Annotated in this window: 60 protein-coding genes (1 of these 60 cut by a window edge); 19 read left to right on the top strand and 41 right to left on the bottom strand. The window is 62.1% G+C overall.

The genetic code is table 11. The features are described 5' to 3' along the window. The 4 genes from ychF to AC0L2U_RS05540 all read right to left on the bottom strand — a co-directional run. Positions 1 to 415: the beginning of a redox-regulated ATPase YchF gene (ychF, locus tag AC0L2U_RS05555; RefSeq protein WP_128288935.1), read on the bottom strand. Its footprint begins 689 nt before the window's first position; 415 of the gene's 1,104 nt are visible here — the first part of the coding sequence; it begins with the start codon at positions 413 to 415; its stop codon lies off the left edge, out of view. A gap of 90 nt (positions 416 to 505) precedes the next feature. Next, positions 506 to 1,231: an aminoacyl-tRNA hydrolase gene (pth, locus tag AC0L2U_RS05550; protein WP_127809531.1), complete on the bottom strand. Its 726-nt coding sequence runs from the start codon at positions 1,229 to 1,231 to the stop codon at positions 506 to 508. A 23-nt stretch (positions 1,232 to 1,254) separates the two neighbouring features. Next, positions 1,255 to 1,896: a 50S ribosomal protein L25/general stress protein Ctc gene (locus AC0L2U_RS05545; protein WP_127270548.1), complete on the bottom strand. Its 642-nt coding sequence runs from the start codon at positions 1,894 to 1,896 to the stop codon at positions 1,255 to 1,257. Positions 1,897 to 2,143: 247 nt separating this feature from the next. Next, complete coding sequence (locus AC0L2U_RS05540) at positions 2,144 to 3,178, bottom strand: class I SAM-dependent methyltransferase (RefSeq protein WP_127397022.1); 1,035 nt, start codon at positions 3,176 to 3,178, stop codon at positions 2,144 to 2,146. 294 nt (positions 3,179 to 3,472) lie between these two features. On the opposite strand from AC0L2U_RS05540, the gene AC0L2U_RS05535 reads away from it, so the two are divergent. Continuing rightward, positions 3,473 to 5,479, top strand: coding sequence for a putative bifunctional diguanylate cyclase/phosphodiesterase (locus tag AC0L2U_RS05535; RefSeq protein WP_127397023.1), 2,007 nt, complete (start codon positions 3,473 to 3,475; stop codon positions 5,477 to 5,479). Between the two features lie 85 nt (positions 5,480 to 5,564). On the opposite strand, the gene AC0L2U_RS05530 is transcribed toward AC0L2U_RS05535, so the two are convergent. Then, entirely contained in the window at positions 5,565 to 5,993 is a 429-nt protein-coding gene (locus AC0L2U_RS05530; protein ID WP_127397024.1) for a MarR family winged helix-turn-helix transcriptional regulator, read from the bottom strand. A gap of 150 nt (positions 5,994 to 6,143) precedes the next feature. On the opposite strand from AC0L2U_RS05530, the gene AC0L2U_RS05525 reads away from it, so the two are divergent. Continuing rightward, on the top strand, positions 6,144 to 7,001 hold the full coding sequence (locus AC0L2U_RS05525; RefSeq protein ID WP_127809533.1) for an alpha/beta fold hydrolase: 858 nt from the start codon (positions 6,144 to 6,146) through the stop codon (positions 6,999 to 7,001). A 71-nt stretch (positions 7,002 to 7,072) separates the two neighbouring features. Here the strand turns inward: AC0L2U_RS05525 and AC0L2U_RS05520 are convergent, their stop codons facing one another. Further along, complete coding sequence (locus AC0L2U_RS05520) at positions 7,073 to 8,314, bottom strand: MFS transporter (RefSeq protein ID WP_164873804.1); 1,242 nt, start codon at positions 8,312 to 8,314, stop codon at positions 7,073 to 7,075. Positions 8,315 to 8,511: 197 nt separating this feature from the next. Between AC0L2U_RS05520 and AC0L2U_RS05515 the strand changes: the two genes are divergently transcribed. After that, positions 8,512 to 9,414: an AraC family transcriptional regulator gene (locus tag AC0L2U_RS05515; RefSeq protein ID WP_127397287.1), complete on the top strand. Its 903-nt coding sequence runs from the start codon at positions 8,512 to 8,514 to the stop codon at positions 9,412 to 9,414. Positions 9,415 to 9,551: 137 nt separating this feature from the next. Here the strand turns inward: AC0L2U_RS05515 and AC0L2U_RS05510 are convergent, their stop codons facing one another. The 6 genes from AC0L2U_RS05510 to lgt all read right to left on the bottom strand — a co-directional run bounded on the left by AC0L2U_RS05510 (position 9,552) and on the right by lgt (position 15,349). Then, the gene (locus tag AC0L2U_RS05510) at positions 9,552 to 10,487 is read right to left on the bottom strand and encodes a ribose-phosphate pyrophosphokinase (RefSeq protein ID WP_013530002.1); all 936 of its coding nucleotides are present in this window, start codon (positions 10,485 to 10,487) and stop codon (positions 9,552 to 9,554) included. A 238-nt stretch (positions 10,488 to 10,725) separates the two neighbouring features. Further along, positions 10,726 to 11,313: a hypothetical protein gene (locus AC0L2U_RS05505; RefSeq protein WP_473601539.1), complete on the bottom strand. Its 588-nt coding sequence runs from the start codon at positions 11,311 to 11,313 to the stop codon at positions 10,726 to 10,728. 43 nt (positions 11,314 to 11,356) lie between these two features. Further along, entirely contained in the window at positions 11,357 to 12,508 is a 1,152-nt protein-coding gene (locus AC0L2U_RS05500) for a M24 family metallopeptidase (RefSeq protein ID WP_127270541.1), read from the bottom strand. Continuing rightward, complete coding sequence (gene pgeF, locus AC0L2U_RS05495; RefSeq protein WP_127380566.1) at positions 12,508 to 13,302, bottom strand: peptidoglycan editing factor PgeF; 795 nt, start codon at positions 13,300 to 13,302, stop codon at positions 12,508 to 12,510. The genes AC0L2U_RS05500 and pgeF overlap by 1 nt, the downstream gene beginning before the upstream one ends. Positions 13,303 to 13,409: 107 nt before the next feature. Further along, positions 13,410 to 14,498, bottom strand: a complete 1,089-nt coding sequence (locus AC0L2U_RS05490; RefSeq protein ID WP_127809535.1) for a class I SAM-dependent methyltransferase — start codon at positions 14,496 to 14,498, stop codon at positions 13,410 to 13,412. Further along, complete coding sequence (gene lgt / locus AC0L2U_RS05485) at positions 14,495 to 15,349, bottom strand: prolipoprotein diacylglyceryl transferase (RefSeq protein ID WP_127396991.1); 855 nt, start codon at positions 15,347 to 15,349, stop codon at positions 14,495 to 14,497. The genes AC0L2U_RS05490 and lgt overlap by 4 nt, the downstream gene beginning before the upstream one ends. A 168-nt stretch (positions 15,350 to 15,517) precedes the next feature. On the opposite strand from lgt, the gene AC0L2U_RS05480 reads away from it, so the two are divergent. From AC0L2U_RS05480 to AC0L2U_RS05470, 3 genes are all read left to right on the top strand, one after another. Then, on the top strand, positions 15,518 to 15,820 hold the full coding sequence (locus tag AC0L2U_RS05480) for an accessory factor UbiK family protein (RefSeq protein ID WP_013530008.1): 303 nt from the start codon (positions 15,518 to 15,520) through the stop codon (positions 15,818 to 15,820). A gap of 346 nt (positions 15,821 to 16,166) precedes the next feature. Then, a complete protein-coding gene (locus AC0L2U_RS05475; RefSeq protein WP_013893499.1) occupies positions 16,167 to 16,667 on the top strand; it encodes a type III secretion system chaperone family protein in 501 nt (166 codons plus the stop codon). A 27-nt stretch (positions 16,668 to 16,694) separates the two neighbouring features. After that, positions 16,695 to 17,054 carry a tRNA-binding protein gene (locus tag AC0L2U_RS05470; RefSeq protein WP_127261686.1) on the top strand — a complete coding sequence of 120 codons (360 nt, stop codon included), beginning with the start codon at positions 16,695 to 16,697 and terminating at the stop codon, positions 17,052 to 17,054. On the opposite strand, the gene AC0L2U_RS05465 is transcribed toward AC0L2U_RS05470, so the two are convergent. From AC0L2U_RS05465 to AC0L2U_RS05450, 4 genes are all read right to left on the bottom strand, one after another. Next, complete coding sequence (locus AC0L2U_RS05465) at positions 17,051 to 18,073, bottom strand: glycosyltransferase family 4 protein (RefSeq protein WP_473601538.1); 1,023 nt, start codon at positions 18,071 to 18,073, stop codon at positions 17,051 to 17,053. The two genes, AC0L2U_RS05470 and AC0L2U_RS05465, sit on opposite strands and share 4 nt — an antisense overlap. A 219-nt stretch (positions 18,074 to 18,292) precedes the next feature. Continuing rightward, complete coding sequence (locus AC0L2U_RS05460; protein ID WP_127268417.1) at positions 18,293 to 19,708, bottom strand: ATP-binding protein; 1,416 nt, start codon at positions 19,706 to 19,708, stop codon at positions 18,293 to 18,295. 49 nt (positions 19,709 to 19,757) lie between these two features. After that, a complete protein-coding gene (locus AC0L2U_RS05455) occupies positions 19,758 to 20,477 on the bottom strand; it encodes a response regulator (RefSeq protein ID WP_013530014.1) in 720 nt (239 codons plus the stop codon). After that, entirely contained in the window at positions 20,464 to 20,997 is a 534-nt protein-coding gene (locus AC0L2U_RS05450) for a MarR family winged helix-turn-helix transcriptional regulator (protein ID WP_473601537.1), read from the bottom strand. Before AC0L2U_RS05450 ends, AC0L2U_RS05455 begins: the two co-directional genes overlap by 14 nt. A 246-nt stretch (positions 20,998 to 21,243) precedes the next feature. Between AC0L2U_RS05450 and AC0L2U_RS05445 the strand changes: the two genes are divergently transcribed. The 3 genes from AC0L2U_RS05445 to AC0L2U_RS05435 all read left to right on the top strand — a co-directional run bounded on the left by AC0L2U_RS05445 (position 21,244) and on the right by AC0L2U_RS05435 (position 23,377). Continuing rightward, positions 21,244 to 22,137, top strand: a complete 894-nt coding sequence (locus tag AC0L2U_RS05445) for a branched-chain amino acid aminotransferase (RefSeq protein WP_127397660.1) — start codon at positions 21,244 to 21,246, stop codon at positions 22,135 to 22,137. 145 nt (positions 22,138 to 22,282) lie between these two features. After that, complete coding sequence (locus tag AC0L2U_RS05440) at positions 22,283 to 22,600, top strand: hypothetical protein (protein ID WP_023809804.1); 318 nt, start codon at positions 22,283 to 22,285, stop codon at positions 22,598 to 22,600. A gap of 138 nt (positions 22,601 to 22,738) precedes the next feature. After that, on the top strand, positions 22,739 to 23,377 hold the full coding sequence (locus AC0L2U_RS05435) for an MBL fold metallo-hydrolase (protein WP_473601536.1): 639 nt from the start codon (positions 22,739 to 22,741) through the stop codon (positions 23,375 to 23,377). A gap of 225 nt (positions 23,378 to 23,602) precedes the next feature. Here AC0L2U_RS05435 and AC0L2U_RS05430 read toward each other — a convergent pair whose 3' ends face one another. The 3 genes from AC0L2U_RS05430 to AC0L2U_RS05420 form a co-directional block, all read right to left on the bottom strand. Then, complete coding sequence (locus tag AC0L2U_RS05430; protein WP_127268420.1) at positions 23,603 to 24,034, bottom strand: BA14K family protein; 432 nt, start codon at positions 24,032 to 24,034, stop codon at positions 23,603 to 23,605. Between the two features lie 177 nt (positions 24,035 to 24,211). Next, complete coding sequence (locus AC0L2U_RS05425) at positions 24,212 to 24,424, bottom strand: cold-shock protein (protein WP_013530020.1); 213 nt, start codon at positions 24,422 to 24,424, stop codon at positions 24,212 to 24,214. A gap of 320 nt (positions 24,425 to 24,744) precedes the next feature. Next, positions 24,745 to 24,957: a cold-shock protein gene (locus AC0L2U_RS05420; RefSeq protein ID WP_006202520.1), complete on the bottom strand. Its 213-nt coding sequence runs from the start codon at positions 24,955 to 24,957 to the stop codon at positions 24,745 to 24,747. A gap of 491 nt (positions 24,958 to 25,448) precedes the next feature. Between AC0L2U_RS05420 and AC0L2U_RS05415 the strand changes: the two genes are divergently transcribed. Further along, positions 25,449 to 25,865, top strand: a complete 417-nt coding sequence (locus tag AC0L2U_RS05415) for a Kazal-type serine protease inhibitor domain-containing protein (RefSeq protein WP_473601535.1) — start codon at positions 25,449 to 25,451, stop codon at positions 25,863 to 25,865. Positions 25,866 to 25,896: 31 nt separating this feature from the next. On the opposite strand, the gene AC0L2U_RS05410 is transcribed toward AC0L2U_RS05415, so the two are convergent. From AC0L2U_RS05410 to AC0L2U_RS05380, 7 genes are all read right to left on the bottom strand, one after another. Beyond that, on the bottom strand, positions 25,897 to 27,450 hold the full coding sequence (locus tag AC0L2U_RS05410; protein WP_473601534.1) for an EAL domain-containing protein: 1,554 nt from the start codon (positions 27,448 to 27,450) through the stop codon (positions 25,897 to 25,899). A 148-nt stretch (positions 27,451 to 27,598) separates the two neighbouring features. Then, a complete protein-coding gene (locus AC0L2U_RS05405; RefSeq protein WP_127294949.1) occupies positions 27,599 to 27,817 on the bottom strand; it encodes a hypothetical protein in 219 nt (72 codons plus the stop codon). Between the two features lie 99 nt (positions 27,818 to 27,916). Continuing rightward, a complete protein-coding gene (locus AC0L2U_RS05400; protein WP_473601533.1) occupies positions 27,917 to 28,054 on the bottom strand; it encodes a hypothetical protein in 138 nt (45 codons plus the stop codon). 39 nt (positions 28,055 to 28,093) lie between these two features. Beyond that, positions 28,094 to 28,375, bottom strand: a complete 282-nt coding sequence (locus tag AC0L2U_RS05395; protein ID WP_127270520.1) for a hypothetical protein — start codon at positions 28,373 to 28,375, stop codon at positions 28,094 to 28,096. Beyond that, the gene (locus tag AC0L2U_RS05390; protein ID WP_023809798.1) at positions 28,372 to 28,641 is read right to left on the bottom strand and encodes a hypothetical protein; all 270 of its coding nucleotides are present in this window, start codon (positions 28,639 to 28,641) and stop codon (positions 28,372 to 28,374) included. The genes AC0L2U_RS05395 and AC0L2U_RS05390 overlap by 4 nt, the downstream gene beginning before the upstream one ends. 144 nt (positions 28,642 to 28,785) lie before the next feature. Next, positions 28,786 to 28,986, bottom strand: a complete 201-nt coding sequence (locus AC0L2U_RS05385) for a cold-shock protein (protein WP_473601532.1) — start codon at positions 28,984 to 28,986, stop codon at positions 28,786 to 28,788. Positions 28,987 to 29,176: 190 nt separating this feature from the next. Next, positions 29,177 to 29,569: a hypothetical protein gene (locus AC0L2U_RS05380; RefSeq protein ID WP_164748817.1), complete on the bottom strand. Its 393-nt coding sequence runs from the start codon at positions 29,567 to 29,569 to the stop codon at positions 29,177 to 29,179. 139 nt (positions 29,570 to 29,708) lie between these two features. Here AC0L2U_RS05380 and AC0L2U_RS05375 point away from each other — a divergent pair, with 139 nt between their 5' ends. Further along, complete coding sequence (locus tag AC0L2U_RS05375) at positions 29,709 to 31,331, top strand: tetratricopeptide repeat-containing sulfotransferase family protein (protein WP_245481680.1); 1,623 nt, start codon at positions 29,709 to 29,711, stop codon at positions 31,329 to 31,331. 143 nt (positions 31,332 to 31,474) lie between these two features. Here AC0L2U_RS05375 and AC0L2U_RS05370 read toward each other — a convergent pair whose 3' ends face one another. Continuing rightward, the gene (locus tag AC0L2U_RS05370; protein ID WP_128363673.1) at positions 31,475 to 31,828 is read right to left on the bottom strand and encodes a DUF1428 domain-containing protein; all 354 of its coding nucleotides are present in this window, start codon (positions 31,826 to 31,828) and stop codon (positions 31,475 to 31,477) included. Between the two features lie 75 nt (positions 31,829 to 31,903). Beyond that, on the bottom strand, positions 31,904 to 32,332 hold the full coding sequence (locus AC0L2U_RS05365) for a VOC family protein (protein ID WP_127268665.1): 429 nt from the start codon (positions 32,330 to 32,332) through the stop codon (positions 31,904 to 31,906). Positions 32,333 to 32,570: 238 nt separating this feature from the next. On the opposite strand from AC0L2U_RS05365, the gene AC0L2U_RS05360 reads away from it, so the two are divergent. Then, complete coding sequence (locus AC0L2U_RS05360) at positions 32,571 to 33,185, top strand: glutathione S-transferase family protein (protein WP_127268661.1); 615 nt, start codon at positions 32,571 to 32,573, stop codon at positions 33,183 to 33,185. A 16-nt stretch (positions 33,186 to 33,201) separates the two neighbouring features. Here the strand turns inward: AC0L2U_RS05360 and AC0L2U_RS05355 are convergent, their stop codons facing one another. From AC0L2U_RS05355 to AC0L2U_RS05315, 9 genes are all read right to left on the bottom strand, one after another. Continuing rightward, positions 33,202 to 33,360 carry a hypothetical protein gene (locus AC0L2U_RS05355; RefSeq protein ID WP_127268662.1) on the bottom strand — a complete coding sequence of 53 codons (159 nt, stop codon included), beginning with the start codon at positions 33,358 to 33,360 and terminating at the stop codon, positions 33,202 to 33,204. A 135-nt stretch (positions 33,361 to 33,495) separates the two neighbouring features. Then, positions 33,496 to 33,804, bottom strand: a complete 309-nt coding sequence (locus AC0L2U_RS05350; RefSeq protein WP_127268663.1) for a HigA family addiction module antitoxin — start codon at positions 33,802 to 33,804, stop codon at positions 33,496 to 33,498. A gap of 27 nt (positions 33,805 to 33,831) precedes the next feature. Continuing rightward, complete coding sequence (locus tag AC0L2U_RS05345) at positions 33,832 to 34,107, bottom strand: type II toxin-antitoxin system RelE/ParE family toxin (protein WP_292702252.1); 276 nt, start codon at positions 34,105 to 34,107, stop codon at positions 33,832 to 33,834. A gap of 83 nt (positions 34,108 to 34,190) precedes the next feature. Further along, positions 34,191 to 35,717 (bottom strand): ABC-F family ATP-binding cassette domain-containing protein, encoded by a 1,527-nt coding sequence (locus AC0L2U_RS05340; RefSeq protein WP_473601531.1) that lies wholly within the window; start codon positions 35,715 to 35,717, stop codon positions 34,191 to 34,193. Positions 35,718 to 36,017: 300 nt separating this feature from the next. Next, the gene (locus tag AC0L2U_RS05335; RefSeq protein WP_013530029.1) at positions 36,018 to 36,557 is read right to left on the bottom strand and encodes a hypothetical protein; all 540 of its coding nucleotides are present in this window, start codon (positions 36,555 to 36,557) and stop codon (positions 36,018 to 36,020) included. A 123-nt stretch (positions 36,558 to 36,680) separates the two neighbouring features. After that, complete coding sequence (locus AC0L2U_RS05330) at positions 36,681 to 37,016, bottom strand: hypothetical protein (RefSeq protein ID WP_127809545.1); 336 nt, start codon at positions 37,014 to 37,016, stop codon at positions 36,681 to 36,683. 62 nt (positions 37,017 to 37,078) lie between these two features. Continuing rightward, entirely contained in the window at positions 37,079 to 40,255 is a 3,177-nt protein-coding gene (gene uvrB / locus AC0L2U_RS05325; protein ID WP_292702209.1) for an excinuclease ABC subunit UvrB, read from the bottom strand. A 128-nt stretch (positions 40,256 to 40,383) separates the two neighbouring features. Beyond that, a complete protein-coding gene (locus AC0L2U_RS05320; protein ID WP_473601530.1) occupies positions 40,384 to 42,006 on the bottom strand; it encodes a DUF2778 domain-containing protein in 1,623 nt (540 codons plus the stop codon). 436 nt (positions 42,007 to 42,442) lie between these two features. Next, the gene (locus tag AC0L2U_RS05315) at positions 42,443 to 43,708 is read right to left on the bottom strand and encodes a hypothetical protein (RefSeq protein ID WP_473601529.1); all 1,266 of its coding nucleotides are present in this window, start codon (positions 43,706 to 43,708) and stop codon (positions 42,443 to 42,445) included. A gap of 107 nt (positions 43,709 to 43,815) precedes the next feature. Here AC0L2U_RS05315 and AC0L2U_RS05310 point away from each other — a divergent pair, with 107 nt between their 5' ends. The 6 genes from AC0L2U_RS05310 to AC0L2U_RS05285 all read left to right on the top strand — a co-directional run bounded on the left by AC0L2U_RS05310 (position 43,816) and on the right by AC0L2U_RS05285 (position 49,664). Next, positions 43,816 to 44,874, top strand: a complete 1,059-nt coding sequence (locus AC0L2U_RS05310) for a CapA family protein (protein WP_473601528.1) — start codon at positions 43,816 to 43,818, stop codon at positions 44,872 to 44,874. A 65-nt stretch (positions 44,875 to 44,939) separates the two neighbouring features. Continuing rightward, positions 44,940 to 45,908: a DUF3137 domain-containing protein gene (locus tag AC0L2U_RS05305; protein WP_128307803.1), complete on the top strand. Its 969-nt coding sequence runs from the start codon at positions 44,940 to 44,942 to the stop codon at positions 45,906 to 45,908. 385 nt (positions 45,909 to 46,293) lie between these two features. Further along, the gene (locus AC0L2U_RS05300) at positions 46,294 to 46,536 is read left to right on the top strand and encodes a DUF1344 domain-containing protein (protein WP_013530037.1); all 243 of its coding nucleotides are present in this window, start codon (positions 46,294 to 46,296) and stop codon (positions 46,534 to 46,536) included. Positions 46,537 to 46,768: 232 nt separating this feature from the next. Beyond that, positions 46,769 to 48,391: an FAD-binding oxidoreductase gene (locus AC0L2U_RS05295; protein WP_128288177.1), complete on the top strand. Its 1,623-nt coding sequence runs from the start codon at positions 46,769 to 46,771 to the stop codon at positions 48,389 to 48,391. Between the two features lie 15 nt (positions 48,392 to 48,406). After that, entirely contained in the window at positions 48,407 to 49,039 is a 633-nt protein-coding gene (locus AC0L2U_RS05290) for a hypothetical protein (RefSeq protein WP_292634812.1), read from the top strand. A 94-nt stretch (positions 49,040 to 49,133) separates the two neighbouring features. Beyond that, complete coding sequence (locus AC0L2U_RS05285) at positions 49,134 to 49,664, top strand: dihydrofolate reductase family protein (protein ID WP_292634815.1); 531 nt, start codon at positions 49,134 to 49,136, stop codon at positions 49,662 to 49,664. A gap of 27 nt (positions 49,665 to 49,691) precedes the next feature. Here AC0L2U_RS05285 and AC0L2U_RS05280 read toward each other — a convergent pair whose 3' ends face one another. The 3 genes from AC0L2U_RS05280 to AC0L2U_RS05270 all read right to left on the bottom strand — a co-directional run bounded on the left by AC0L2U_RS05280 (position 49,692) and on the right by AC0L2U_RS05270 (position 51,936). Further along, entirely contained in the window at positions 49,692 to 50,213 is a 522-nt protein-coding gene (locus AC0L2U_RS05280) for a hypothetical protein (RefSeq protein ID WP_292634820.1), read from the bottom strand. A gap of 151 nt (positions 50,214 to 50,364) precedes the next feature. After that, positions 50,365 to 51,495 carry a hypothetical protein gene (locus AC0L2U_RS05275; protein WP_473601527.1) on the bottom strand — a complete coding sequence of 377 codons (1,131 nt, stop codon included), beginning with the start codon at positions 51,493 to 51,495 and terminating at the stop codon, positions 50,365 to 50,367. A gap of 6 nt (positions 51,496 to 51,501) precedes the next feature. Next, positions 51,502 to 51,936 carry a DUF4383 domain-containing protein gene (locus tag AC0L2U_RS05270; protein WP_127268292.1) on the bottom strand — a complete coding sequence of 145 codons (435 nt, stop codon included), beginning with the start codon at positions 51,934 to 51,936 and terminating at the stop codon, positions 51,502 to 51,504. 714 nt (positions 51,937 to 52,650) lie between these two features. Between AC0L2U_RS05270 and AC0L2U_RS05265 the strand changes: the two genes are divergently transcribed. Beyond that, positions 52,651 to 53,589, top strand: coding sequence for a diacylglycerol/lipid kinase family protein (locus tag AC0L2U_RS05265; RefSeq protein WP_292694571.1), 939 nt, complete (start codon positions 52,651 to 52,653; stop codon positions 53,587 to 53,589). Between the two features lie 79 nt (positions 53,590 to 53,668). On the opposite strand, the gene AC0L2U_RS05260 is transcribed toward AC0L2U_RS05265, so the two are convergent. Further along, positions 53,669 to 54,556 (bottom strand): NAD(P)-dependent oxidoreductase, encoded by an 888-nt coding sequence (locus tag AC0L2U_RS05260; protein ID WP_473601697.1) that lies wholly within the window; start codon positions 54,554 to 54,556, stop codon positions 53,669 to 53,671. Positions 54,557 to 54,562 lie beyond the last annotated feature (6 nt).

Here is a 54,562-nt window from a genome sequence, read left to right as displayed (position 1 = left end):
CGAGGTCGGCAAGCATCAGCTCGGTCTCGACCGTCTCGGCATCGGCGACGGGGTCGATGCGGCCCTCGACATGGGTGATGTCGTCATCCTCGAAGCAGCGCAGCACATGCACGATGGCGTCGACCTCGCGGATGTTGGCGAGGAACTGGTTGCCCAGCCCTTCGCCTTTCGAGGCACCGCGCACCAGGCCGGCAATGTCGACGAAAGAGATGCGAGTTGGAATGATCTCCTTCGACTTGGCGATCGCCGCGATCTTCTGCAGGCGCGGATCTGGCACCGCCACCTCGCCGGTGTTCGGTTCGATGGTGCAGAATGGATAGTTGGCGGCTTGCGCCGCAGCCGTTCTGGTCAACGCGTTGAAAAGCGTCGACTTGCCGACGTTGGGCAAGCCAACGATGCCGCATTTGAAACCCATTTTTGTTCGGTCCTATCGGGAAAATAGAAATTTGATCAGGGCTATGGGCGATAGGGGTGATCAACGTCAAGCCCTTCGGTCCCTCGATGCTCAGTCCTTGCCGCCGAACAGCTTCTTCAGCATGGCGGCCATTGGACCGCTTTCCGGCAGCTTGACCACCGGCTGTTGAGGCCGTGCTTGGCGGACATGACTTTGCTGCTTGTGCGCCGGCTGCTTCTGCGCTGGCTTTTCGGGCTCCGGCCCGGCCTTGCCCTGGACGGCGAGACTGGCCTTATTCATGAAGCCGGATTCGTCGCCCTTGACGATCATGGCGGCATTGTCGGCGATCGCGTCGAGCAGCGGGTCGAGCCATTCGCGGTCGGCTTTGGCGAAATTGCCGAGCACATGGTGCTGGACCATTTCCTTGACGCCGGGATGGCCGACGCCGATGCGCACGCGGCGATAGCCATTGCCGATATGGCCGTCGATCGACCGGATGCCGTTGTGGCCGCCGGCGCCGCCACCGGTCTTGATGCGCAGCTTGCCTTCGGCAAGGTCGATCTCGTCATAGAAGACGGTGAGCGCGGAAAGCTCGAGCTTGTAGAAGCGCAGTGCTTCGCCGACCGACTGGCCGGACAGGTTCATGAAGGTCTGCGGCTTGATCAGGACGATTTTTTCGCCGCCGAGCGTGCCCTCGGAAATCAGGCCCTGGAATTTCTTCGACCAGGGCGAAAAGGAATGGCGGCGGGCGATTGCGTCCGCCGCCATGAAACCGACATTGTGGCGGTTGTCAGCGTATTTCGCGCCCGGATTGCCGAGACCTGCAAACAGCAGCATCGCCTGCTCCGGGCGTGAAAGAGTTACTTCTCGTCGGCGGCAGGAGCTGCCTCAGGTGCAGCCGCTTCAGCCGTCTCTTCCGTCTCCGGCTTCATCGCCGACGAACCGGCAATGGTCGCGATGGTGAAGTCGCGGTCGGAGATCACAGGCTTGACGCCAGCCGGCAGCTTGACCGCCGAGATGTGGATCGAGTCGCCGATGTTGGCGCCGGTGAGATCGACGGTGATGAACTCCGGGATCGCATTGGCCGGGCAGTGGAACTCGACTTCGTGACGCACGATGTTGAGCACGCCGCCGCGCTTGATGCCGGGCGACTTGTCCTCGTTGATGAAGTGGACAGGCACGTCGACATTGACTTCGGTGTCCTTGCCGATGCGCAGGAAGTCGACATGGACAGGGAAATCCTTGACCGGGTCGAGCTGGAAGTCCTTCGGCAGGACCTGGATCTTCTTGCCGTCGACATCGATCGTGGCGATCGTGGTCAGGAACCCGCCGCCATGGATCTTGTAGTAGATGTCCTTGTAGGTGAGCGCGATAGCCAGGGGAGGCTGCTTGTCACCATAGATTACTGCAGGCACTTTACCGTTGCGGCGAACTGCACGGGCGGACCCCTTACCGACCTGTTCGCGTGCTTCGGCCTTGAGCTCGTAAGTGTCGTGGCTCATGGCATTTCCTTTCGGTTTACTGGAGCGCTCACGGTTGGCAGAGTGCCTGGACCGTAAACGTCGAAAGCCGACATACCCATGCATGATCTGGTCCGAAAACCGGAATCCACTTTTCGGGATCATGCGGGAAGGCGGCCTTCCGCCGCGTTGCCTCCAAGGGTGTCTACGCGGGTGGCGGCTCTATAGCGGAAGGCGGCCGGAGGTGCAAGCCAAAGGCACGCCCAGCCTGGTGCAGTCCAGGCGGTCGCTATCCGCGCTTTTCGATGACGGCATAAAGCACGTTGCGGTTCTCGCCGAAGAACACCCGCGCCTCGACGGTGTTGCGGTCGACGCTGGCATTGACGATGTTCCACATATCGACCTCCGATCGCAGCAGCAACACCCAGTCCATGAATGTCTCCCGGTAGCCGGCGTCAGGCGTGCCCTCGGCGTAGTTCGCAAACAGGAACGTCCCGTTCGGCTTCAACATCTGCAGGCAGGTCTTCGTGAGTTTCACCGCGACGTTGTGGGCGAGGTAGTCGTAGAGGCCGGAGGCATAGATGAAATCGAACTTGCCGAGCTTGTGGCCCCGCGTGAGCACGGTTCGCACCGAGCCGTCGATGGCTTCGACCGCGGTGCCCTGGAAGTCGCGCGCGATCAGCCCAACGCTCTGGGGATCCTGATCGAGCGCAATCCAGCGCTTGAGACGGCCCTCCGTCAAGGCTACCGAGCGATTGGCCTCCCGCAAATGGCCGGCCGCGATCGCCAGGACCTCGGTTTGCGGTCCATTCTTGACCGCAATCTCGTCGACATATCGGGTCAGGAGGTCGCGTCGTTCCCGTGCCGCGACGCATGAGGGTACGTTCTGGGTATGGCTATAGAGCGCCTTGCCGATCTCCGAGGCATTGGCCACGCTCTCTGCCACGTGCGGGTCGCAATAGATGTAATCAAGCAACTGCGCGTCGCCGGAATAGCCCCTGGGCTTGGTGAAGGACCAGTGCGTCAGCGGATCCTCGAGAAAATACTTCAGGATCGGATGGTTCTGCGCCACCGGTATCAACGCATGCCAGACGTCGGGATGAACCTTGGAATGCAGGCCATTGAGGAAGGACAGCAAGCGACCGACGATCTCGGCGGGGTTCTTGTCCTGTTCGATCTGCTGCTGTGTCGCGTGGAGAATGAGCGCCAGCTCCGCGCGCGCGGTTTCGAACGCTTCGCCATGATGCTCGAGCTTTCCCCGAGGCAGCGTGCCGGCGAGCATCGCGGCAGTAATCAAGCTTTTGCCATCAAGAACGGTCTGCACGCCATCACTCCATAGTTAACAGTCGGTTAACTTATTGCGTAGAATGCTCCATTTGCCAATGTCGGGCTGACGGCATTTTATCGTTATGATTAATTTCCCGCCAACCATGTTCCTCTTTAGACGGCTTCCGGCCCGAATTCCGGGTTCGAGTTAACGGAAACTTGTCTTGCGCGATTGCATTTGTTTGCCCGGCGTCGCAATCGCCGTCGCGTCCCAAAGGAGCCGGCCCGCGTGGGGGCAGAAGCTGGAAATGAGTTCGGAAAACAAAATCCCTTTCAAACGGGGTCTATTGTGATGAACGAACACCTGTCCTCCGTATTGGTTGATACGGTTGATGCGGAGCCGTACGAGCCGCGCTATGAACTGAGCGCCGACGAGCTCCGCACCCTTTACCGCACCGAAGCGCAGGCGACGCGAAGAGGAGAAGCCAGGCCAGGGCTCTGGATTGCGGTTGCGATCTATCTCTTGTTTTCGGCAACGGATCTGCTGCTGATCCCGGACGTTGCCGCCTACACGATCACGGCGCGCTTCGCGGTCGGCTTGAGCGCGCTTTTGATCCTCGAAGCACAGCTTCGCCGGGGGATTGGAACGGAATGGCTCGACGTGACCTGCGCCGGAGCCATCATCTTCGGCTATGTTGGTTGGTTGTGCCCAGCGGTTCTTGGCGCGGACAAGGAAAGCGTCTCCTACTATATGGTCTTCGGGACCATATTCATGATGAGCGCAAATCTTTTCTTTACGTTCAACTTCAAGCTTTCCATCGTAACTTCCGCAATAATATTGTGCATACTTTACATCGTGAATTATTTCGTTCCTTCAACCCTTACATATAAAATGGTATTCGGGGCTTTTTATATTTCCTGTTTCACGTTCACCTCGTATGTGAACTGGAAGCTGAATGAGGAACGCTACAACGTCTTCCTGAATGCCCTGGAAGCCAAGATCCAGCACAATGAGGCGACCGAACGCGGCAAGGCCCTGCTGAGGTTGTCGCGGACCGATCCGCTGACGGGTCTGGAGAACCGGCGCGCGATCGACGAAAAGCTGCGGGACTACTGGAGCGAATGGCAAAAGGTAGGCACCAGCTTCGGGGCGATCCTCATCGACGTGGACTTCTTCAAGAAATTCAATGACTGCTACGGCCATCAAGAAGGCGACCGCTGCCTGATCCATGTCGCCAATGCCCTTAGCGATATGATCAAACAGTATAATGGCTCCATCGGCCGCTATGGCGGTGAAGAGTTCATCGTCCTGGCTCGCATGGAGAAAAAAGAGCAGATCCTGGACATCGCGGAAGCCATTTGCAGCACAGTGGAGAACCTGGCTCTGACGCACGAACTGCGGCGCGACGGCGTCTCGATCGTAACCGTGAGCGTTGGTGCCGCATTCACCAGGACGCAGACCGGGGCCAAGCTGGAGAAGATCATCCACGAGGCCGATCGCGCGCTTTATCTGGCAAAAGCCGGCGGCCGAAACTGTGCCCGGCTGTTCGACCCAACCGATCCGCAAAGCAGCGACGAGAGCGAGAACATTGCGGCCTTGCTGAAGATCGCGATCGGCCAGAATCTCGTTTCACTGGTTTATCAGCCTATCCAGGATGTCAAATCGGACCGGGTTGAAGCGGTGGAGGCTCTGATGCGCCTCAAAATGCTGGATGGCACATCGGTTCCGCCGAGCCTGTTCATTCCCGTCGCGGAACGAACCGGCGCGATCCTGGAACTCGGGCGCTGGGCGATAAGGACGGTGTGCGCCGAGCTCCTGGCGGACGACCACGTCCGTGTCGTCAGCGTCAACGTCTCTCCGATCCAGCTTAAGACACCTGGCTTCGCAACGTCTGTCGCGACCATTCTGGGCGAAACCGGCGTCGCCGGCAGCAGGCTGGCCTTCGAGATCACCGAAGGGCTGGAGATGGAGATGCACTCGGACATTCTGCGCTGCATCAGCGACCTGAAGCTGCTCGGGATCAAGATATGGCTTGATGATTTCGGGACCGGCTTTGCGGGCCTTTCGTGGCTTCGCCTGATCGATTTCGACACGGTGAAGATCGACCGCTCTTTTCTGCACGACTGCAGCTCCCTGAGCGGCAAGGCGATGCTGCAGGACATCATCACCCTGGTTCGAAATCGCGGCCACAAGATCCTGGTCGAAGGGGTGGAAACCGACGAACAGATGGCTTTGATGCGCGAATTCGGCATAGACAAGATCCAGGGCTTCCATGTCGGCCGCCCCGCTCCCGCTGTCAGTTTCCAGGCAAAGCGGGCCATGCGCAAACGGTCATTTGCCGTGCTTAAGTCCGCATGATGATGGCCTCTGTCCGACGTTTGGCTTAGCCGCCGTCAAAAGCCGTGCTGATTGCAATCAATCCATGACAGGGCCAAGCAAGGGGCTAGCGGTCGCCGGTCAACGCGTTGCGTAGCGCCTGGATCTGCCGGTTCAAGGCATCGAGCTCGGCCAGCGTCATGCCCGAGCGTTCGACCAAGGTCTCGTTCAGACAGTTGCACTGGACAAGCAGCCCGCGCCCGGCTGATGTCAGATCGACCTGCACCTGGCGCTCGTCGGTCTGGCTGCGCTGGCGCGTCACCAGCCCGGCCTGCTCCATTCGCTTCACCAGCGGCGTGACGGTGCTCGATTCCAGAGCGAGCCTGTGGGCGATCGTGCCGACCGACATGCCGTCGGCCTCTCCAAGCGCGTTCAGTACCAGGTACTGCGGATAGGTGATGCCCATATCGTCCAGCATCGGCTTGTAGGTGCGGTTGATCGCCATGCTGGTGGCGTAGAGCGTGAAACAGAGCTGATTGTCCAACGGGAGAGGCACGGCGCATTCCTTTTGCCAATATGGGCATCAATTCGATACCACGAAAAATAATATCGCGATACATATTTTTGTGGACAAGGGTTTTGGGCCGCGTTAGCTATATGGTTATCGCGATATTGTTTATTGCGGACATAACCAAAGGAGATTGAGATGACCTCGCAAACCAAGCCCGGCTCCGGCAGCGGTACGATCACCACCAAGGACGGAACGCAGATTTACTACAAGGACTGGGGGACCGGGCAGCCTGTCGTCTTCCATCATGGCTGGCCGTTGAGCAGCGACGATTGGGACGCCCAGATGCTGTTCTTCCTGTCGCAAGGCTACCGTGTCATTGCCCATGATCGGCGTGGCCATGGGCGCTCGACCCAGACGGATATCGGCAACGAAATGGACACCTATGCCGCCGATGTCGCGGAACTCGCCGCTTATCTTGACCTCAAGAATGCCATTCATGTCGGACATTCGACCGGCGGCGGCGAAGTGGCGCGCTATGTTGCCAACTATGGCGCCGGCGGCCGTGTCGCCAAGGCGGTGCTGATCGGCGCGGTGCCGCCAATCATGCTCAAGACTGCCGCCAATCCCGGCGGCCTGCCGATCGAAGTGTTCGACGGCTTCCGCTCCGCCCAGGCAGCCAATCGCGCCCAGTTCTTCCGCGACGTTCCATCAGGTCCGTTCTACGGGTTCAACCGTCCGGGCGCGGACATCTCGCAGGGCGTCATCGACAATTGGTGGCGCCAGGGCATGATGGGCGGCACCAAGGCGCATTATGATTGTATCAAGGCTTTCTCGGAAACCGACTTCACCGAGGATCTGAAGGCAATCGACGTGCCTGTCCTGGTCATGCACGGAGACGACGACCAGATCGTTCCGATCGCCGATTCGGCGCTGCTGACGATCAAGCTGCTCAAGAAGGGCGAGCTCAAGGTCTACAAGGGCTTCCCGCACGGCATGGCCACGACCCATGCAGACATCATCAACGCCGACCTGCTGGCCTTCTTCAAGGCTTAAGGCCATGGCCCACAAAAATGCACCCGTCATCAGGCGGGTGCATTTTTGTGACAGCGGCAGACCCGCCTGATCTAGGCGGCCGCCTGCGCTTTGCGCGCTTCCTTCATGTTTGGCAGGAACACGGTGAGCAATCCAAGAAACGGCAAATACGAGCAGATCTGGAAGACGAAATCGATGCCCTTCATATCGGCGACGATACCGAGCACGGCCGCCGCGATGCCGCCCATGCCGAAGGCGAAGCCGAAGAAGATGCCGGCGATCATGCCGACGCGGCCCGGCACGAGTTCCTGCGCAAAGACGACGATGTTCGAGAAGGCAGAGGACAGGATCAGGCCGATCAGCACCGTCAGCACCATCGTCCATTCCAGATTGGCGTAGGGCAAGGCGAGCGTGAAGGGCAGCACGCCGACGATGGAGAACCAGATCATCGCCTTCTGCCCGTAGCGGTCGCCGAATGGGCCGCCGAGCAGGATGCCCAGCGCCGAGGCTCCGAGGAACAGGAACAGCATGACTTGGCTCATCTGCACCGAAACGCCGAACTTATGCATGGAATAGAAGGTGTAGTAGCTGGCGAGGCTGGCGATGTAGGCATTCTTGCTCAGCACCAGCAGGGTCAGCACGATCAATGCGTTCATCACCTTGCGGCGCGGGAAGGGCGAAACGAAGCTCGCCGCCTTGCGGGTGCCCTGTGCGGCACGCAGCCGGCTGTACCAGCCGCCGACCTGCCACAAAACGATGATGCCGATCAGCGAGCCGATGGCGAACCAGGAAATGCTGGTCTGGCCGAACGGCACGACGATGAAGGCTGCCAGCAGCGGCCCCATGGACTGTCCGAAATTGCCGCCAACCTGGAACAGCGACTGCGCCAGGCCGAAGCGGCCGCCGGAGGCGAAGCGGGCGATGCGCGAGGATTCCGGATGGAAGATCGCCGAGCCGATGCCGATCAGCGAGGCGCCGATCAGGAGCAGCGAATAGTGCCCGGCATAGGCGAGCACAATCAGGCCGATCAGCGATGACGCCATGCCGTAGGGCAGCGAATAGGGCATCGGCCGCTTGTCGGTGATCATGCCGATCACAGGCTGCAGCAGCGACGCGGTCACCTGGAAGGTGAAGGTCAACAAGCCGATCTGCCAGAAATCGAGGCCATAATTCTCTTTCAGGAGCGGGTAAATGGCCGACAGCAGCGACTGCATGATGTCGTTGATGCAGTGGCAGAAGCTCACCGCCAGGATGACGGTGAAGGCCGTCGCCTGGGCTGAAGCGTGACTGGTGGTCGCCGGTGGGGCGACGCTGGCGGCTGTCGTATCGGTCAAGGTAGGCTCCGTGGTCTTTTTGGCGGGCAGGCCCGCAGGCAGTTGACGGACGCACCTGCGGCCGCCTTGTCGGACGCACCTGCGGCCGCCTTGTCGGACGCTCCTGTGGAGCGCTTGGGACCGGTGCCTTATAAGCTGCTTGCGGGATGACTTCTTTCGTGGTTTGGTCCAATAGTTTCGCAAGTGGGCCATATCGGATGCCGCACGGCAAAGAAGTCTTTCACGCTGGCAACGCCAATCTCGGGCAGTTGCACGAGAGCCGCTGGCAGTGGCTTGAGCAAGTGGCCGGGCCGGCGGTGGCATTGCCGACCGAATATCCCGATGGCTACCGTGTGCCGCAACACCGCCACAGCCGCAGCCAGCTCTTGCATGCGCTTGTCGGCGTGGTGCTGGTGACGACGCGCTACGGGCGCTGGATGGTGCCGCCCGACCACGCGATGTGGATTCCAGCCGGCACCGAGCATTCCGTCGAGATGCTGGGCGATGTCTCGATGCGTTCGGTCTATGTCATGCCACAGGCGATCCCCGGGCTGCCCGAAGGCTTGCGCGTCGTCGGCGTCACCGACCTGATGCACAGCCTGATCGTGGAATCGGAAAAGCTGCCGCAAGGCGGCGTTCTGGAAGGACGTGGTGGGCTGATCATGAACCTTTTGCTGCACGAAATCCCGACCTTGCCGGAACGGCCGCTCGGCCTGCCATTCCCGTCCGATCCAAGGCTGTCGGCGCTCTGCCGGCGCTTCGTCGCGGCACCGTCGCCGCATGCGACCATCGATGAATGGGCGGATGCCGCCGGCATGAGCCGCCGCTCCTTCACCCGCGCCTTCCAGCGCCAGACCGGCCTGTCGCTGTCGACATGGCGCCAGCAGGCCTGCCTGTTCGCGGCGCTGCCCAGGCTGGCGGACGGCGAGCCGATCACCAGGGTGGCGCTCGATCTCGGCTATGACAGCGTGCCGGCCTTCATCACCATGTTCAAGCGCATGCTGGGAACCTCGCCGCGCGGCTATATGCGCGGCGCACGAGAAAGCGTCGAGGTCGCTCGTCGCCTGGTCGGCCCGGTTCGGTTGGAAAGCCCTGCGCCGCAACGGCAGGTGCTGTTCTAGAGCATTTTACCGTTTCATGGAAACGGCGAGCTGCTCTAACTCTTTGTTTTGACGTAATTCTCTAGGGAAAGCGCTACGCGCTTTTCCCGGGAAAACCGCTTCACACTTTTCCTAGAATTGCTCTAGCTAGAATTGCTCTAGTCGAACAGGCTCGACACCGATTCCTCGGTCGCGGTGCGCGAAATGGCTTCGCCCATGAGGTCGGCGATCGAGATGACGCGGATGTTGGGCGCGTCGAGCACGCCCTGGGTGGGCTGGATGGAATCGGTGATCACCAGTTCCTGCAGCTTCGAGCCGCTGATGCGGGCAACCGCACCGCCCGACAGCACACCGTGGGTGATATAGGCGGTGACACTGGTGGCGCCGTTGGCCAGCAGTGCATCGGCGGCGTTGCACAGCGTGCCGCCGGAATCGACGATGTCGTCGATCAGCAGGCAATCCTTGCCGGCGACCGCGCCGATGATGTTCATGACTTCCGATTCGCCGGGCCGTTCGCGGCGCTTGTCGACGATGGCCAATTGCGCATCGAAGCGCTTGGCCAGCGCACGGGCGCGGACCACGCCGCCAATGTCGGGCGAGACAACCACGACGTTGCCGAGTTGCTTGTATTTGGCCTTCACGTCGCGGGCCATCACCGGCACGGAAAACAGATTGTCGGTCGGAATATCGAAGAAGCCCTGGATCTGGCCGGCATGCAGGTCAAGTGTCAGAACGCGGTCGACACCGGCGCGGGTGATCATGTTGGCGACCAGCTTGGCCGAGATCGGCGTGCGGCCGGAGGCGCGGCGGTCCTGCCTGGCGTAGCCGAAATAGGGGATGACCGCCGTGATGCGCTTGGCCGAGGAACGCATGAAGGCATCGATCATGATGAGCAATTCCATCAAATGATCGTTGGTCGGGAACGAGGTCGATTGCAGGATGAAGACATCCTCGCCGCGCACGTTTTCCTGGATTTCGACGAAGATTTCCTGGTCGGCGAAGCGCCTGACCGTGGCTTTGCCCAGCGGGACGTTGAGGTACCGGGCGACCGCTTCGGCCAGCACCCTGTTGGAATTGCCCGCGAAGAGTTTCATGCACGGTTCCTGGTGGAGGATGATGAGACCTGACGGACTCGCTTGCGCCCTTTAACCGGGCTTTTAGCGGCCCGCGCCGGTATTGCAAGCGCCGAGATCGGGAATCCGCCGGCTAAACTCAAGAAAGCTCCGCGCCATCGCCGGGCTGCAACAGGGAGCAGCGGACTTGCGCTGCTCCTTCTTCTCGTTGGGCATTGGATTTTCCCAAAACCGTCTCCACTTTTTGGGCCCGATGCCTCTAGCCCGCCTTGCCGCCGAGCCAGGCCGCGAATTGGTCGATGGTCTGGTCGGCGATCGTCTGCATGGTGGCCGGCGAGACCCCCTTCCAGCTGTCGCCGCCCGCGCTGGCGCCGGAATTGACCGACGGGGCCCTCTGCTGACCATTGATGCGGTGCAGCCGGTTGCCGGCGGGGTCATAGACATCCCAGACATAGATGACGGTGGTGTCGGCGCCTTCCGACATCGTCGAGAAATAGCCCTTCAGCACATGTGTCACGGTCTGGTCGGCGCTGCCGGCGAGCGTGATACCGCGCTGCCTGGCGCGGGTCTGCAACTCCGCCGTCAGAGGTGTCGCGGCTTCCACCGAAGCGCCGACGATCGGCGCGATCTGCAGGCGGGTCTTCGACAGGATGGCAGCGCTTTGGGCTGATGTGACCGGTGCGGCGGTGGTTGCGGGAGCGCCCGCCGTGCTGGTGGCGGGCAGCGTCTGGGTCGACGTCGCCGGCGGAGTGATCGCCGACGGTTCGAGCACGTCCTTTGCGTTGGTGCAGGCGGCAAGAGCCAATGCCACAAGCAATGACACGGTCGTCACATGCGATCGTCTCATTTGCCTTCTAACTCCTTGGCGAAGAACGCCTCCCATTGTGGATTCACTGTACGATCAAGTCGAGATCATGGCGGGACAGCGGCTTGGGCTGGGATTCGGTGGTCAGGTAGGTGCGGCCAAGCGTCATCGCCGTCTCGGTATCGGAGTCCATGATGATCATATGGGCGAACAGCGTCATGTTGGGCGCGATCGGTTCGGGATTGCCCTGGTAGAACATCGGCATGTCCATCCAGGACGGGGTGAAGCGGGCGCCGACCGAATAGCCGCAGGCGTTCAGCCGGTGCTTGGTCAGGCCGTGTGCCTCCATGGTGCGGGCATGCGCATCGAAGACGTCGCCGAAGCTGTTGCCCGGCGTCATCGCCTTTTCGACAGCCAGGAGTGCCGCGCGGGCGGCGTCGAACAATTCCTGATGGCGCTTCGACACCTTGCCGGTCAGCACCGTGCGCATCATCGGTGCGTGGTAGTGGTTGAAGACGCCGGCCCATTCGAGCGTCAGCTGGTCATTTTTGGTGAGCTTGCGGCGGCCGGCCTTGTAGCGGCACAGCAGCGCATCGACGCCGGAGCCGATGATGAATTCGTTGGCCGGATAGTCGCCGCCGCCGGCAAAGATCGCACCCTGCATGGCGGCCAGGATCAGGGCTTCGTCGCCGCCTTGCTTGATCAGCGGCAGCGCCGCGTCGAGCGCATCGTCGGAGAGATTGGCGGCCTTCTCGGCCTTGGCGATCTCGGCCGGGCTCTTGAACAGGCGCAGGCGGCCGACAATGCCGGACGCATCGGCGATCTGGCCGAAGGTCTGCAACTGTTCGTCGAGCCGTCGGCCATTGAACGCGGTCAGGCCATGGGTGTCGTATTCGACACCGATGCGGGCTCCGAGCAGGTCGAGTTCGTTGAGCAGATTACGCAGGTCTACCGCCGGATTGGCGCCATTACGGTCCGTCCACAAGACGATGTTGTCGATAATCGAGGTCTGACGCGCCTGGCGCAGGTCGGCCGAGCGGGTCAGCAGCACCATCGAACCGTCGGCCTTCACCACCAGGCACTGGAAGAAGCAGAAGCCGAACGTGTCGTAGCCGGTCAGCCAGTACATGCTTTCCTGCGCGAACAGCAGGATGGCATCAAGCTTCTTTTCGGCCATCTCGATGATCAGCCGGTCGCGCCGCGCGTCAAATTCAGATCGTTCAAAATGCAGCGCCATTATTCCCTCTCCAAGACGATTGCCGAAACCTGCCGGCCGTAATCGGGCTCCTTGCGATGCGTGGTGCGCCGGTAGGAGTAGAACAGGCCTTCCTCGGCGTAAGTGCAGCGGTCGAGGCCCTCAGCCGTCACGCCGGCCTCGGCCAGCCGGTCAACCGTGTAGCGGTTGAGGTCGAACATGGCATGGCCGGCATTGGCGGACGGCGCGAAATAGAGGATGTTTTCGGCGTCGGCATCGACAAAGCGGGCGACGAATTCCGGGCCGACCTCGTAGTTATCAGGGCCGATGGAGGGGCCCAGCACGGCGACGATGTTTTGACGCCGGGCACCGAGGCTTTCCATTGCCAGGATGGTGTTTTCGAGCACGCCGGTGAACGCGCCTTTCCAGCCGGCATGCGCGGCGCCGATGATGCGCGCCTCAGCATCCGCGAACAGCACGGGACCGCAATCGGCGGTCGAAGCGCCGATGGCGATGCCCGGCCGGTCGGTGACGATGGCGTCTGCCTTGGGCCGCTCGCCGGCAAAGGGCTCCCTGGCGATGATGACGTCGGGCGAATGGATTTGCCAGGCGGTCAACAGATGGTTCGCCGGCACGCCCATCCAGGCGGCGACGCGGCCGCGGTTCTCTGCGACCAGCGCCTGGTCGTCATTCGATCCGGTGCCGATGTTGAGGCCCTGGTAGATGCCGCCGGAGACACCGCCGATGCGGGTGAAATAGCCGTGGCGGATGCCTTGTGCCTGCGCCTTGTCCAGCAGCGGCGACCGAACGGGATCCGGTTTGGTCTGATTCAGCATGCGGGCGTTGTTGTCCGTGTGGGCGGTTTCGTCAAGAAGAAGGTGCTTGGTCGAGAACAGGCGCTGCAAAGCGCGGACGGGAGATTGGGAGGGGCGGCGGTAAAAAGTCAATCCGCCCCGGCGAAGGGCCGAACCGCCACGCCGCGAGGCAGTACCGCAAGCACCTTGAACAGCTCGCCCATGGCTTGCGGCCCTGCGAGGCGCTCGACGTCGCCGGCGATCCTTTCGCGCGCCGCCTGGCCGGCATCGGCGCCAAGCCGGCCGGCGCGCTCGAGGATGCCCATGCCGAGCAGGAAGTCGCCCTGTGTCGTCAGATGGGCTTCGAGGCCATGTGCACGCACGATCGCGGCCAGGGCGGCGAAATCGACATGGGAGGTGAGGTCGGCCTCACCGGGATTGGCCAGCACATCTTCGTGATCGTGGCTGCGCAAGGCCTGCAGCGTGTCCCCGACACCCGGCTGGAGATGGCCATAGTCGAGAAACAGGCCGGCGCCGCCATGCCTGGATATGCGCTCGGCGATCGTTGCCATGAGCGCGGTGCGGGCAGGCGCCACTTCGGCGATCGAACCTTGCGGCGCTTGGGTGGCATCGGCGGGCAGCAGCGTCGGGTCGACCGAGCCGGCGCCGGCGAAGAAGCAAAGGTCGTTGGTCTCGTCGAGGCCGACCACGCGCTCGCGCCAGCCGGCGCCGGCGCGGAGGAACTGGCGGATGGGCACGGCGTCGAACAGTTCGTTGCCGACGATGAACAGCGGTTGCTGCGGCAAGGTCTCGATGGTTTCATGCCAGCCAACCGCGAAGGGTGTGGCGCCAAGCGTCTGCTTTTGCACCTCGGTCAGGCGCGGGCTGGTCTCGATCATGGCGAAGGTGGCGCCGCTGGCCAGATCAGGATCGAGCCGCGACAGCGTACGCAGCATGTCCTTCATCAGCGTGCCGCGGCCGGGGCCGATCTCGGCGATGGTGGCCGGCAGCGGCCGGCCGCTCGCCTGCCACGCCTGGTACATCCACACGGCGACCAGTTCACCGAACATCTGGCTGATCTCCGGCGCGGTGATGAAGTCACCGGCCGCACCAAAAGGCTCGCGCGTCGTGTAGTAGCCGTCCGCCGGGTCGAACAGGCACATCGCCATGTATTCGTTGATCGGTATCGGCCCCAGGGCCTCGATCAGGTCGACGATGCGGGTCTTCAGCCGTGTCATGCCGGCTGCGGCTGCGTCACCGGCTTGGCGGTCAGCATCGCCCAGATGCCGGCCAGCACCATCGGCGTCGACAGGATCATGCCCATGGTCAGCCAGTTGGTGCCGAGGAGGTAGCCGAGCTGCTGGTCGGGCTCGCGGAAGAACTCGACAAAAATGCGCGACAGGCCGTAGCCGCAGATGAAGGCGCCGCCGACGAAGCGCGGCGTCTTCAGCTTGAGGCGCGAATGGGTGAGAATGCGCAGCACGAGGAACAGCACCACGCCTTCGAGAAGCGCCTCGTAGAGCTGGCTCGGGTGACGGGCAAACGGCCCGCCATTGGGGAATTCGAAAGCCCAGGGCACGTCGGTTGGGCGCCCCCACAACTCGGAGTTGATGAAGTTGGCGACGCGCACCAGGCCAAGGCCGACCGGCACGCCGGCCGCCACGACGTCAAACAGCGACCAGGTGCGGATGCCGCGCTTGATGGAAAACAGCGTCATGGCGAGGATGACGCCAAGCAGGCCGCCATGGAACGACATACCGCCTTGCCAGACCGCCAAGATATCGAGCGGGTGGGCGATGTAGCGTGGCAGATCATAGAACAGCACATAGCCGGTGCGGCCGCCGAGCACGACGCCGATGGCCGCCCAGACGATGAAGTCGTCGAGATCCTCCGGCTTCATCGGCAGGACGCCGTTCGGCCACAGCCTGGCATTGGCGGCGAGCCGCTTGGCGTACCACCAGGCAAACAGGATGCCGACGATATAGCCGACGCCATACCAGTGCACCGCCAGCGGCCCGATCTGGATGAGGATCGGGTTGATGTTGGGGAAGGGCAAGGAGGCCAGCGGCAGCAGGAAATATTCGTTCAACGGGGAACTCTCATTTCGAAACGCGTTTGCGCGCGGACCATGCGGCAGGGTTTTGGCAGGGTCAAGGCAAGGTGGGCGCCCTCGACTTGATGCCGCAGCGCGGCGCAACATGCTTGCATTCGACGCGCAGCGCCACTACGTCAATTTGTGCAAGCGCGAGGATTTGCCATGTCGACCGGACCGAACCGCATTCTCGATGAATTCGCCAAGCTGATGACCGACGCCGCCGGCGCCGCCCAGGGCGTGCGCCGGGAGGTGGAGACGGCCTTCAAGGGGCAGGCCGAACGCATTCTCAACACCATGGACGTGGTGCAGCGCGAAGAGTTCGAAGCCGCGCGCGAGATGGCCGCCAAGGCGCGGGAAGAAAACACTCGCCTTGCCGCCCGCATCGAGGCGCTCGAGGCGAAGCTTGCCGAACTGGCCGGCGACGCCACACCAGCGACGGCGGCCAAGCCGCGCACAAAAAAATAATCGTTAAACTTTTCCACATAGCCCGATCCTGAAAAGCGCTTTGCCGTGAATCGCTTAACGGCATTGCATGAATCTTTGTGACAGCGGCTTTCCACATGCGAATGACGCAGTGCGAAAAATTGGGCTGTTCACGCGACTCCCGATCAATAGACTGAATTTGTTGCATGATTCGGAGCAGGGTCATGCGACCGGGCGGTGGGGTCCGGTCTGGGGTCTTTGCGTCGAGAAGGTAGTCTTTTGCGCGAAGAAAGTCCTGGTCGTCCGAGTTCTAGACAAGATTGTTCGTTGTGTGTGCCCTCCCGCGGAGCGTGTGGCGGCGCTCGTACAGAACGACAGGAAGCATTCCATGGAACTTCTCGAACTCGAATTCTCCCGCGAAATCCATCCGGTGGATGTTATCGAGCAGGTGGCCCACAACAACGACTGGTCCTTTGAGCGGGCCGGCGACGACGAGATTTCGATCTCGGTTGCCGGAAGCTGGACCGACTATCACGTCTCCTTCTCGTGGATGGAGGATTTCGAGGCGCTGCACCTTGCCTGCGCCTTCGACATCAAGGTGCCGGAGACCCGCGCGCTGGAAGTGATGCGGCTCTTGTCGCTGATCAACGAGCAGATGCTGTTTGGCCATTTCGACCTCTGGGAGCAGGAGGGCGCGATCATGTTCCGCCAGTCGCTGCTGCTGGCCGGCGGGGTCGAGCCGTCGAGCCAGCAGGTCGAAGTGTTGCTGTCGTCGGCGCTGGAAGCCTGCGAATGCTATTTCCAGGCGTTCCAGTTCGTTGTCTGGTCGGGAACCTCGGCCAAGGACGCCCTGGCCGGCGTGCTGTTCGAGACCTACGGCAACGCCTGAGTCCCCGCAAGGCAGACAAGAACCAAGATGAGTTCGAACAGCGAGCGCAAGCCCGAGATCAGTTTTGCCGATTTCGATCGTGTCGACATCCGCGCCGGCACGATCGTCGAGGCCGAGCCGTTTCCCGAGGCGCGCAAGCCCGCATTCAAGCTGAAGATCGATTTCGGCGCCGGCATCGGCATCAAGAAATCGTCGGCGCAGATCACCAAATATTATACACCGGAGACGCTGATCGGCCGGCAGGTGTTCGCGGTGGTCAATTTCCCGCCGCGCCAGATCGGTCCATTCATGTCGGAAGTGCTGACGCTCGGCTTTCCCGACGAAGAGGGCGCGGTGGTGCTCGGCGCGATCGAGCGCAAGGTGCCGGATGGCGGCAGGTTGTTTTAGGCCGCCAGCTTGCGCGTCGTTCCCAGCGCTTCCTCGACCGTGTCGAGGAACATCTCTGCACAAGCCTTCCAGCTGTAGCGCATGGCGCGTTCGCGTGCTTCGGCACGGTCTACATTGAGCGCGGCAAGCGAGGCCTCGCGCAGATCGTTGGAGACCGCGCCGCCAAAGCCGTCGCCGACAATGTCGATCGGCCCGGTCACCGGATAGGCGGCAACCGGCGTGCCGCTGGCCAATGCCTCGATGATGACGTTGCCGAACGTGTCGGTGCGGCTCGGGAAGACGAAGACATCGGCCGAGGCATAGATCTCGGCCAGTTCGTCGTTGGGGCGATGGCCGAGGAAATGCGCTTGCGGATATTTTGCCTTCAGCCTGGCAAGCTCGGGGCCTTCGCCGACGATCACCTTGCTGCCCGGCAGGTCGAGGTCGAGGAAGGCGGAGAGGTTCTTTTCGATGGCGACGCGGCCGACGCAGAGGAAGACCGGGCCCGGGAAGCCGAGATCCTTCTTCTTGTCGGGCCGGAAATGATCGGTATCGACGCCGCGCGTCCACGGCCGCAGCTTGGTGAAGCCGCGCGCCGAGAGGTCGTCTGCGAGCGACTGGGTGGCGACCAGCGTGCCTTGGCCGGAATTGTGGAAATCGCGCAGCCAGCGATAGGCCCAGCTTTCCGGCACCGGCAGCCGTGCGCTGAGATATTCGGGGAAGCGCGTATGATAGCTGGTGGTGAACGGCCGGCCGGCATTGCGGCAATAGCGCCGCGCCATGATGCCGAGCGGCCCTTCGGTGACGATGTGGATGTGGTCGGCCTTGCCTGCGTCGATCAGGCGCGCGACTTGGCCGGGCGTGGTCAGCGCCAGCCTGATGTCGGGATAGGTCGGCAAGGGCAGGGTGCGAAAGATGTTCGGCGTCAGGAAATCCACGGCGACATCGAAAGATTTCAGCGTCTCGGTGAGTCGCTCCAGCGTGTGGACAACGCCGTTAACCTGCGGCCGCCAGGCATCCGTGACCATCAATATGCGCATGGCGGCCCTTTGCAGGAAAGGTCGACGGTTGCCTTGAGACGATGCCGGAACGGCGACCAGACCGCTGCTCTCGCTTCGCTCCAGCGCACCCGGACGGGCACGGGGTCGAAGTGAGGCGGCAAGGTCGAATCAATTGAGGTCGCGCGCTTCATGCGCGTTCTTGATCATGGTTTCATGACGGGCGGATGAAGCCTGTTTCCACTTTCGGTATCGTGCCGGTTATGCGGGAACCTTGATGATAGCGCGCAGTCCGCCGAGCGGGCTGTCTTCAAGGGTGATGTCGCCGCCATGGGAACGGGCGATGTCGCGGGCGATCGACAGGCCGAGCCCGGTGCCGCTGGCATCGAGGTTGCGGGCTTCGTCGAGCCGCACGAAGGGTTTGAAGACGTCTTCGCGCCGGTCGGCGGGAATGCCCGGACCATCGTCGTCGATGGTGACCAGCAGCGAGCCGCGGCCATGGGTGGCGTTGACTTCCACCGTCTTGGCATAGCGGAAGGCGTTGCCGATGACGTTGGACATCAATCGGGCAAAGGCGTTCGGCCGCACATGCACATCGGGGTCTCCGGCAAGCGTCGTCGACAGCTTGCGCTTGCGCAGCCTGGCTTCCTCGCCGAGCTTTTCGAAATAGGCCTCGAGATCGAACCGTCCGGCGTCTTCCGAAGCCTCGCCACGGGCAAAGGCGAGATAGCCTTCGAGCATCGACTGCATGTCGTCGATGTCCTGGTCGAGCGCGGCCTTGGTCTCGGCCTTGCCGCCGGAAAGCGCCAACTGCAGCTTGAAGCGGGTGAGGATGGTTCGCAGGTCATGACTGACGCCGGTCAGCATGGCGGTGCGCTGCTCGATCTGGCGCTCGATGCGTTCGCGCATCTGCATGAAGGCAAAGCCGGCGCGGCGAACCTCCTCGGCGCCGCGCGGCCGGAAGTCACGCGGCATCGGCCGGCCCTTGCCGAAACTTTCGGCGGCTTCGGCAAGCATCAGGATCGGCCGGATCTGGTTGCGCAGGAAGGGAATGGCGATCATCAGGAGCACCAGCGAGGTGCCGACCATCCAGATAAGGAAGATGTGGGTGTTGGAGGCATAGGCCTGGCTGCGGCGCACGAAGACGCGCAGCACCTTGCCCTCGAGCTGCACGCGCACCTCGACGATGTTGGAGTTGCCGACCGTGTCGATCCAGAACGGGCGGTTAATCTGGCGGGTGATCTCCGACGAGAGAACATCATCCAAAATCGAGAAAAACGGTTTTGGGCCAGGCGCGGGCAGCGGGTCGGGCGGCAAGAGGTCGACCTTCAACTGCATGCGGTCCTGGGCGATGCGTATGATGTTGGTGTAGTCGGCATCGCGCGGATAGGTTTCGATCAGGTCGATGATGGCGGCGATGTCGCGCACGGTGGCCTGCGACAGGCGCTGCGTCACGGTTGCCCAGTGACGTTCCATGAAGACGAAGGCGACGACCGATTGCAGCAGGATCATCGGCGCGATGACGATGATCAGCGAGCGAGCATAGAGCCGCTTGGGCATATACAGCGAGACGAGGCGCCAGAAGCGGTTCCAGGCGCGCGGCACCGCCTTCAGCGTCCGCGCGGCGCGTACGCTCAAGCCGCCATTGCCCGGCTGTTCCAGTTCCGTGGTTGCCATTCGCTCATTTCGCTTGCCCGCAGCCGCTCAGCAGGCCGCAGGCGGCATTCTATTCCACGCTGAGCCGATACCCAATACCGCGCACGGTCTGCAGCCAGACCGGGTTGGACGGATCGCGCTCGATCTTGCGGCGCAGCCGGTTGATCTGGACGTCGATGGTGCGCTCGCCGACCTCCGAATCGTCACCGACAAGCTCGTGGCGGGGTATCGTCTCGCCGGCCCTTGCCGCGAAGATCGCCAGGATCTCCTGCTCGCGATCGGTCAGCTTCAGCGCCTCGCCGCCACGCTTCAATTCGCGCCGGGCGATCTGGAAGGTGTAGGGGCCGAAGACCAACTGCTCGACCTTGGGCGTGGTCGCCGGGCCACCACGGCGAAGGATGTTGTTGATGCGCAGGATCAGCTCGCGCGGATCGAACGGCTTCGGCAGGTAGTCGTCGGCGCCGGCCTCCAGCCCTGAGATGCGGCTGTCGGTCTCCGACAGGGCCGTCAGCATCAGGATCGGTACGTTCTTTTCGGCCCGCAGCGACTTGGTCAGGTCGACGCCCGTCTCACCCGGCATCATGACGTCCAGCACCAGAAGATCGAAGTCGAGGCCGGCAAGCTTGCGCCTGGCTTCGCCGGCATTGCCGGCGACGGTGACGCGAAAGCCGTTTTCGGTCAGATACTGCTTGAGAAGATTGCGGATGCGGGTGTCGTCGTCGACGACAAGCAGATGCGGCGCGTCGTCGTCCGGCGCGGCCGCGTGATCGACCCGTTCAGTGCTCTCCATGGCGTTTCCCTGACATTTTTGCGGACCCAACGTCGATCTGCGCCCTCAGTTCCGGATTGACCATCGCTTCGAGGAACCGTTCCACCAAGGTCCGTTCGGTTACTCCGGAATCCCCCAATGCAGCATGGATGCGGCGCGACTGTGGCCGCGCAAGCGCCAGCGCCAGCGCACGGCCTTTGGCGGTCGGATAAAGTTCGCGCTGTCGGCGGTCGCGCGGACCTTGCAACTGCACGACATGGTCGGTGTCGATCAACTGCTTGAGCACACGGGCCAGGCTCTGTTTGGTGATCTTCAGCACGTCGAGCAGTTCGGCGACCGTCAGGCCCGGCCTGCGGTTGACGAAATGCAGCACCCGGTGGTGGGCCCGGCCAAAGCCGTAGTCGGCCAGGATCTGGTCCGGATCGGAGGTGAAGTCACGATAGGCAAAGAAGAGCAGCTCGATAATGGCGAAGTCGATGCCGTCCTCGACCGACATCGCGGTCCTGATCGGTTTTCCGGCGGCTGGGCTTCGATCCGTCATTATTTCTCCGTGGGAAAGAGAGATTATGTCAGTACTATTGACGTAATTTCCCTGCAATGGTAATTTTTGACAAGCTTTTGGGCGGATTGCGAACGAAAAGGCAAGGGAAGCCGGTTTTTCCGGAATTTCCTAAGTTTGCCAGAGCGCAATTATCCGCTTACGCTCCACCATAAAAGCCGCTTCGGGCGGCCGACACGAAACACACAACGATACAAGTATCCGGGCTGCCGCCCGTGGGAGGTTACCATGGCATCCGTTCCCTTCGATCAACTCGATGGCTTCATCTGGATGAACGGCGAATTCGTCCAATGGGGTGACGCCAAGATCCATGTGCTGACGCACGGGCTGCATTACGCCAGCGCCGTTTTCGAGGGAGAACGCGCCTATGGCGGCGAGATCTTCAAGCTCAACGAACACACCGAGCGCCTGCATGAATCGGCACGCCTGCTCGGTTTCAATATCCCCTATACGGTGGCCGAGCTCAACGACGCCTCATCCACGCTTCTCAAGAAGCAGGGTTTCCAGGACGCCTATGTCCGGCCGATTGCCTGGCGCGGCAGTGAGCAGATGGGCGTCTCGGCGCAGAACAACCGCATCAACTGTGCCATCGCCATCTGGCAATGGCCGAGCTATTTCGATCCTGCGCAGAAGCTGAAAGGCATCCGTCTCGATGTGGCGGAATGGCGCCGGCCCGACCCGCGCACCGCGCCTTCCAGGTCGAAGGCAGCCGGCCTCTACATGATCTGCACCATGTCCAAGCACGCCGCCGAGGCCAAGGGCTATGCCGACGCCATGATGCTCGACTGGCGTGGCCAGGTCGCCGAAGCGACCGGAGCCAACATCTTCTTCGTCAAGGAGGGCAAGATCCACACACCCAAGCCTGACTGCTTCCTCGACGGTATCACCCGCCGCACGGTCATTGGGCTGGCCAAGGATCGCGGCCTGGAGGTGATTGAACGCGCCATCCTGCCGGAAGAGCTGGAAAGCTTCGAGCAGTGCTTCCTGACCGGGACGGCGGCGGAAGTGACGCCGGTTTCCGAGATCGGGCCTTACCGATTCGAGGTCGGCGAAATAGCCAAGAATCTTATGAATGACTATTCTGCGGCCGTTCAGCCCAAGCACGCGATCGCCGCAGAATAACGAAAGTCACAGCTTTTTTAGGAAGTAGGGGCGGTTTTCGGGCCGCCCCTTTTATTTCAGCGTTTCTGCATTTGACTTTCGTCCAATTCGGCGTCTCATGATGGTGTCGGCCCGGGAGGCTGACAGCTATGGAGGGACTAATCATATGGACATGAACACGCTTCTTCCGATCATCATACAGGTGATTACTGGCGTCATCGGTGGTCAGGCGGTCGGTGCGGCGCTCAAGACGGCGGCGATGGGTCAGCTTCCCAAAATCCTGGGCGGAGCCATTGGCGGCGTCGGCGGTGCGGCGATCCTCGGCAGCCTGCTGGGTGGCGGTGCGGTCGATCCGGCGGCTGCGGCAGCAGCAACGAGCGGTCTCGGCAGCGCGCTGAACCTGCAGAACATCGTCGGCGGCGCCGGCGGCGGCGCGATCCTGACCGCCATTCTCGGCGCGGTTATGGGCGCCATGAAGAAGTAGGCGGGCCGTTTCGGTCTTTTCAAATGGGCGGCTTCGGCCGCCCATTTCCGTTTTCGGAGCTACCGATTGTTCGTCTTTCGAGGGTGGACGCCCTTTGTCCGCGCCTCTACATCACCCGTGAACATCGAAAGGACGATCATGGGTCAGCTCAATGCCGGCATCGTGCCGGTCACACCGTTCCAGCAGAATTGTACCATCCTGTTCGACATGGATGACAAGCATGGCGTCGTCGTCGATCCGGGCGGCGATATCGACAAGGTGCTGGCGGTGCTGAAGGACAATGCGATCTCAGCCGGGGCGATCTGGATAACGCATGGCCACATCGACCATGCCGGCGGCGCAATGGAGTTGAAGGAGGCGCTCGGCGTCGAGATCATCGGTCCGCATGAGGCCGACAAGTCGCTGCTCGACAATCTGGAAAACCAGGGCAAGCGCTACGGCATCGCCGGAGCGCGCAACTGCGTGCCCGACCGGTTCCTGTCCGAAGGCGAGACCGTGTCGTTCGGCGGCCATGTGTTCGAGGTGCTGCACTGCCCCGGCCATGCACCAGGTCACGTCGTCTACTACAACCGCGCGGCCAAGTTCGCCCATGTCGGCGACGTGCTGTTCCGCGGCTCGGTCGGCCGCACCGATCTGCCGGGTGGCGACCATGCTGCACTGATCGCTTCGATCAAGGACAAACTCCTGCCGCTCGGCGACGACATCGGCTTCATCTCCGGCCACGGTCCCGGCGGACGTTTTGGCGAGGAGAGGCGGACCAATCCTTTTCTCGTTTAGAGCAATTCACCATTTCACGGAAACGGCGGGGCCGCTCTAACCTTTGTTCTGACTCAATTCCCAAGGGAAAACGCTTTGCGCTTTTCCCGGGAAACCGTTTCACACTTTTCCTGGAATTGCTGTAGGGCGTGCCGATATTCGCCTGCCCCAATCCTGTGATGCTCCAAACAAAAAAGCGCTGGCCTTGCGGTCAGCGCTTTTCTGTTGGGGCCGGGAGGCCCTGGTTTAGTTCGCCGTGCAGAAATGCTGTTCGCCGTCATTGCCGGTGAACGTGCCGGTGCGGGAATTGAAGGTGCGGTAGCGGTCCGAGCAGTATTCGTACCAATCACGCGTCCACGGCTCGGCATAACGATCAGCGTAGACCACCCGCGGCTCCGCATAGTAGCGGCGGACCGGGGCCGGGCGCACCACCACGTCACGATCGTAGTAACCGTCATCGTAGTAGCGGTCAGCGTCGGGCGGCGGGCGGTCATTGGCCAATGCGCCACCGATCAGCGCACCGGCCGCGAGGCCGAGCACGCCGGCGGCAATGGCATCGCCGTTGCCATGATGGCCATGATGGCGGCGCCAATCACGTGCGTTGGCGGCGGGCAAGGCCGAAAGCGTGGTGGCGACCACGGCAGCGGCCAGGACGGCGGTCTTGAAAATTCGGTTCATCTCGGTCTCCTTCGTGCCGGCCCGTGTAGTTTCGGGGATGCGGTCCGGCTTTACCAAAGACTAATATGCAACCGTGGCTGAACGGGGGCTGAACGGATTTCGACGAATTTATTCAAAACAGGCGTCAAAGGTCACGCGCCCTCCAGGGAGCGAAAACCATCGCCGGTCCAGGCCGGCTCAGCCGACCGACAGGTTGACGGCCTTGGGTCCCTTGCCGCGCTTGTCCGGCTCGGTGTCGAACGACACTTTCTGGCCATCCTCCAGGCCGGGAAGGCCGGACGCCTGCACGGCTGAAATATGGACGAAAACATCCTTCGCGCCATCATCGGGCGTGATGAAGCCGAAGCCCTTGGCATGGTTGAAGAATTTGACGGTGCCGGTCTGCGGCATGGGAAGCTCCTTTGTCCCATAAACTCCAGTCTCGGGCCGGCAAATGCCCGAGTGGAAATTTGTCCTTTATTTTAGCGTCATCGGCAAGAGAAAGTTTTGCGGGCGTCTAAAGCACGTTGCGGCACGCTTTGGCTCTTTGTTTTTATGCAAGTCGTTGCCCAGAACCTGGCGGCTGGGCGACATCACCGGCCCGCGCCTTCGATAAGGAAAAGGCGCGACGAAGATCGCCGCGCCTTTCAAAAATTCAGATCCCTCTCCAGGCCAGGTGCAGGCATGGAGCCTCCGTCGCACGTCCGAGTGACATGCGGCGCGCCGATGGCTCAGGCTGCGCGGAGGTTGACGGCCTTGGGGCCCTTGCCCATGCGGTCCGGCTCGACGTCGAAGGTGACCTTCTGGCCGTCGACGAGCGTGCGCAAGCCGGAGGCTTCGATCGCGGAGATATGGACGAATACATCCTTGGCGCCACCATCGGGCGTGATGAAACCGAAGCCTTTGGTCGCGTTGAAGAATTTAACGGTGCCGGTCTGGGCCATTGGGGAAACTCCTTCACCCGTTCAGTCTTTGGTGGTCCCGCCCGCCGCCTGGCGCAAAGGGCAGTTCCCGGTGGTTGCTTCGGCAGTCATGCATTGGCGCATGGTCAAACCCCCCGCCGAAAACGGGGCCGTCAGAGATTCACAGTATCGGGGAAAGGTCGTCCAAAACGTTCCGCTCTCCGGGTCGCAAATGCCCGAACACGGAATTTATCGCACGGAAACGTGATGGTTGCAAGATACCGCCGCGGGCCGCCGTACTGGCGCATCCCGACGCATCAATCGACTGACCTGAGCATCGATGGGCTCGGCATAGGCTTGCTTGCCGGCCGGGTCATCGGCCAGAGCCGGGCCACGAATGGGCCAGACATCGCGGCGCGCTGACCTCCCTTGCGGTCCAGGCGCCGTTATCGTTTGCCGAGCTCAAACGGGGGTTGCATTCGGCAAGGGAATGGCGAGGATCGGTAACCGGGGACCGATCGTGGGAGATCATCATGAAATTTCTGGCGGCAATCTTTTCGCGGCAGGGTTTTGTCATCTTGTTGCTGTCGGCAATTCTTGCCGCCTGCACCGTTGTGGTCGATGAGGGACCAGGGCCACGCCCGCGTCCGCCACGGCCCGAGCCGCAATATTGCAGCAAGCAGTACGAGCCGGTCTGTGCCCGGCGCGGCGGCGACCGCCAGACCTTCGCCAATTCCTGTCTCGCCGACCGGGCTGGCTACCGCATCGTGCGCGCCGGTCCGTGCCGCGACAGCGGCGGTGGCGGTGGCGGTGGCGGTGGCGAGCAGACGTTCTGCACCCGCGAATATGCTCCGGTCTGCGGCCGCCGGCATGGCGAGATGCGTACCTTCCCCAATTCCTGCGAAGCCCGCGCCGCGGACTATCGCGTCGTTGGCGACGGGCCGTGCTGAGAACGCTGCGCCTTGTTGAGGACGACAGGCGTCAAGCCGTCGGCTTCACCTGGCGACAGTAGGCGATGAACTCGGACGCAGGCATGGGTTTGGCGAACAGCCAGCCCTGGCCGTAGTCGACGTCGCGCGCCGCGAGGTAGTCAGCCTGCGCCTGCGTTTCCACGCCCTCGGCAACGATCTTCAGCTTCAGTGTCTTGGCCATGTCGATGATATGCGGGGTGACGGAACTGGTGGCGGAATTCGTGCTGATCGTATCGATGAACGATTTGTCGATCTTGAGCGCATCGAGCGGCAGCCCCTCGAGATAGGACAGGCTGGAATAGCCGGTACCGAAGTCGTCGATTGCCACTGCGTGCCCCATTTCGCGGGCACGAATGAGCGTCGAGCGCGCCGAGTTGATATCGACGAAACCGCGTTCGGTCGCCTCGAGCCAGATTTGCTGCGGCTGGATCCCGGTGTGCTGCAATGCTTTCTTGATAATAGGCAGGACCCGCGCGGTGCCGACATCGGTTGCGCTGAGATTGATGGCGATGTGAAGCGAGCGATCGGCGACCAGGAGCCTGTTCAGGTCGAACACAACCATCGCAATGACCTGATCGGTGATCGCCGTGATCAGGCCGCTCTCTTCCGCCAGCGGAATGAAAAGATCGGGCCGGACCAGGGAGCCATTCGGCCGCTTCCAGCGCACCAGCGCTTCCGCGCCGATGCAATTGCCGGTCCTGAGCTCGACGATCGGCTGATAGTGGACGATGAATTCGTGCTTGCGCACGGCGATCTGCAATTCTCCCGAGGGCGAAAGCCGCCTTCGTGACAGCCACACAACCACGCCGATGATGAAGGCAGCCATGAAGGCGCCGAGCGGGAGCAGCATGAATTGCTGCTTGCGAACGCTGCCCAGGATCTGGCTTGTCGGTTCGTTGGCGACAGCAATCCAGTCCGTCCCGCGCGCGGTGGCAAATAGGAGATCGTCATCGATGCCTTCGCCGGGGCCGGCGATGACCTTCTCGATACGAGCAGGATTCGGGCCGTTCAACGCGCCAAGAAGGATGCCCGTTTGCGTCGTCAAGGCGAGCTGGACACCGGGATCGACGATGACGTCGACAAAGCGTACCGGATCGACAAGGACGTTGTGGTCCCTGTATCGCAGCGCCATCAGAAAATGGTCCTCACTTATCACCGGCTGCATGCGGGCGGTGACGGCCATGCCGTCCCTGGTGGTGAAGTCAGGGGTGGATTGCGCCACGCGCCCTTCGGTCGGTCCCCAAGAAGAGCATTTGAGCAGGCCGTTTTCGAAATAGCCCATTTCTTCGATCGGGCGCGTGCTGATGGTGAGTTGCCGCATACGGGCTATATGGTCCGCCGAACAGCGGATGCCGGTGAACTGGTCGATCTGCCGCAAAGCGGCGGTGGCATCGTTGAGCGAGATGTCGGCCCTGGCGATGGCGCGGCTGGCGAACAGCCGCAGCCGCTCATGTTCCTTTTGGACGGCCTGGGTCCAAGCGAGATGAAACGTCGCCGCGATGGGCACGATGGCGCCCAGCATGGCCAACACCACCGCCGTCACGATGATGCGCGACCTGTCCATGCGCCTCCTGCCTTCGGGTATGAGCGGCGATCGTGGGTGGTCGCCCGCAACGTCTCGGCCACCAATCGCGGCAGCGGCCCGGTTCAGGCGGATCTTAGGGCCTCGATCTTACGTGAACTTTAATGGAGTCGTGGGCAGCACCGCTGCTCTAAACCGGATAGGCGCCGTCGGCCGGGCCGGCGTAAAGCTCGCAGCCATTGTCGTCGCAGATGCGCAGGCGATCGGGGATTTGCGGCATGGCCAGCGTGTGGAACAGCGCGGTGGCGCCCTGCAGCGCGGCGCGCAGATTCGGCGCCTCCAGCGATACCTTGTCGAGAGTGGCTTCGTCGGCGTCGCGCGACCGGTAGAACTCGATGACGAAATTCAAGCGCGCCTCCGTGGCAGAGCATTGCGCAGGCCTGTCCAGTCAATTCGCCACCTCACAGAGGACGACGGAAAGGGCGCACGAGGCGCGCCCTCCAGTTTGTCAGCCTTTCGACTTCGGCCTCAAGCTGCTCTCCGCCTGCTTGACCGACGAACCGAACGGGGAGGCGGGCTTTGCCACGACCTTGTCCTTCTTCGGCTTGCGTGTCTCGCGGTTGCTTCGCTGTTGACCTTTGGACATGTCGTGCTCCTGCTTCAGTGTTGGCTTGGCGGTGGGGTCTCAGACGAGCGGGTTGCTGGCAACAACGGGGTTGTCGGCAACAACCGGATCTGCCGGTTCGAGATTGTCTTCGGTGGTGACCCGCTCATAGGTCTCCTGCTCGCTGCGGATGCGGTATTGCGGCGAACCATCCTTGACCGGCAGCCTGCTCTTGATCTGGAACAGTTCGGCGGTCTTCTGAACGAGGCCGGTGCGGCTCTTCATGCGCACGGTCTGACCGATCGAAAATTGGTGCGCGGGTGTGTCGGTGCGCGGGCGCGCATTCTGCTGGAAACGGATCATGCTGCATTCTCCCTGTCGCGCTTCAGCGCTGTTTCGAGTTCGAGGTAATCGATGGCGACAAGCTGGCTGGTGGGCGGGTTTTTCGCTGCCCTTGCCGGCAGATGGATGAAAGTGGCGACGCGGCGCCAGGCAAGCCGCGACATGCCCTCGATCAGCTCTTCGTCATGGTCGATGTCGTAGTCGCCGGCCGGCAGCTGCCCTTCCAGTCCGCCGAGCACGAAAGGTGCGGTGAAGTGCGCGATGGAGTGGGTGGTGCGGTCCGGCATTGTCTTACCTATGCAAAGCAGCGGTCCTGAAAACAAAAAAGCGGGGACGAGCCCCGCTTTCCTATTTCCGGCAGTCGCTGGAAATAAGCCTCTTTCGAGAGCTGCCAGTACATCCGTGGTCAGCGTTCATCGAATTCGGCCGGATCAGATCAATTGCAAATTGGCGGCCGACTCGCGGCCCTTGGTGTCACGCTCCAACTCGCACTGCAGCTTCTGGCCTTCGGCGAGGCCGGAGAAGCCGGCGCGCTCCAGTGCGCTGACATGGACAAAGACGTCCTTGCCGCCATCGGTCGGCTGAATGAAGCCGGTCCGGCCATTGTAGAACTTCACGGTTCCGGTGTTCATGTCGGTCTTTCGAAGAATGAGAATGGCCGCGCGGAGCGAATTGCCGCGCGCCCGGTATCGATGATTTGGAATGAGATTGGCGGGTCGAGAACCTCTGACGCCGCGAGATGCCAATTCTGGCCCAAAGCGATCCTGTACAGATAGGCCTTTGTTGTAATTTAATCAAGGCGTTTTAAAATAAAATTGTGCTTCATTCAAAAAATTGCGCGCTGTAACTATCAGAAAAATGGTGATACAAATTCATACAATTCAAAAACTGTTTGAAGCTTAGCGGGAATAATTCTCCCGGTATTTCATTTTTCTTGTGAGTTGAAGAAGGAGACCTCGAAATGTCCGTAAAGACGCCAACAGGCACCCCCGTAACGATCACGCCGGTCGCAAAGCCGGTAATGGCAAAGCCGATGGTTGTCCTGTCGCCGCGGCTGACTGTCAGAAGTGACGAGGCGGCAAAGCGAAGGATCGCCGACACCGATGGAACGGTTCGGCGTGCCAGGCAGGTTGCCGAGACCAATCGCCTGATTTGATCTTTCCGCACCGACGAAAGGACGAGACAGCAAGCGAAGCCTTGAACCTGGCGCGCCAATGGCCTAGATCGCCACAGGCGGATAAAACACGGCAGGTTTCCCATCAACAGAGATCAAAGACGAGCGGCGGGTGCGGGAGCCAGGTCTGGCGCAGGCGGACAGCCGCCGCTGGGCCTCGACCAGTATGTGCAGCAGGCGTTGCAACTGCATCAGGCGGGGCGCCGGCAAGAGGCTGAGACGATCTACCGGCAGGTGCTGGCGCGTCAGCCCAAGCATGCGGCCGCGGCGCATTTCCTGGGACTGCTGCTGCACCAGACCGGGCGCAGCGAAGAAGGGCTGGATCTCATCGAACGGTCGGTGAGCCTGCAGCCGACGAATCCCGATTTCCTCAACAATTTCGGTACGGTGATGCGCGACCTCGGCCGCCCTGCTGCGGCCATCGATTTCTTCCGCGGTGCGGTGGATCTGCGGCCGGACCAGCTCGCGGCGCGCGACAATCTCGGCTCATCGCTGAAGCAGGTCGGCCAGTTCGAAGAGGCCGAAGAGATTTATCGCGGCACGGTTGCACGCAATCCATTTCACGTGCGCGCCCGCATCGGGCTTGCCGAAACCCTGCAGGAAGCCGGGCGGCTGGATGAGGCGCTGGCTGCCTTCCGCGAAGCGCTGGCGATACGCCCCAAGGATGCCGACCTGCTGCACGGGCTCGGCGTCGGGCTGATGGAAAAGGGCAAGCTCGACGAGGCGGTCGACCTGTTCCGGCAGGCGTTGGCGATCAACCCCGCCATGGCCACAGCCTGGCTGATGCTGACGCAGGTCAAGCGCCAGAAGGAGCGCGACAGCGAGCTTGGGGGCATGGAAGCCCAGCATGCCAAAGCGCCGCAGGACAGCCTGGCACGCATGCAGCTGTCCTTCGGACTCGGCAAGGCGAATGACGATCTCAGGGATTATGGCCGGGCCTTCGACTATTTCGCCGAAGGCAATGCGATCCGCCGCAAAGGCATCAACTACGACCAGGCCAGGACGCGGGCCGAATTCGAGGCGATGAAGGCCACCTTCGATGCCGGCTTCTTCGAGAAGCACAGGCCCAGCTCAATCAGCGACGACACGCCGATCTTCATCGTCGGCATGCCGCGTTCGGGCACGACGCTGGTCGAGCAGATCATTGCCAGCCATCCGCAGGTCTATGGCGCAGGCGAGCTCAGCATCTTGAAGAAGGCGGTCGGCAAGCAGTTCCCGGCGACCATGCCGGGTGGCTTCCCATGGGGCGTATCGGATATGGGCGATGCGGATTTTGCCGAGGCAGGGCAGGCCTATCTCGACATGCTGCATGCCCGCTATCCGAACATGCGTCACGTCACCGACAAAATGCCAGGCAACTTCCTGCTTGTCGGCTTCATCCACATGATGATGCCGAAGGCCAGGATCATCCACTGCGCGCGCGATGCGGCGGCCACCTGCCTGTCGATCTACAAAGTGCATTTCCGCGGCGACAGCCATCGCTATGGCTACGATCTCGGCGAGCTCGCCGACTTCCACAATCTCTACACCGACATCATGAAGCATTGGCACACGGTGCTGCCGGGCGTCGTGCATGATGTACGCTACGAGGATTTTGTCGCCGACCAAGAAGGACAGACGCGGACATTGATCGCTCATCTCGGCCTGCCCTGGGACGACGCGGCTCTATCGTTCCACGAGACCGACCGACCGGTTCGCACGGCTTCGGCCGCACAGGTGCGCCAGCCGATGTATCAAGGGTCGGTCGATCTGTGGAAGCGCTATGGAGATCGGCTGAAGCCGCTGCTCGACAAGCTGGATTAGCGCAACGCTATCTAGCTGATCGTGGCCTTAGCGATGGCCTAAGCACCCGCGTCGTCATCCTAGGGTCTTCGCGACGGAGCTTCGCTCCTGCTTCGCCTAGGATGACGAAGCTGAGAGGCTTCTTCTAATCTGCTACCGGCTGCTCAAAGCTCAATGAATGGCTTGAAGCCACCGAAGATCATGCGCTTGCCGTCGAACGGCATGTCCGCCCAATCGGCCTTCAAGCGGGGATCTGCCATCACCTTGGCCATGACGGCATCGCGGCTCTCCCGCGACTCATAGACGGCCCACGCGAAGACGACGATCTCGTCGTCCTTGGCCTGCACGGCACGCGGGAAGGACGTGACCTCGCCATAGGGCACGTCGTCGCCGATGCATTCGACATAGGCGAGCGCGCCATGTTCCCTCCAGACAGGCCCTGCGAGGTTGGCCAGCTTCTTGTAGTCATCGAGTTTTGCCTTGGATACGGCAAGTACGAAACCATCGACATAGGACATTTTGGATCTCCTCCTGGAAGTTCACAGGGCCTCACCGGCGCCGGCCGGTGAGGGGCTCGGGCCATCGTTGGCAGATCAAGCTTTCTTCACCGGCGCGTTCATCGCCCATTCGACGCCGAACGGGTCGCGCATATTGCCCCACTGATCGCCCCAGAACATGACTTGGAGCGGCACGGCGACTTCGCAGCCGGCATCGACGGCGCGCTTCCACCAGGCTTCGATGTCGTCGCTGCCGAGGTGAAGCTGCATGGTGTAACCCTGCGGCTTGACGGCGGGCATTCCGTTTTCCGGATAGAAATCGGAGAGCATGAGGGTCGAGCCATTGATGTGGAGGTGAATGTGCATGGTGCGGCCTTTTTCGTCCGCCGGGTAGGCAAAGACCTGCTCCGCGCCGAAGGCCTTCTTGTAGAATTCGGCAGCCTTGAAGGCGCCATCCAGCTGCAGATAGGGGGTCAATCCGCCGAGCACTTTGGCCGCGGGCTGAACGGGGGTCTGATCAGTCATTTGTTGTTCCTCTTTGCGTTTGGCCTTGCGAGCCATAGGACGGATCGGATGGCGGCGATCCTACATGGCGGCGAAATTTTTTTGGCGGTCGGCCCTTGATTATCCCGGACAGCCGCGGGCTCGAGCGAGAGGCGTGAAACGAACTTGCGTCGGCGGCGCCCAATCAGAGCGCAATTCTCTCGGCTCGCAGGCTAGAACAGATGGATCACGCGAACGCCTCTTCAACCCCGGGACGACAATGATCCTCTACTATCAAACCCACTCACCCTTCGCGCGCAAGGCGCTTGTCTTCGCCCATGAGGTTGGCATTGCCGATCGGCTGGAGGTCATCCATCATGAGACCAGTCCCACCTTGCGCAACGCCGATGTCTACGCCGAAAATCCGCTTGGCAAGGTGCCGGTGCTGTTGCGGCCAAATGCGTCGCCGATCTTCGATTCCGATGTCATTTGCGCCTATCTCGACACACTGCATGACGGCCGCAAGCTGCTGCCGCAGGACGGCGAGGCGCGCTGGCAGGCGTTGCGGCTTCAGTCGGTCGCCCAGGGCCTCGCGCAGACAGGCATCGCTTTGCGCTGGGAGACAGAAAGGAGACCCGAAAAGCTGCGCTATGGTGCTCTCGCCGACGGATACCGGGAAAAGATCGAGGCGAGCTACGACTGGATCGAAAGCGCGCTGGACGACGAGGCACCGCTCCATGTCGGCCACATCGCCTTGGCCACCACGCTGTCCTGGATGGCGTTCCGCCACCTGCCGCCTTTTCGCTCGCGGGCACGGCTGACGCACTGGTTCGAGGCTTTCGAAAAACGCGTATCGATGCAGGCGACACCGCTTTCAGGTGATACGCATGACTGACTGGCGCCTCGCGAGGTCAGGGGCGGCGGCCGTTCTGCGCGTCGAAGACGTCCGGAAAGCCGATATCCTTGCGCAGCGAGGCCGGCAGCGAAAGCAGGATGCGCTCGCTGCGGTGACGAGCGCGCGCTGCCGCATACCGGGTTGCGACGCGACCGATGGATGAAAGAACCGACATGATAATTCTCCCTGGGTTGGCGCCGGCATCATCGTGTCGGCATCCCAAGGACGCGATGGGCTGAGGCTATCCGACAGACCGTCGAGATTTTTTGTCGCGGCGTCTGATGGTCTGTCCGAATGCTGCCGTGCGGACCTACGCAACCCTGAGCGTAGGGATCGCTGAAACATCAACTTCACGCTCTGCGTGCCAAGCATCGAAAGCCGCTTGCATTCGAAGCCAGATCGCGGCGCCGTCGCCGAACAGCTTCCCGAGGCGAGCGGCCACAGCCGGCGAAACCGGCTTCTTTTCGCGGATGATGTCATAGAGCTGCTGCCGGGAGATCCCGAGCAGATTTGCAATTTCCACCTTGGTCTTTCCAGTTGCCGGGATAATGTCCTCAAGCAGCGCTCCCGGGTGGGAGGGACAACGCTCAATAGGACGCGTCGGCTCGTGCACGGTCATAAGTCGAACTTCTCCAGTCTGGCCGCCTCAGTGATATTGCTCGAAATCGACGCGGGCAGCGTCCTTGCCGTCGAACTCGAATGTGATGCACCACGGACCGTTGACGTGGACCGTGTAGCGGATTGGATCGAAGCCTTTCAGCGGGTGGAAATCGAAGCCGGGAAGGTTCATTTCCTCCGGCTTCTCCGAAGCTTCCAGGCGGTCAAGCCGGACAAGAATGCGCTTGTAAATCTTGGCGTCGATCTTGCCGGTGTTTCCAGTTTGAAAGAGGTCCGACAGCGCCTTGTTCTTGAAGGACTTGATACATCGATATATGTAAACAGATTGCTTACAAAAAACAAGGTCTGTAAGCAAATAATTTACATGCCAGTCGACCTCCGTTGGCTTCATCCTGCCGTTTCGGCCACTGAGCGGAAGAACTCCTCGGGGTCCTCGACTTCGGTCAGCTTTCGTTTGTCGATCAGCCAGAAGCGGTTGCCGATGGCGCGGATGAAGGAGCGGTCGTGCGAGGCGAGCACGCAGCTTGCCTGATGCGCCAGGAGTTCCGCTTCCAGCGCTTCCTGGCCGTCGATGTCGAGGTGGTTGGTCGGCTCGTCCAGCAGATAGAAGTTGGGATTGGCGAGCCTCAGCGCCAGCATCATCAGCCGTGCCTTCTGGCCGCCGGACAGCACGCCGATCTTTTTCTCCTGCATCTCGATGACCACGCCGGCGCCGGCCAGCAACGACCGTGCGCGCTGCTCGCCGACATCGTAGCGGCGTGAGACCAGCGCCAGCGGCGTGTCGTCGCCGCTGATGCCGGATAGCGCCTGATCGCTGTAGCCGAGCACCGTCGACGGCGTCACCTTCACATTCCGCACCGTGTCCGGTTCGACAATGGCATTGCGGATCAGGGTGACGAAGCGCGACTTGCCGACGCCGTTGCGGCCTAGCAGCACGATGCGGTCGACCTGGCAGATGTGGCGCTTGCCGGTCCGAAACAGCAGCGTGCCATCGGGTGTTTCGACAGCCGCGTCGTCGAGCGTGATCAGCACTTTGGCGTGGGTGCCGCGATTGGCCAGTTTTATGGCACCCGCCGACTTCTCGCGATGCGCCGGGTTCGCCGCTTCCTCCAGTTTTTCGGCCCGCTGGCTGAGTTGCCTGGTCTTGACCGTCAGCAGGTCGCTGCCTGAATTGATGCCGATATTGTTGAGCTTGGCCGCCTGCCGGCGCAATTGCTGCGCCACCTTCATGTCGCGCTGGAACTTGCGCTCGGTCGAGGCGTCGACCTCGTCGAGCGCCCGCCTTGCGCGGGAATAGGGCAAGGCAAACACGGGCGACCGTTCCGGGCGCAGGAACAGCGTCCGGTTGGTGGCGGCGTCGAGAAAGGCGCGGTCGTGGCTGGCAATGACGACCGGCACCTCACGCGGCAATGCGTTGAGCCAGGTTTCCAACTGGCCGATGCGAGCAAGGTCGAGATGGTTGGTCGGCTCGTCGAGCAGCAGCACGTCCGGATCTGTCACCCAGACGCGGGCGATCAGCGCCAGTCTCTGCCAACCGCCGCTCAGCGCCTGCATTGGCCGCTCGCGCATCGGCTCCGGCACATCGAGTGAATCGAGAACCACGTCGACGCGCCACAGCTCGCTTTCAGCCTGCTCGGGCGGCAAGGCGTCGGCCACCACCTGATGGAAGCTGCGGGGGAGAAGGGCCGGGGCAATGGATTGCTCGACATGACCGACGCGTAGGCCGCGCGTGCGGGTGATGTCGCCGGAGGTCGGCTCCATCTCGCCGGTCAGGCATTTCAGCAAGGTCGACTTGCCGCGGCCATTGGCGGCGACAATGCCGAGCCGGTCTCCGGAGCTGATGGTGAGGTCGAGATTGGCAAACAGCGGCGCACTCATGGTGACGCCGAGGGATTTGAGGCTGATCAGGGCCATTTTGATTTCTCTGGTCTTGCCGGAGGAAAGTCCGGCTCAATGCACTTTGACGGTGCGCAGGCTGGCCATCAGGCTCGGCGTTGCAACACCACGAAGGGCAGACCAAAAAATCGAAGCGGGAAAAACCCGTCCCTGGTCAGCCCTGCAAGCAAGCTCGCAGGGCAGAAATCGGGCCACGCTGACGATGGTGACGATGAAACGTAAACACGTGAGCCCTCCTTTCAAGACAAGACGTTGAGTGTGCGCAGCGATTACACCAAGGGCGGGGCGGATGGCAAGTAGATGCTCTGCGGGCAGGCCTTAATCTCGCGGGCGGATTACCCAGTCACCCTTAGTTCGCTGGATTTCCTGCGGTGTCAGGAAGTGAAACTCCATCAGGATCGGTTCTTCCGGTCCCTTGAAGAAATGAAGCTCGGCGTGGGGGAGCACGAGCCGGCGGACAGTTTCAGATACGCTTTCCACCTTATATTCCTCGGCTTGCAGTCCTAGACCTGCGAGGAGCGTCCTGGCGGCCGAAATCGTCATTGCCGGGCCAAAGCCATCGAGATCGATTTGGCTGTTGCCGCTCCATTTCAAAGGCAAAGGCTTGGGGACATCAGGCATGTGCCAAAGTTTGATGCTGATGCGATGGACGCGTGCTCGATTGCGCCTGGTCAAAATGTCGATTTCCAGATCGCCATAACCTAGAAGAAAGCCGCACGGCTGATCCTGATACACATATAGCCATTTAGGAAAGCCAAGATGTTTCTGGACCCGACCGAGATCAGCTCCGGCCCGCAAAGGCGTGTCCTTGCTGCCTAAGATTAGGGGGAGGATATGGAGTTTGCCTCGCTGTCGCATCGATCAAACCTTGGTTGGCTGGATATTCCGTCGCGGGAGCATATTCCGCCTGCCCTGACCATTGTGCTACCAAGCTGATTGGGCCCAGCGGATTAATTGAGCTTCACAGGTCAATGGGCCGGATCAGACAGGTCTCAAGTAACCGCCGCTTAGTCCATATTCTTTGTTGAGATCGAGTAGGAAATGCCCGAACACCGCGCTTGTGCCGAGATCGATGACGATCACGAGAAGGGCGTTGAACCTGCCGGTGCCAATCAAAACTTGATCGAACCGATTTTGGGCATCTCGGTAAACATAATGGACGTCGTTCAAATAGGGCACGCCGACTTCGTCCAGATTTAACGCGTCGACATAGGGCCATATGTCTACGACAGCATTCGCCGTCGCGGTGATATTCGTCATCAGCTCGGCAAAGCAAGCCTTGAACTCTTCTTCATCAAGTCTGCGAACGACGACCATCACCTATTCTAAGCGGCGGCATCTGAAATCCGCAACCAATCGCAGACTCGAAGCTGCAGCTCCTACTTCCCCGGCCGTCCCGTCTTGCCCGGCCGGCGTTTTTCACGGCGGGCGTCGCCTAGGTCTTCGTAAGAACCGATGCCGGCGCGCTGACGAACAACCGGTTTGGCGGAATCGTCGCGTTCCTTCGCGCGCCCCTCTGCCCTGCCGGGCATCTCCCCCACTTGGGGGGAGATTGGCTGGGGCTTGGCAGGCACTTTTCCCTCGACCGGCTTTTCCGTGCGCCGCACGGTCATCTCATCGAGCGAGTTCTTCTTGAACAGTGGCTTGGTGACGTCGCCGGGAATGCCGAAGTCGGAGCCGTGCGCCTCTTCGGCCGATTGTTTCTTGAACAGCGAGCGTGACACCGCGCCGGCCGGCGTCGGCATGTCGGTGCCCGGGCCCATATCGTCAATCGAGGGTTTCGAAAACAGCGGCTTCTTCACCGGTACGGCGCCGTCGGCGCCCATCTCGTCGAGATCAGGCTTGCGGAAGAGGTTGGGCCGGGCAGCCTTGGCCGCCTCTTCTGCGGCACGCGCCGCGTCGAGCTTGCGGAAACGCTCCTGTTCCTCTGCTGTCCGATGTTTGGCCACGCCCTTATTGTGCTTGCCCTTTTCGCGGCCTGAGGCAGGACTTTCCATATCGGCGTATTTGGCCAGTGGGTCTTCGGAGATGGACAATTCCATCTCTCGCAGACGCTTGATCTCGTCGCGGATGCGGGCCGCCTTTTCGAAGTCGAGATTGGCTGCGGCATCGCGCATCTGCTTTTCCATCGCGTCGAGATGGGCCTTGAGGTTGTTGCCCATCATGGCGCCGGCACTGTCGGTGAACTGCGAGATGTCGGCGCGGACATGGTCTTTCTCGTAGACCGAATCCAGGATGTCGGAGATGCGCGACTTGACCGATTCCGGCGTGATGCCGTTGGCCGCGTTCCACTCCATCTGCTTCTCGCGGCGGCGATTGGTCTCGGCCATCGCCCGCTCCATCGAGCCGGTCACCTGGTCGGCATAGAGGATGACCTTGCCGTCGACGTTTCTGGCGGCGCGGCCGATGGTCTGGATCAGCGAGGTTTCCGAGCGCAGGAAACCTTCCTTGTCGGCGTCGAGAATGGCGACGAAGCCGCATTCGGGAATGTCGAGGCCTTCGCGCAGCAGGTTGATGCCGACCAGCACGTCGAAGGCGCCGAGGCGCAGATCGCGCAGGATCTCGATGCGCTCCAGCGTGTCGATGTCCGAGTGCATGTAGCGGACGCGGATGCCTTGCTCATGCAGATATTCGGTCAAATCCTCGGCCATGCGCTTGGTCAGCACCGTCACCAGCGTGCGGTAGCCGGCCTTGGTGGTGTCGCGGATTTCGCCAACGACATCGTCGACCTGGGTCTTGGCCGGGCGGACCTCGACCGGCGGATCGATCAGGCCGGTCGGGCGGATGACCTGCTCAGCGAAGACGCCGCCGGCCTGCTCCATTTCCCAGCCGCCGGGGGTCGCCGAGACGGCGACCGAAAGCGGACGCATGGCATCCCATTCCTCGAAGCGCAGCGGCCGGTTGTCCATGCAGGACGGCAGACGGAAGCCGTATTCGGCCAGTGTCGCCTTGCGGCGAAAGTCGCCGCGATACATGCCGCCGATCTGCGGCACGGTGACATGGCTTTCATCGATGAAGACCAGCGCGTTGTCGGGAATGTACTCGAACAGTGTCGGCGGCGGATCACCCGGCTGGCGGCCGGTGAGATAGCGCGAATAGTTCTCGATGCCGGCGCAGGAGCCGGTGGCTTCCAGCATCTCGAGGTCGAAGCGGCAGCGCTGTTCCAGCCGCTGCGCCTCAAGCAGGCGGCCGGCCCGCTCGAGTTCGACCAGCCGGTGCTTGAGCTCTTCCTTGATCGACTTGATCGCCTGGTTCAGCGTCGGGCGCGGCGTCACATAGTGCGAATTGGCGTAGATCTTGACGCTTTTCAGCTCGCCGGTCTTCTGGCCGGTGAGCGGGTCGAACTCGGTGATCTGCTCGATCTCGTCGCCGAACATCGAGATGCGCCAGGCGCGGTCTTCCAGGTGGGCCGGGAAGATCTCGATCGTGTCGCCGCGCACGCGGAACGAGCCGCGAACGAAATTGATGTCCTGGCGCTTGTACTGCTGGGCGACGAGATCGGCGAGCAACGCGCGCTGGTCGAGCCGGTCGCCGATCTGCATCTGGAAGGTCATCGCCGTATAGGTTTCGACCGAGCCGATACCGTAGATGCAGGACACCGAGGCGACGATGATGACGTCGTCGCGCTCGAGCAGCGAACGCGTCGCCGAATGGCGCATGCGGTCGATCTGCTCGTTGATCGAGGATTCCTTCTCGATGAAGGTGTCGGTGCGCGGGACGTAGGCTTCCGGCTGGTAATAGTCGTAGTAGGAGACGAAATACTCGACGGCGTTTTCCGGGAAGAATTTCTTGAACTCGGAATAGAGCTGCGCCGCCAGCGTCTTGTTCGGCGCCAGGATCAAGGCAGGGCGCTGCGTCTCCTCGATCACCTTGGCCATGGTGAAGGTTTTTCCGGAGCCGGTGACGCCGAGCAGGACCTGGGTGCGGTCGTTGTTGTCGACGCCTTCGACCAGATCCTTGATCGCGGTCGGCTGATCGCCGGCCGGCTCGAAGTCCGACACCATCTTGATGGCAATGCCGCCTTCGGATTTTTCCGGGCGGGCGGGGCGATGCGGCGTCCACAGCACACCGTCCTTGTGCAGCGGATTGCCGGATTCGATCAGCGCCGACAGTGCCGCCACCGTTGCGGTGACGCTGCCCGAAGCCATCGTCTCGGCGTCTTCCAGCGAGATGTCGAGACCCGCGACCGGGTTGAGGCCCGCTGCCGTGCGCTCCCTCGCCGTCGCCGCCCCACCCATCGAGGTGCCGCGCGAACTGCGTCCCGGCGAGCTTGAACGCTCGGGTATCTTCTTCGACGGCTTCGGCGACTTGCCGCCGTCGCCCTTGCCGGCAAGACGCCCTTCCTTCTCGGCCTCCTGCTCGATCTGCTCGGCCCAATCCGCGATCGAACCGGTCAGCGGCGTGCCAGAGAGCTCCGGCTGCGGCATCTCGGCGAAGCCGCCTCTGTGCAGCGGTTCCGAAGCGTCCAGGAAATCGGTCAGCGGGCTGCGCCGCTTCGGCGCGGCGCGGTCGTCATTCGCCGTCGGCGGCGTTTTCTGATCGGGAGATTTGGCCATGTCCCGAATATGGGATTTCCTGGCCAAAATGGAAAGAGCGCGGTGGGGAGAGGCGTGCCGGACAGCGCTGCTCCTGACAGCAGGCTGTCAGGAGCAGGCGGGAAGGTGCGCCCGAAAGCCTCTTGTCGCTACACGCCCCTGGCGGCTGATGCGACCTGCGTAGCCGACCCGTTCAGGCGCGGCACCACGACGAGGCGTTTGATTTTGCCCTTCTTGTAGGCAGCGAGGAAGCGCGCATAATCCTTGAAGGCGACGCAGCCGCTCGACTGGGCGTAGCGGCCCCGAAGCAGATACGTATGGGCCAGAAACCCGTCGCGATTGTATTTGTTGCGGCCATCGACCGGCGTCAGGCGCAAGGCCTCCACACCATGAAAGCGCGACTCGCGCAGCGACAGATTATAGGTGTTGGGCGGTGTCGGCCCGCGGTTCTTCTGGTTGGCATAGCGCGGCTGGTCCGTCATGGCGCCGATGCCAGAATGCGCCTCGAGCTTCGAGCCGTCAGGCATGTAGACGGTGCCGGCGCTGATATCGTAGACGGCGACGCCATTTCCGGCTCCGCTTCTGGATCCCGGCGAGTTGAACAGGTTCCTGAACGCCTTGCCAAGGCCGCCCGAAGGCGTGTCGGGCTTGGCATAGGCCAAAACGTCACCGCCGTCGGCCGGCCGGCCTTGCCGCGTCGGTTTTGCCGGCTGAGCCTGCTGGACCGTCTCGCGTGCCGGCTTCGGCTGCTGGACGGGCTTGGGCTGCTGAACAGATTTGGGCTGCTGGACGGACTTAGGCTCTTGCTGGACGATTTTGGGCTGCGGCGCGTCAAATTGCGGGCGGCGGGTCGGCAACGGCACGTCGTCGGTCAGCGCGTCCGGCAGCGAGGCGGCATCGCCGGGTTGGTCCTGCTGGGTTTCGACGGGTGACACCGCGACATCGGCTAACGATTCCTCGATCGGCAGCGGTGAGGCAAACGCCTCGGCGTCGACCGGCAGCGACTGCACGAGGGCAAGCGCCAACTGCGAATTGTCTGGTGTATCGGACTGGGCAAAGCCCATCGGCTGCGGTGCGGCCTGCACGACCACCGAGCCGGTATCCAGCCGGGCGAAACGTTCGGCTGCCGGAACTGGCATGTTGTCGGACAGGCTGGCCGTCAGCTGGACGGACGGCACCAGCGACGCCTCGGCAATTTGCGGTGCGACGGTGGAGATCACCGGGCGCGTGTTGGCAGTGGCGGCAGGCTTTCCGGCGTCGGCAAAGGCAGCGGCCAGCTTCATCGGCGAAAGCGACGCTTCTATGCGTTCGAAGCGCTCCTGCGCCTTCGACTTTGCACGGGCAGGCATCGGCTTTGCCTGCGCTACAAGGCGTTCGGATTTTTCCGCCTGCGAGCTTACCCTGGCCAGCTTGAAACAGCTGGCGCCGCACTGCACCGAATGATCATGCAGGGCCTGAGTGCCGCCATTGGCATTGGCCAGCACGAAGGGGGCTTTCAAGAAGTGCTGTTTCAGCGGATCGGTAAGTGCGAGCGATCCCGGCATGGACAGCGTCTGGGGCAGGCCAACCGAAGTCGCCGACAGCGAGGCGCCGACGGAACTGAGGCCGGCCATGGTGCCGATCAACCAAAGGCCGATGGCGGTGCTGACGCAAGGCAGCGCGACCCAGCGGGCCACCCGGCCAGCGTTGAAGGAAGAGGAACGCGGAGCATCGACGAACTCGCCGCCCTCATGCTGTCCCCGGTTTTTTTTGTGTGTACTCAACAACGCCATGCAACCAATCTCGCTTCAACCGTTTTCCCCGTACGTGGCCTTGAGAGCCGCGACGACCATTCTGTGAGTGATCCCAGGTGGTCCCCGACGCGTTTGCCGCGTCTGTAGTTGGTTGCCGATTGCTTCAAAATATGGACAAAGTTGGTTAATCAATTCCTCTCAAAACCAACGACGAGATGTGGATTTGGGCCAAATTTGGCTTCGTCCACGGCCAGGAAAGTGGTGTTGTCGCCCTTCCGACCTGGTTTTGCTGCCTGTTTTTGGCGGCCGAGTCAAGCAAAACAGCCGCTGCTAATTTTTGCGAAGCGCCTTGGCGCGGCATCTGCAGTGAGGTGACTGCCAACAGACATCGCCTGGGAAAGGCGCCTGCTTCCAGTAAAAATGTTGCCGGTCTTGCCAAGATTTCCCCTGCGGAAGGGCCTGAAGCAGCCCGTCCTCAGTTGAACCAGAGCGCAAACGTCAAAAACCCGCCGCCGCCGAACTGGCGCTGGATCTGGTCGAAATCGTCGCTGGTCACGAGTTCGCCGCTTTCGAGGTAGGGCGCGATGGCCGGGCCGGTGATCGACAGCACCAGATCGAAGTTTTTCGGGTCATCGAAGAAGCGCTTCATGTTGATGCCTAGGCCTGTGCCGGCGGTGACGCGGAAATGCGGCAGCAGCTTGCGGCCTTCCAGGAGATCCTCGGCCATGGTCAGGGCGGCGAGCCAGGCCTGAACCTGCTCCTCGCCGACTTCGAGGCCGGTGAGCGGGTTCTCGCCCTTCTGCTGCGGGCCAGGCAGCCATTCGCGGTCATTGTCGGTCTCGGCGCGGATCGCCTTCCAGTCCTCGCGCGACAGCCGGATCATTTCCAGCAAATGGCGGCGCGCTGCTTGCCGGCGCTCCGGCTCGACCACCGGCCAGTTGATGAGATGCACCATCGAGATGAAATCGGCGATGCGCCATTCCGAGGAGAAGATGCTCGAGCCCATGTCGCCGGCCGGCGGCACCAGAATATCCTGCAACGGCAATTTGGCGCGCGGGAACAGCATGTGGAACGAGCCGTCGAAGGTGCTCCTGAAATCATGCGCCAGCCAGAAATCGGCCTGGCCCATCAGGAACTCGGCATAGCCCTGCAGCCAGTACCCGTCGGCGCGGTCGAAACGGAAGGTGAGCGTGGGAACGGCGTCGTCCGATGTAATGCCGCCGCGTGACAACCCGGCAATGATCGCCGCCATGCTCTCGTCCGGCGCAATGGTGCCGTCCTCGTTGAGGTCGATGCCCGCGCGGGTGAGATCGATGACCATGCCGATATCGGCATCGGGCGGCACCGACGCAAACGTGGCCGCGGATTTTTCCAGCCGGTCGCGGAAGCCGACCAGGATGGCGCGGAACTGCTCGTAAGTCAGCGGCTCGGGATTGGGATTATCGGGCACCGGCAACCGCATCAGCGGCAGCATGAAGGATTGCGGGCTTTCGAAACCATGACGGTGCAGGCCGGTGGCCAGGATCTCCAGTGCGGTGAAGAACTCGCCCGCCCCGGCCGCATAGGCGGATGCCGGGTCTTTTGGCGCGGCGGCCTCCAGCACCGACAGGGCAGTGTCGCGCGCGGCCACGCTCTTCGCCTCGAACAGTCGGGTAGCCGCTTCGGGCATTGCCGCCGACGCGGAAGACAGCGGCAGGAGCAAAATGAAAGCGGATGTCAGCAGGCCTGCCGTTCGTGTCATCTTTTCCCCCCAATATTTGTCGCGCCGGGCAAATATACACCATTTGCAACGCTGCGCTTCAACCCGCCGCGAGGACGGTTTACACAGGGCAAACAATTGGGCATCGCGTGTCGAACTATCCGCTTTCCTACAAGCTGTCCTGGCTGCCGCGTTTTCTCAAGCCATCGCTGGCCGGCGACGCGCAAGACTTTTCGCCCATTGCGGAAACGCTGATCGATTCAGCGCCAAGGCAGACGGTGCGGCTGGCGTTCGTCGGCGACATCTCGGCGGTGGCCAATCGCGGTGCGCCGGACTGCGATCCGGCGATCAAGGCGCTGCTCGGCGCGGTCGATCTGGTGATCGGCAATTGCGAAAGCCCTGTGGTGGATAGACCAAGCGCGGCGCTGGGCACAAGGCTCGGCACGCATCATGCGATGAGCGAGTTGTTTCTGGCCGAGGCGTTGGCGGCGGTTGGTATTGCGCGAGAAAAGCTCGTGCTGTCGCTGGCCAACAACCATGTGCTGGATCAGGGCATCGCCGGTTTCGACGAGACAATCGCGGCGCTGCTGCGGCTCGGCATCCGCACGATCGGCCTTGCCGCCGACGGTCCGGTTGTGCCGGTCCAGGTTGGATCGGTTGATATCGGCTTCGCAGCCTTCACGCTGTGGCGCAACGCCGATGAGAACCTGTTCTCCGGGCGGGTGTCGATGGACAGCGATCCGGCTGGCTGGCCGCGCGATGGTTTCGACCTACTCTGCGCCGTGCCGCATTGGGACTGGGAGTTCCGGCATTTTCCCCGCGACGAGACGCGAGCGCTGGCCAGGCGGCTTGCCGGGCAAGGCGTCGGGCTGATCTCCGGCCATCATGCCCATGTCGTTCAACCGGTGGAAATGATCGACGGGACGATCGTCGCCTATGGGCTCGGCGATTTCCTCGGCACCGCCTTTGCCCGCCAGCCATGGCCGGGTCGCATCGGCTCTATCCTCACTGTCGATGTCAGTGCCGATGCCGGCACGCGCGGCACGATCGCGTCTTACCGGATGCATCCCTTCATGCGCCTGCGCGCCGGCGAACATGAGCGGCTGGTGGTGGTGGAGGCATTGGAGGGCCGAGTGCGTGACAAGGTCGCGGAGCGACTGAAAGCGATCTTCCCTTCTCCACCACCCGATCAAGGCGTACCCGCTTAAACGTCTGGCGGCCCCTGCAAAACCAACTATCATGCTCCCGCAGAGGCAGGCTTGCGGGGGTAGCGGTGGAAACAGCGGATTTCATGCCGAGCGAAACGGTCATCGCCGGCATCCGGAAAGACATCGAGGCCTATGAAGCGGCGAGAGCCTCGGCGGTCCGGCAGGTGCGCTGGCGGGTGCCGGTGTTCGTCGGCCTCGCGCTGATGGCCGTGGTGCTTGTTGCCTGGCTGTTCAACAAGATTGCCGACCCCAACGAGCAATGGGTCTCGACGCCGCATGTGTTCCTGTATGTCATCGGCTTCGCGGCTTCGATCCTGCTCTATTTCCAAGCCAGGAAACCGGCGATGCGGCTGCAGCAATCGTTCCGCGAGACGCTGCTGCCGATCATCTTCGGCTTCATCGCCGACATGCGCTACCAGCATGGCGTGACGCCGAATTCATTCGACCGGTTGCCGCGCACGGCGGTTGGTCCGTTCAACCGGCAGGCGTTCGACGACATCGTCGCGGGCCGCTACGAAGGGTTTCCGTTTGAACTCTACGAGGCGCATCTGCGGGAAGGGTCGGGCAAGGGCTCGTCGACCGCCTTCCAGGGCGTCATCGTCGCCTTCGAGACCATCGCGCCGTTCCCCGGCATATTGGTGGCGACGCGCCGGACCAATGCCGTCATCAGTTTCTTTCGCGGCATGTTCGCCAGCAAGCTGCAGGAGTTGTCCAGTGGCGACGTGGCGCTTGATGCCGCCTACGAGTTCCGCACCGACAATCTCGGAGCGGCACAGCCGCTGGTGAGCGGCCGGCTGGCGCAGGCGCTGAAATGGCTTGGCGAAACCTGGCCGGACGATCCGGCCCGTGTCGCGCTCAATGGCAGCGATGGGTTCCTGCTGCTGCCGCAGACGAAGAACTTCTTCGAACTGCCGGATATTTCGGTGCCGCTCGATTACAGCACGCATGTCGCGCCGATGATATCAGACATGGGCGCGATGCTGGCGACGGCGGCACTTGTGCGCAAGATCGGCGCGAAGGACGAGGCGGGCTGAGCCGTCAGCCGTCGAAGCCGTATTTGTCACGCCTATAGTCCGCCTCTGACCATGAAACAAAATTTGTGTCGATGGTCGGTGAGCAGGCTGTTTCGTGATGCTGCTCGAGGTTGATTGCAGCGACCGCGTGGCGATCCAAAGCCGCCGTCACAATCGGCTAAGCGACTCTTTTCGCGGATAGAAGTGGGCATTGGAGGAGTCGACGCGGTCTGAAATGATGTCGGCAACAAGCAATATGTCGGAATTAAGCCTATGATATTGTTGAGAAAATTCACCCAACGTGATTTGCGGAGGGAGCGCTTTCCGTTCCAGTTTCAAGCCGTCCGGTGCTGTCGTATCTCAAGGCGGCGGTCCGGAAAAGTGAAACAGCACGGAGTGCTTACCAATGAAGAAGACCCTCGCAACCACCGCCGCTCTGCTCGCCTTCCTCGGCACCGCCTATGCCGCGACCGTTCAGGGCACCATCCAGGCCGTCGACCCGACGACCAAGTCGATCACCCTCGACGACGGCAAGATCTACCAGCTGTCGCCGGAGGCGACGATCGGGAAACTGAAGGTCGGCGCCAAGGTGGCTGTGACTGTCGATGACAAGACCGGCATCGTGACGTCGATCAAGAAGGCCTCGTAAGGCGAGAACATCGTGCGTCGGCAGACCTGCTGACCGGATTTTACAAGCCCTGTTCCACTCATGGCCGGTCCCTCCGGGGATCGGCCATTTTCATCCGTCGGCTCTCGATGCCGGGCGACCTGGATAAGGTCTTCCGGCTGGACCCCAGGGCCGGCCGGCGGAATGCTGTCCGGCGGCATCGCTATGGTTTTTGCCAAAAAGCCGCGCTATCCCTTGGCCAACGGGGGATATCATGGCCGACGAACAAAAAGGGTTTCGCCTGTCGCGGCGATTGCTGCTGGGTGCGGCTGTCGTCGGCGGCGCGGTGCTGTGGGGCGGCAACACGGTGGCGCGGCTGGCGCGCGCGCCTTCGGGGCCGAAGAACGCAGGACGGATAGCCGATATAGACGGCTTCGCGCTGCCTCTGAAGCCGCTGGACAATGCGCCGGCCTTCGACGCGTCGCTGCCCTGGTCGGCAAAAGGCGGCGACATCAACGATGCCAGCGGCCTGTCGATGACGCCGGTCTACGGCGTCGTCGAGATCAGCGAGGACGAGCACATCGCCAATGCGCTGGCCTTCGCGCGTGCCAATGGCCTGAAAGTCTCACTGGCCGCCATCCGCCATTCGATGGGCGGGCATGCCTTCGACGACAATGCGCTGGTGCTCGACCTCAGAAAGTTCAACAAAGTCACCGTCGATGCGGCGGCCAAGACCATGACCTTGCAGCCGGGCGCGTGCTGGCACGACATCCAGAACCTTCTGCATCCGCGCTTAGCGGTGAAGGCGATGCAGTCGACCGACATCTTCTCGGTCGGCGGCTCACTGTCGGTCAATGCGCACGGAATGGACCACCAGGCAGGCTCGGTGGCGGGCTCGATCCGCTCGATGCGAGTGATGCTGGCTGACGGCTCGGTGACCACCTGCTCGCCGACCGAGAACACCGATCTGTTCCGGCACGTCGTGGGCGGCTACGGCCTGTTCGGCGTGGTGCTGGAGGCGACGCTCGATGTCGTCGACAACGCCGTCTACCGGACCTCGCGCGAAATCATCAGATCGGACGATTTTCCGAAATTCTTCGCCGAGGTGCTGGAGCCGAACAAGGAGATCGGCCTGTTCTACGGCCATCTGTCGACGGCGCCCGGCAATTTCCTGGAGGACATGATCGTCTACCGTTATGACAAGGTGGCGGAGCAGCCGCCGGCGGATCAGCCTGAGATCGGCGAGCCGGGTTCAGTCGGGTTGAAGCGGGTGATCATCAACCTGGCGAAATGGGGCAGCCTGTTCCAGGAGTTGAAGTGGTTCACCGAAAAGACCCTGGAGCCGAAATTCGAAAGCTGCACGGTGGCGCGCACCTCAGCCATGGCCGAGGGCGAGGCTTGTCTCGTCACCCGCAACAACCCGATGCACGATTCGGTCCCCTATCTCTTCAACGATCGGATGGAAGAAACCGACATCCTGCATGAATATTTTATTCCACGTGCCGCCTATGTCGAATTCATCGCGGAAGCGCGCGAGATCCTGCGCAACCAGACGCTGCCGGTGCTCAATGCTTCGGTGCGCATCGTCCACAAGGAGGATGTTGCGCTGACCTACGCGCCGGAGCCGGCCTATTCGCTGGTGCTCTACATCAACCAGCCGACCGATGCCGACGGCAATGCCAGGATGCGGGCGCTGACGCGGGCGCTGATCGACGTGACGATCAAGCATGGCGGGCGCTTCTTCCTGCCTTACCAGCTGCATTACACGGCCAGGGAATTGCTGGCCTCCTATCCCGAACTGCCGGCCTTCCTGGCGGCGAAGCGGCAGTATGATCCCACGGAACTGTTTTCCTCGACCTTCTACCGTGCCATCAAGGCGCTGAGCGGGGTGGCGTAGACGTTAGGAGACTTCATGCGCAAGGTATCAGCCGCGGCACTCATCCTCATCGCGCTGTGCGCTGGCCCTGCCGGAGCCGAGGATATCAAGGCCTTCAAGCTGACCATCGATGGCGTGACGGTCGATATCGATCCCGGCGAGAGCGCAGACCTGACCCTGCCTGGCGGCAAGCGGAGCAAGGTGACGCTCGAACGCAACGCCTTCGCCACCTTTTCCGGCAGCGTTTTCTCCTTCGTTCACCCCAGCAACATTTCGGTGACCAAGACCGACCTCGGCGATGATATCACACAGTATCTGATGGCGTCGGCTCTCGGCACGATCGTCGTCGTGCAGGAATATGGCGCGATGAATCCGGTGTCGCTTAACCAGCTGATGCTGCAGGAGATGACCAAGGAATCGGTGCAGGCCGGCGCCACGCTGACGCAGGAGCCGACCACGCGCAAACTCGCCGACGGCAAGGAATTGACCGGCATCCACGCCGAGGTGAAGACACGCACCGACACCGCCGATTTCGAGATCGTCGGCTTCGGCGTTGCCGATCGGGGGCTGTTGTTCATCACCCGCGTTGCCGGCGAGGATGCAGCGACCGAAAAGCCGCTGATCGACAAGTTCTGGCAAAGCCTGAAAGTCAAATTGCAGCGGGACTAGGGTCGTGTCCCGGTTTGGATTTTCGGTTGGGATCCACTTTTGCGTAACGGCGGCTCAAGTTATTCTAACGATCCGGATGTGGAGATCCTGCAGCATGGCGAAGCTCATTTTCAGAATGAACCAGTCCCTCGACGGTTACGTCGACCACCAGAAGATGCCGTCAGGCCCGACAATCTTTCGTCACTGGATGGAGCAAGTGCGCAATTTGAGTGGCAGTGTGTACGGTCGCGGCATGTACGAGGTCATGCGCTATTGGGACGAAGACAGTCCTGAGTGGAACGCGGAGGCGCACGAATTCGCGGCGGCGTGGCGGAGCCAACCGAAATGGGTTGTGTCGCGCTCGCTGAAGTCGGTCGGCCCCAATGCCACGCTTGTCGCGGATGACGTCGAGGCGGTGATACGTGGGCTGAAGGCAGAGCTCGTCGGGGAGATTTCAGTTTCCGGACCGGACCTGGCACGAAGCCTGACCGACCTTGGTCTTATCGATGCGTACCAACTCTATTTCCACCCGTTCGTGCTTGGTCAGGGTAAGCCATTCTTCGCCGGCCCCCGGCCACCGCTTCGCTTCGTGGCCAGCGATCTGATAGGCGACGACGTGATCAGGTTGACCTATGTGCCTGCCTGATCACGCGGTCGTCAAACGCCGGCGGGCCTAAAGCCCCTTCGGCATCAATCCGGCCAGCCAGTTTACAGAGCGTTTCGCGGCGGCGGCGGTTGCCGAAGCGGCGCGGCCGAGATCGGTCTTGACCACGGCGTAGCCGTTCTTGGTGCGATAGAGCACACCGGTTCCGCCATCGACCACCTGTTCATAGGCGACGGGCCGGGCGGCATCGGCTTCCATGGCCGTCGTCGGCGAACCGACCGAGACGCTCGGCCGGTGGCTCAATTCAGGCGGCAATGGGCTATCGGTCCTGACAACCCGGCTGGCGGGCTTCAGTTCTGGGCGCGATGCGGTCGCGGCCAGTTGCGAGGAGGACGACGAACCCTTCGTGCGGCAGATGCCGGAGACGAGCGGATAATTGAAATTGCGCTCGTGCAGCATCTGGCTTTTCATCGCCGCTTCGCACTCGGCGACGGTCGACCATTTGGCCGGCGTCTCGCCGATATATTCGCAAAGCTTGGCGTCGCAGTCGCAGCCGACAATGGTCATGGCGACAAGGGCGGTCTTGATCACGGTCTTGTCCCTTCGAGATGCCCCCCGGGCAGCCCTTCCATTTCTTCCCATTCCTTCGCGCGCGAACAAGGCGGGATTTGGCCGCGATTGTGGAATGGGCATGGCGGAGCGCAGGAAATGCGTAATCCTGGCCGGGCGTGGCCGAAAGGCCTCAGTAGTCGTAGACGTGTTCAAGCCGGGCGCCGGCTTTGATCAGCGCCGGCAGCACGAGATGCAGCTTGCGCACGGCGACGACCATGCCGGTGCGGCGCGTGGATTGATCGGCCGGCAGCGGATAGCTGAACAGGATGCGCATGCCTTCGGGGATGGCGATCGTATCGGTGGAGAGCACCGTGACCATGATCTCGTCATTGCCGCCGATCTCGACGAAGGAGACGCCCTTGTCGATCAGGCGTGGGATCATTTCGGTGAAGACCTGATAGCGCCTGGTGACGAAGATGGTGCCATCGGCGCCCATGTCGCGTTCGAGCAAGGTGTCGGGCTCGTTGCGCGTGGCCTCGCCGACCGGTCCCTTGGCCCAGACATGGATGTCGAGCAAGGCAGGGTCCATCGTAGCGGCGAGGGCCTTTTTGATCAGGTCGGCATAGCCCTGCTTGATGGTATCGGCGAGGCCGAACGCCAGCTTGCGTTCGCTGGTGCGGATCGAGCTGTCGCCCGGCGCCGGCTGCACGGCAAACAGGCCGGTGCGCTTGTCGGCGTAGGGGAACTGATACCAGGGCACCTGGTTGAGGAAAGCGGCATAGTCCGCCGCCACCTTGGCTTGATAGACGTCGGCGGCAGTGCGCTTGGCCGTCGTCGCCTCGGTGATGCGGCCGACCGTGTTCTCATAGGCCCACTGCAATATATGCTCGATCGAGTGGCTGGTGCCGATGATGACCAACATCTGGTGGTTGGCGTAGTTGAACTTGTAAGGAGAACTGGCGCGGATGACCATGGCGTAGTCCTGCCAGAAGCGGCCGACATAGGACCAGTAGGGGAAGCCGCTCGGCTGGTCCTTGTCGACGAAGCCGGCATATTCGCGCGCGGCGTAGACGATCGCCCATTCCGGATAGGTGAGGAAGGTCGATTCCTCCGGCCGCTGGTAGCCGAGGATCTCGGCGCGGACCTTGTCGGCCAGCGCCTTGGGCGGTGCGCCATCGGCAATTCCGGGCAGCGGCGTCTTGTCGAGCGACGACGTCGTCAGAAAGCCGTAGCTCAGCCCGGCGATCGGGATGAGGATGACAAGGACGATCAGCCACAGGATCGTCTTGATGATGCGCTTCAGCCAGCGGAACAGGAACATGGCCAGTCAGGCCGTGGCGAAGTGTTCGTGTATGCGCCTGGCCAGCCGGAAGCCGACATAGACGGCGAAGCCACCAATGACGAGGTGCGGCAGGTTGGCGAAGAAGCGGGCCGGGAATTCGATATCGTTGAGCGAGCGGAAGCCGTTGATGAAGATACCGGCATCGAGGCAGCCGGAACCGGTGATCAGCCCGAGCACGCCGTCGAACAGGTAGACCGAACCGAACAGCTTGAAATAGAACACCGCCTGGCGGTGCGAGATGAAGGCGGCGGCCAGAGCCCAGACGCCGGAGAAGGCGTGCAGCAGGTCGTCATACCATTGCAGCGAGAACAGGCCGAACAGATTGCCGTCGGCGTCGTTGAACGCCGGTATGTAGCCGATGGCGACGACGCCGAAGAACAGGAAGGCATAGGCGACGGCAAGCTTCTGGATGAGCGTCATGAAGTGTCCCCCTCGAAGAGTCCGCCTGAAAACAGACTCTGACGCTGGGATACTAACTGATTTTGGCGCGCGGTGAAGCGGCGCCCGCGAGATCGCCGGCGAAGGATATCGAGGGGCAAAAAGGCAGTCGGCGCCGGGATTTCTCCCAGCGCCTCCCTGTCAGATCAGGACACGGTCGCGGCAGCAACTTCCGTAAAGTCGTCGCGCCTTGCCGGCCTTGATTTTGACGGTCCTGCCAGTCCGCCGCCCGAGAGCAGCGTCCGTTCGGGACCACGCCGGTTTCCACCCTTGCGGGCTTTGCCCTGCGCACCATCGAAGGTTTTTGCCGTCCTTCATGGCACCATCGGTCCGCCGTAGGCGTTGGCACGCTTTCCGCGGCCCCGTAGGTCTCGGCTCCGTCCCTCGAAACAGGCAAGCCTGCTCTCGCTTCGGGCCGTACGGGCCTCAGGAAATCCGCCTTTCACTTCGCCTTTCGGCTTGATGATCGGTAGCCGCCTGAGATGGGTTTAACGTACGCCGGGTAAGGGTCCTGGGGAATGGCCGGAGGCCTGTGGATAACGGGATTATCGGGGATCAAGCTGGGATAACGAAATTTTCCTGTCCGCCACGATGGGCCTCATCGGCGGACATTCGGCCTTGCCCTGCCGCCCGGTGCGGTCTTCAATGCCGGCAAAGGATCGGACCTGCATGTCCGGCGCCGGGGAGGGCGGGTATTTGAAAGTTGGAGTGGTTCTCAACCCGATTGCCGGTGGGGGCCGGCTGAAACGGCATTGGCCTGATGTCGCCGTGTCGCTGAGAAAGTATTTCGGCGAATTCGAACTGCGCGAGACGCAAGCGGAAGGTGACGCCGAAAGGCTGGCAATCGATCTCGCGATGATCGGCTTCGACCTGGTGATCGCGGCCGGCGGCGACGGCACCGCCAGCGAAGTGGCCGACGGGCTGCTGCAAGCGTCCAGGGAAAGCGGCCGGACCACCGAGCTTGGGCTCTTGCCATGCGGCACCGGCATCGATTTCGCGCGTGGGCTAGGTCTGCCGAAAAAGGTCGATGCCGTGCTGAAGCGGATCGCCGAAGCCAAGCCCCGCAAGGTCGATGCCGGACGCATCTGCTACGTCGACGATCACGGCGCGCTGGCCAGCCGGCATTTCATCAACATCGCCAGCCTGGGGCTTTCCGGCGCCACCGACCGCGCCGTCAATGCCGACAAGCGCAAGGGCAGGATGTCGGCCAGGGCGCTGTTCCTGTGGCGCACCGTGGTCGAGTTCATCCGCTACCGCTTCCAGGAGGTCAGCATCACGGTCGACGACGGCGTCCCCATCGAAGCGCGCATGGCGCTGGTGGCGGTGGCAAATGGAAAGTTCTTCGGCGGCGGCATGATGGTCGCGCCGGATGCGGAACTGACCGACGGGCAGTTCGACATCGTCATCCTGCGCGCGGCCGGCAAGCTGAAGCTGATCTGGGACATCCGGCTGCTCTATGGCGGCCGGCATCGCAATCATCCTGCGATCACCATCCTGCGCGGCAGGAAAGTGGTGGTCGAACCGCTCGGCGATGCGTCAGAGAATGGCGCGCTGGTCGACATAGACGGTGAGTCGCCGGGGCGCATACCCGCGACCTTCGAGATCCTGCCCGGTGCATTGACGCTCAGATACTGAATCAAGCCGTTGACAGATTGATTCAGATGGATCCGCCGATCCAGCCAACGCCCTGAAATCGTTTGATATCCAGCCGGCGTCAGAGTTCGAGCTTGGCCGGGAAACCAGGTGCGCGCAGGTCGGTGCCGACGGCATCTTCCAACAGTTTGACGATCTGGGTCGACCAGGCGCCGCCGCCATATTCCTGTTTGCCCATCTGGAAAATCTCGCTCACAAGCGGCGCCAGTTGGAGCGGCAGTCCGAATTCCCTGCCCATTGCCAGCGCGAAGCCGAGGTCCTTCAGCGCCAGGTCCATGGTGAAGCCGATGTCGTAGGAGCCGTTGAGGATGAGCTGGCTTTCGGTCTCGTGGACGAAGCTGTTGCCGGAGGAGGCGACGATGGCATGATAGGACTGGGCGAGGTCGAGCCCGCCCTGTTTGGCCAGCATCAATGCCTCGCCGGCGGCGACGAGATGGATGAAGGCGAGCATGTTGGTGATCACCTTGATCACCGCCGCCGAGCCGACCGGACCCATCAGGAACGACTTCGCGCACATCGCCTCGATGGCCGGTCGATGACGCTCGTAGAGCGCAGGATCGCCGCCGACCAGCGCCGTGATCTTTCCGGCCGCCGCCAGATGCACGCCACCGGTGACCGGGCATTCCAGCGTCTCGACGCCCCTGGCCGAGGCGAGGGCGGCGAGGCGGGTAATTTCGTCGCGGCCGTTGGTCGACATCTCGATCCAGGTGCCGCCTGCGGGCAGGCCCTCCAGCAGACCATCGGCGCCCGCCAGCACGGCTTCGCTCACCTTCGGAGAGGGCAGGCAGGAGATTGCGTTGCCGGCCCGTGCGGCGGCCTCGGCGGGGCTGCTTGCCGCTGTGGCCCCGGGCGCCCCCCCGCGCGCGGCCGGGGGGGCCAGGCCGGGCTGGCGCCGGAAAAGATCGAGGCGTTCATCGAAGCCGAGCGGTAGGCCTTCCGCCGGGCATATATCGAG

The organism is Mesorhizobium sp. WSM4808 (genome assembly GCF_055811675.1).
Note: the sequence above shows the minus strand (reverse complement) of the source record. Positions and strands in the feature narration are given on the sequence as shown.

What these genes read in the sequence shown, in the direction of transcription:
- AC0L2U_RS05535 (WP_127397023.1), top strand. Translation starts at nt 3,473, where the DNA reads ATGAACGAACACCTGTCCTCCGTATTGGTTGATACGGTTGATGCGGAG.
- AC0L2U_RS05450 (WP_473601537.1), bottom strand. Translation starts at nt 20,997, where the DNA reads ATGACGGATCGAAGCCCAGCCGCCGGAAAACCGATCAGGACCGCGATG.
- AC0L2U_RS05410 (WP_473601534.1), bottom strand. Translation starts at nt 27,450, where the DNA reads ATGGACAGGTCGCGCATCATCGTGACGGCGGTGGTGTTGGCCATGCTG.
- AC0L2U_RS05270 (WP_127268292.1), bottom strand. Translation starts at nt 51,936, where the DNA reads ATGACGCTCATCCAGAAGCTTGCCGTCGCCTATGCCTTCCTGTTCTTC.
- AC0L2U_RS05335 (WP_013530029.1), bottom strand. Translation starts at nt 36,557, where the DNA reads ATGCGACAGCGAGGCAAACTCCATATCCTCCCCCTAATCTTAGGCAGC.
- AC0L2U_RS05350 (WP_127268663.1), bottom strand. Translation starts at nt 33,804, where the DNA reads ATGACCGTGCACGAGCCGACGCGTCCTATTGAGCGTTGTCCCTCCCAC.
- AC0L2U_RS05445 (WP_127397660.1), top strand. Translation starts at nt 21,244, where the DNA reads ATGGCATCCGTTCCCTTCGATCAACTCGATGGCTTCATCTGGATGAAC.
- uvrB (WP_292702209.1), bottom strand. Translation starts at nt 40,255, where the DNA reads ATGGCCAAATCTCCCGATCAGAAAACGCCGCCGACGGCGAATGACGAC.
- AC0L2U_RS05480 (WP_013530008.1), top strand. Translation starts at nt 15,518, where the DNA reads ATGTCGACCGGACCGAACCGCATTCTCGATGAATTCGCCAAGCTGATG.
- AC0L2U_RS05425 (WP_013530020.1), bottom strand. Translation starts at nt 24,424, where the DNA reads ATGCCGCAGACCGGCACCGTCAAATTCTTCAACCATGCCAAGGGCTTC.
- AC0L2U_RS05545 (WP_127270548.1), bottom strand. Translation starts at nt 1,896, where the DNA reads ATGAGCCACGACACTTACGAGCTCAAGGCCGAAGCACGCGAACAGGTC.
- pgeF (WP_127380566.1), bottom strand. Translation starts at nt 13,302, where the DNA reads ATGCTGAATCAGACCAAACCGGATCCCGTTCGGTCGCCGCTGCTGGAC.
- AC0L2U_RS05355 (WP_127268662.1), bottom strand. Translation starts at nt 33,360, where the DNA reads ATGTCGGTTCTTTCATCCATCGGTCGCGTCGCAACCCGGTATGCGGCA.
- AC0L2U_RS05290 (WP_292634812.1), top strand. Translation starts at nt 48,407, where the DNA reads ATGCGCAAGGTATCAGCCGCGGCACTCATCCTCATCGCGCTGTGCGCT.
- AC0L2U_RS05320 (WP_473601530.1), bottom strand. Translation starts at nt 42,006, where the DNA reads ATGGCGTTGTTGAGTACACACAAAAAAAACCGGGGACAGCATGAGGGC.
- AC0L2U_RS05490 (WP_127809535.1), bottom strand. Translation starts at nt 14,498, where the DNA reads ATGACACGGCTGAAGACCCGCATCGTCGACCTGATCGAGGCCCTGGGG.
- AC0L2U_RS05370 (WP_128363673.1), bottom strand. Translation starts at nt 31,828, where the DNA reads ATGTCCTATGTCGATGGTTTCGTACTTGCCGTATCCAAGGCAAAACTC.
- AC0L2U_RS05395 (WP_127270520.1), bottom strand. Translation starts at nt 28,375, where the DNA reads ATGATCCGTTTCCAGCAGAATGCGCGCCCGCGCACCGACACACCCGCG.
- AC0L2U_RS05440 (WP_023809804.1), top strand. Translation starts at nt 22,283, where the DNA reads ATGGACATGAACACGCTTCTTCCGATCATCATACAGGTGATTACTGGC.
- AC0L2U_RS05390 (WP_023809798.1), bottom strand. Translation starts at nt 28,641, where the DNA reads ATGCCGGACCGCACCACCCACTCCATCGCGCACTTCACCGCACCTTTC.
- AC0L2U_RS05500 (WP_127270541.1), bottom strand. Translation starts at nt 12,508, where the DNA reads ATGGCGCTGCATTTTGAACGATCTGAATTTGACGCGCGGCGCGACCGG.
- AC0L2U_RS05315 (WP_473601529.1), bottom strand. Translation starts at nt 43,708, where the DNA reads ATGACACGAACGGCAGGCCTGCTGACATCCGCTTTCATTTTGCTCCTG.
- AC0L2U_RS05435 (WP_473601536.1), top strand. Translation starts at nt 22,739, where the DNA reads ATGGGTCAGCTCAATGCCGGCATCGTGCCGGTCACACCGTTCCAGCAG.
- AC0L2U_RS05365 (WP_127268665.1), bottom strand. Translation starts at nt 32,332, where the DNA reads ATGACTGATCAGACCCCCGTTCAGCCCGCGGCCAAAGTGCTCGGCGGA.
- AC0L2U_RS05505 (WP_473601539.1), bottom strand. Translation starts at nt 11,313, where the DNA reads ATGAGACGATCGCATGTGACGACCGTGTCATTGCTTGTGGCATTGGCT.
- AC0L2U_RS05385 (WP_473601532.1), bottom strand. Translation starts at nt 28,986, where the DNA reads ATGAACACCGGAACCGTGAAGTTCTACAATGGCCGGACCGGCTTCATT.
- AC0L2U_RS05415 (WP_473601535.1), top strand. Translation starts at nt 25,449, where the DNA reads ATGAAATTTCTGGCGGCAATCTTTTCGCGGCAGGGTTTTGTCATCTTG.
- AC0L2U_RS05285 (WP_292634815.1), top strand. Translation starts at nt 49,134, where the DNA reads ATGGCGAAGCTCATTTTCAGAATGAACCAGTCCCTCGACGGTTACGTC.
- AC0L2U_RS05295 (WP_128288177.1), top strand. Translation starts at nt 46,769, where the DNA reads ATGGCCGACGAACAAAAAGGGTTTCGCCTGTCGCGGCGATTGCTGCTG.
- AC0L2U_RS05340 (WP_473601531.1), bottom strand. Translation starts at nt 35,717, where the DNA reads ATGGCCCTGATCAGCCTCAAATCCCTCGGCGTCACCATGAGTGCGCCG.
- AC0L2U_RS05460 (WP_127268417.1), bottom strand. Translation starts at nt 19,708, where the DNA reads ATGGCAACCACGGAACTGGAACAGCCGGGCAATGGCGGCTTGAGCGTA.
- AC0L2U_RS05475 (WP_013893499.1), top strand. Translation starts at nt 16,167, where the DNA reads ATGGAACTTCTCGAACTCGAATTCTCCCGCGAAATCCATCCGGTGGAT.
- AC0L2U_RS05420 (WP_006202520.1), bottom strand. Translation starts at nt 24,957, where the DNA reads ATGGCCCAGACCGGCACCGTTAAATTCTTCAACGCGACCAAAGGCTTC.
- AC0L2U_RS05330 (WP_127809545.1), bottom strand. Translation starts at nt 37,016, where the DNA reads ATGGTCGTCGTTCGCAGACTTGATGAAGAAGAGTTCAAGGCTTGCTTT.
- AC0L2U_RS05275 (WP_473601527.1), bottom strand. Translation starts at nt 51,495, where the DNA reads ATGTTCCTGTTCCGCTGGCTGAAGCGCATCATCAAGACGATCCTGTGG.
- AC0L2U_RS05300 (WP_013530037.1), top strand. Translation starts at nt 46,294, where the DNA reads ATGAAGAAGACCCTCGCAACCACCGCCGCTCTGCTCGCCTTCCTCGGC.
- AC0L2U_RS05400 (WP_473601533.1), bottom strand. Translation starts at nt 28,054, where the DNA reads ATGTCCAAAGGTCAACAGCGAAGCAACCGCGAGACACGCAAGCCGAAG.
- AC0L2U_RS05525 (WP_127809533.1), top strand. Translation starts at nt 6,144, where the DNA reads ATGACCTCGCAAACCAAGCCCGGCTCCGGCAGCGGTACGATCACCACC.
- AC0L2U_RS05465 (WP_473601538.1), bottom strand. Translation starts at nt 18,073, where the DNA reads ATGCGCATATTGATGGTCACGGATGCCTGGCGGCCGCAGGTTAACGGC.
- AC0L2U_RS05455 (WP_013530014.1), bottom strand. Translation starts at nt 20,477, where the DNA reads ATGGAGAGCACTGAACGGGTCGATCACGCGGCCGCGCCGGACGACGAC.
- AC0L2U_RS05510 (WP_013530002.1), bottom strand. Translation starts at nt 10,487, where the DNA reads ATGAAACTCTTCGCGGGCAATTCCAACAGGGTGCTGGCCGAAGCGGTC.
- AC0L2U_RS05470 (WP_127261686.1), top strand. Translation starts at nt 16,695, where the DNA reads ATGAGTTCGAACAGCGAGCGCAAGCCCGAGATCAGTTTTGCCGATTTC.
- pth (WP_127809531.1), bottom strand. Translation starts at nt 1,231, where the DNA reads ATGCTGCTGTTTGCAGGTCTCGGCAATCCGGGCGCGAAATACGCTGAC.
- AC0L2U_RS05360 (WP_127268661.1), top strand. Translation starts at nt 32,571, where the DNA reads ATGATCCTCTACTATCAAACCCACTCACCCTTCGCGCGCAAGGCGCTT.
- AC0L2U_RS05430 (WP_127268420.1), bottom strand. Translation starts at nt 24,034, where the DNA reads ATGAACCGAATTTTCAAGACCGCCGTCCTGGCCGCTGCCGTGGTCGCC.
- AC0L2U_RS05515 (WP_127397287.1), top strand. Translation starts at nt 8,512, where the DNA reads ATGCCGCACGGCAAAGAAGTCTTTCACGCTGGCAACGCCAATCTCGGG.